The sequence below is a fragment of the Psychrobacter cibarius genome, from assembly GCF_904845955.1.
Lineage (GTDB): Bacteria > Pseudomonadota > Gammaproteobacteria > Pseudomonadales > Moraxellaceae > Psychrobacter > Psychrobacter cibarius_B.
The window spans coordinates 288,358-333,813 of the sequence record NZ_CAJGYX010000004.1 but is presented as its reverse complement, the minus strand read 5'-3'; the positions used below and the strand labels follow the sequence as shown (position 1 = coordinate 333,813).

The following is a 45,456-nucleotide window of genomic DNA, read 5'->3' as shown; positions in this document are numbered from 1 at the left end:
TCAAAGTAAAACCCCTTCCGCGAAAGCGGAGGGGGTTTTCTTTTGGCTGTGGGATTTGGGAAAATAGTATAAAATTATACTTAATCTAACTTACTTTTATAATTCACACTCTATAAGTGTATTTCCTATTTGAATTGACGATTTTTTTGTTTAATTGCTATGCAATTTTATGAATATATTTTCTAGTCCTGCCATCAAAATGATTTGACTTATATCATTATAGCTGCTAATTTTAAACTATATTTTTATTACAGGTATGTAAAAGATATATTTAAAACTTGTAAATTATTACATCTGGTATAGATTGGATTATTTACCAGTGATGTATTACTCCTATTTTCACAATTATCAAAAGGAATTGATAATGAAGCTAGCTCCTCTTTTTTCAATTGGTGCCTTAGCGGCTGTTAGTATTTTAGGCTGCTCTAACCAATCTGCTAACACGACTGATGGCTCATCAGCAAACTCTCAAGAAACGACCGTTTTACGCTTCTCCCACTTTTGGCCAGCAACCTCTTCTATTAGCACAGAGGTTTTTGAACCTTGGGCCAAGCAAATAGAGACAGATTCTAATGGTCGCTTAAAAGTAGAGTTGTATCCTTCCGCGGGTCTTGCCAAAGCAGATGTTACGTACGAATCTGCTGCTAAAGGTACGATAGATATCGGCTCACAAGCACATGGTTATACCAGTGGTCGTTTTCCTTTAACTCAAATCACTGAACTTCCTGGTTTATCAAACTCAGCGACTCAAATGGGTTGTATGCTTCAGACTCTTTATGAGGATGGCACGCTTGCTAGTGAGTATGAAGACTCACATCTACTATTTATGTATGGCGCTGGGCCTGGCTCACTGCATACTACGGATAAGTTGATTCGGACTCCTGAAGACATGAAAGGCATGCGCATCCGCCGCCCTTCTGCGGTCGCGGGTGACATTATCGAAAGTGCTGGAGCATCACCAGTAGGATTGCCTGCTAATGATATGTATACCTCGCTACAGCGCGGCGTCGTCGATGGCTTGAGTTTTCCTTGGGAGGCCGTCACAGCGTTCAAAATTGACGAAATCACCAAATATCATACCAACATTCCTTTTTATAGTTCGGCGCTGATGGTTACTATGAATAAGGATAAATATAACAACTTACCCGATGATTTAAAGCAAGTGTTGGATAAAAACTCAGGAATGGCATTGGCTAATAAAGTTGGTGAAGTGTTTGATAAGCATGATCAAATGGCCATTCAAGCTGCTAAAGCTAAAGGCGATGAGATCGTTGAAATTCCTGATCCATTGAATGATCCTGATTGGAAAGGACCACTTGAAAAGGGTACTAAAAAATATCTAAATGATGTCAATGCTTTGGGTTTAGATGCTGATAGTGTCTATGAGAAAGCAAAAGCTGCCAGTGCTGCTTGTAAAGTGGTATAACCCATTGGAGGTGTCACATGGCATTTTTAGTAAAAATCAGTATTCTAATCTCTAGATTATGCCAGTTTATTGGTGGTATCAGTCTTATTATTATTGTCCTCACAACGATGCTCGATGTGACTGCTCGTTATATTTTTAAGCTGACTGGTGGTGAGTTTGGCTTTACCGTTAAAGGCAGTGTAGAGATCGTTTCTTACTTCATGCTCTTTGCTTTACTTGCTGCCTTTGGCGCTTTCGTCGAACGCTCACAAATCATCGTTGATGTCTTTACCCAAAAAATGCCGCAAGCCATTAAAGGTTATATGATGGGCGTCTTTATGATGGGCTTTTTTATCATTGGTATCGTTTTTGCTTGGGGGCTTTATGAGAGTGCTGTTGATGCCATAGAATACGGCAAAGTCACTCAAGATCTTAGATTGTCAATGATGCCCATCTATGCATTTAGTGCATTTTTAAGTCTCTTACTCGCCATTCGCTCATTAATCGAATCCATCAATATCTTTAAAACGGGCGAGTTCTTTGACGCCGAGGAGACAGGCGCATGAGTCCAGAAATTATTGGAGCTATCGGCTTAATCGTCATGATACTGCTTGTTGTCCTACGAGTTCCAGTGGCGCTTGCCATGTTAGGTGTTGGATTGGTTGGTTTTGGCGCAGTGACGGCGCCCAGTGGCGCACTGCAAATGCTCAAAGATATTCCGGTAGATGTGCTAGCCAAATATGACTTTAGTGCGATTCCCTTATTTATTTTAATGGGCGTTTTTGCCACTCATTCAGGTATGGCAGGGAAGTTGTTTGAAGCTACCCGAACTATTTTTGGGGGAGTGAGGGGCAGTTTGGGTATTGCTGGTATAGGATCGTCTGGTATTTTTGCTTCTATTTCAGGCTCATCCTTAGCCACAGCATCCACTATGACCAAAGTTGCGCTGCCACAAATGGAGAAATATGGTTATCAACCAGGTTTTGCCTGTGGTATTTTAGCAGCGGGTGGCACGTTAGGTATTATGATTCCGCCTAGCATTGCGCTACTGGTCTATGCCATCTTAACCCAGCAGTCAGTCGGTGACATGTTCATCGCTGGTTTCTTGCCTGGGATTTTGGGCATGGTGATGTATTCAATCACTGTTATGATTATGGTACGCTGGAAGCCGCATTTAGCGCGTCGCGGTGAGCCTACTTCTTGGAAAGCCAAGCTGCTGTCATTGACGGGACTCATACCATTTAGCTTTATTTTTATTGTGATTATCGCTGGTATTTTCTTTGGGTTATTTACTCCGACAGAAGGAGCGGCAGTCGGTGCTTTTGTTTCTTGGGCTTATGCTTTTGCCAAAGGCATGCGTATAAAAGGTCTAAAGCAATCTTTGATTGAAACGCTTGCATTATCAGCGGTGGTGTTCTTTATGCTGCTGGGTGCAGAAGCCTTGGGTTACTTTATCTCCGTCTCACGCTTGTCTTATACGCTAGCGACTTGGATTGGTACATTAGCAGTCAGCCCGATGATTGTACTGATCTGTATCTTAATCATGTACTTCCTCTTAGGGTTGTTCATGGATGCTTTGGCGATGCTGGTCATTACCATTCCAGTGGTATATCCAATCATTGTGGCGTTAGGGTTTGATCCCGTATGGTTTGGTATCATCGCTGTATTGACAGTAGAGCTTGGACTGATTACGCCGCCGATGGGGATGAATATCTTTGTCATTAAAGCGATGGCACCGCATATTAAGCTGTCTGATATGTTTCGCGGGGTCGCACCGTTCATTGTCTCTGATCTGATTCGACTGGTTATTTTGGTCGCCTTTCCAGCGATATCTTTAGTGCTGCTAACGTAAGCCCTATTGATAAAAGTAAGCTTAGAAAGTCATAGCTTCGTTGCTCATCTACATTGTTCATTAATAGAGCCATATTGTTTCCATAACAATATGGCTTTTTTATGATAATAGAAAAAGTTAGCGTAATAATTCTATGGTTAAATTATTCCACATAAAGTCACATTATGAGACATTTTTTGAGCGGTCATTTTGATTACCTAAAAAGTAGTTTTTATACTAAATGACATTATACGTGGATAACTTTTCTTATCATTCTAAGGGCTTGTGAATGTAGTAAACTGGTTGGCATTTCCGAATAGATAACTTTATAAGTAGAGAAAATCATGGCAGTCGATTTTAGTAATACGCTCATCGTCGCGATTTCTGCAACGGCACTTTTTGATTTAACAGAATCAGAAAATTATTTACTAGAGCTGCTAGAGCAGAGACCTGTAAGCGCCATAAAAGAGTTTCGAGATTATATGACCAAGCGTGAGAACGATGCTCTCAGTATTGGTGCTGGTTATCCATTAATTAAAGCTCTATTAAATCTGAATAATTATTGCAATGATGGCATGCAAGATTTAGAGGTTGAGACACCTTTGGTGGAAGTGGTCATTGTTTCAAAGAGTAGTCCAGATACGGGCATTCAAGTCCTCAATGCCATTCTTGAACATGAGCTGACTATCTCGCGCTCGGCATTTATTTCAGGCAGTTCTGTTGCTCCTTATATTAAAGACTTCAACGTCGATCTATTTTTGACGACCAATCGCGAAGATGCCCAGCAAGTGGCTGATGCCAATATCTGCGCTTGTGCGATACTCGATGCAACCCCTGTCAATACTTATGAGTTAGATACCGATCAGCTACGTATTGCTTTTGATGGTGATGCGGTGCTGTTTGATGATTCAGGTGAACTGCTGTACAAGCAAAAAGGACTGCGTGCTTTTCACGATCGCGAAATACAGATGCGTGATTTACCCATTGAAAAAGGCCCCTATGCTGAACTGTTGATTAAACTATCAAATTTACAGGAACGTCTACCCGCTGGTCTCAAGTATTCTCCCATAAAGATTGCATTGGTGACAGCTCGCAACGCACCCGCTGATCTGCGTGCGATTAAGACATTGCGAGAGTGGGGCGTCAATGTTGATATGGCGTTTTTCTTAGGAGGTTTAGAAAAAACAGCGGTACTTAGAACGTTTGCACCTCATATCCTTTTTGATGATTCTATCAAACATATCGATGCCGCTCGTCGCTTCGTACCCACCGCTTTGGTGCCTTATCACTCAACATCGTTATTACATAGTGACAGTTATTTGATGACTGGCAAAGAGGCTGCATTGTTAGATTTTACACCTGTAACACGCTCCACTGCTACGCTGAGTCATTAAAATATCGCTAAAAACATGAATTAAAACATGAATTAAAACATGAATTAAAACATGAATTAAAACATGAATTAAAACATGAATTAAAACATGAATTAAAACATGAATTAAAACATGAATTAAAAGAGTAGGGCATTATATGAATTGGCAGCAACTGCTTAACTTGATTATGATACGAATAAAGCAGGTTATAGGCTTATATGCTTTTGTATTAATACCGATGTGGGGCATGTTTTTTTTAAATGAAGTGGCATTATTTGGCATGTGGAATATCTTCGGGATTGTGCCTCGTGCCTTAGATGTGGGCAGCATGATTGGAGTATTTGCATCATGGACGATGCATGGCAATTTTTCACATTTGCTTGGTAACACTTTGACGTTGTTACAGATTTTATTTTTGTTTGGATTGTTTGAGAAGAATGCTTATCGAACAGTGATTAAGCTCATTATCGCATCTGGATTGGTCACTTGGATCATTGGCTCGCCATTGTCAATTCATGTTGGCGCATCAGGGCTATGTTTCGCGATGCTCGGCTATATGATAGGCGGTGCTGTATTTGCGCGGCGTTGGGGTTATTTGATTGCCTGTATTGTCATGGGTACTGGCTATTGGTTGACCATCAAGCAAGGATTGATGCCGCAACAAGGTATCTCGTTTGCGGCGCACTTCGGTGGTCTATGCGCTGGATTGCTGTTAGGCGCTAATTCTAAGCATACTTATACCGCAGCTTCTCAGCGCAATTGAATACATGACTATAATATAAGCCGTCTTAAATCCCTTAATAATCAGCTATTTTAGCAGGGTTGTATTTACATATTTATGCGGAGGTTAGCTTTTACCAGTACAAATACTAATGAACAACGGGTCATCTGTTGCCAACTCTCGCCATGCTGTTGTTTGCTTGACATGTTCATCAATCGTTAGCTTACTGTCTTTTTCGGGTATGACATAATCGGCACGCGCAGGAATACGACAGTCTATAACTTGTGGTACTTTCTGCACGCTTCTGCGTCTTTCAAACAGATATAAATTAACCAAATATACATCTGGATTGTCTACCTGCACGCTAGCGTTGGCGGTATCGGCAGCGATAAAACGTAATATTTGCGGTTTGATATAAGACCATGGGCGAAACCACTCGGTGCTTTTTGCTACTTTGACGACTTGCACGCCTGCTGGTAACTTGCTCACTTGCTGACCATACCAGTTATACTCTTGGTGTATTTGAAAGGCAAACATACCAATCGCAGCAAACAAAGGAATAAGCCACTTTGGTGCGCGTTTGCCAGCCAGTTTACTGAGGTGAGTTATAATGAGTGCCAGACCAGCCATGCCAAATGCGGCAGCGATGGTAGCGATAAACTCAAAAAGCATAAAATCTTCCTTAATGCGTTAAGCACTTTTAATTGAGCGCTTTTAACTAGGGCGTGTTCTCATTTTAAAAATGGTCATAAAAATGAGATAAATTGCCGTCAAACAAGGAAAGTAGCGCAAATAATATCGAGATATTGATAAGCTATTAACGATGTTTGGCAAAATTTAGCCATTTTTAGCCCATTTAGAGGGTAATCGATTTAATTGAGAACACGTCCTAAGCATAGTTAATAAAGTATATTCAATAAAGCAAAAATCTAACATTTTTTATAATAAATAAGAGATAAAAAAATCACTCACAAGCAGCTACTGCCTGTGAGTGATATATAGTAACTGAAGATATATTCTCATTTATATACTTAGTGGTCGACTGCACCGCCTGCGCCACGTGGAGAGCGGACACTTTCAACCAACTCTTGAATGTGTAATGGTGGGGGCGCAGTAGCATAAGAGACAGCAAACGCTACGATAAAGTTAAGCAATGCCCCAATCGCACCAAATGATAGTGGTGAGATACCAAACAACCAATACTCTGCCGTATCAGGGAAGTTCGCTGTACCGCTAATGAAGAACCAACCTTTAAAGACAAAGATATAAACAAGGATACTAATCAGACCTGTTAGCATACCAGCGATGGCACCAACATTATTGATCCGTTTAGAGAAAATACCCATCATCAGTGCAGGGAAGAGCGATGCACCAGCGATACCGAATGCTAATGCGACTACCTGTGCGGCAAACCCTGGTGGATTTATTCCTAACCAAGTAGCAACTACAATCGCAACACCCATCGTAATACGCGCAACTCTCAATTCGCCTTTATCAGTAATATTTGGATTAAGGTTTCGTTTAATCAAGTCATGACTGATCGCTGACGAAATAGCCAGTAGTAGGCCTGCTGCTGTTGAGAGCGCTGCTGCCAAACCACCTGCGGCGATAAGACCAATAACCCATGGTGGAAGATTCGCAATTTCTGGGTTAGCTAATACTAAGATATCGGCATTGACATCCAGCTCATTACCCTTCCAGCCCGCTGCGGTAAAGCGTCCATCAAGTTCTAAATCCTGTGCGACACGTGCAGTCTCTACGGCTGCAGTGGCAGCGGCTACATCGCCACCATCCGCTTGTGCAGCAGTTAAGGCAAGCTCAGCGGCACCAAGTCCACTGTCGTTGTACATTTGGATACGACCATCATTATTAAGATCATTATATTTAATGAGACCGGTATCTTCCCATGTCTTCATCCAGTCTGGACGTTGATCATAGTTTATAGGTGCTTCTGCTACCCCTTGTGGATAAATCGTATCAATCAGGTTTAAACGTGCCATTGCACCTACGGCAGGAGCAGTGAAGTATAATAGCGAGATAAATACCAACGTCCAACCAGCTGTCCAACGCGCATCAGCGACTTTAGGTACGGTGAAGAAGCGGATGATAACGTGTGGTAGACCTGCTGTACCGATCATGAGTGATAAGGTAAATAGCACCATATTTAGTTTGTTAGGGACATCAGCAGTATAAGCCGTGAAACCCAAATCAGTAACCACCTGATCTAGCTTGGTTAAGATAGGAACGCCTGCTTCCACATGGTTTGAAAACAAGCCCAAACCTGGAATTGGATTGCCTGTTAACTCAAGTGAGATGAAAACAGCAGGAATGGTATATGCAATCATTAGAACTACATACTGCGCTACCTGCGTATAAGTAATCCCTTTCATACCACCAAGTACAGCATAGAAGAAGACAACAACCGCAGCAATCAGGAGACCAGTCGTGTTTTCAACTTCCAAGAAGCGTGAGAAAGCGACACCGGCACCTGTCATCTGACCGATAACGTATGTGGTTGAGGCGATAATCAAACAAATTACGGCAATCATTGCTGCCGTTTTTGAATAAAAACGGTCGCCGATGAAGTCAGGTACCGTAAACTTACCAAATTTACGTAAATAAGGCGCTAGGAGCATTGCCAGTAGTACATAACCACCTGTCCAACCCATCAAATAAGTTGATGCGCCATAACCGCCAGCGGCAAGAATACCTGCCATCGAAATAAATGACGCAGCACTCATCCAGTCAGCAGCCGTTGCCATACCGTTGACGACAGGATGAACACCGCCGCCTGCTACGTAGAATTCACTCGTTGTGCCAGCACGTGCCCAAATTGCAATACCGAAGTATAGAGCGAAAGATAGACCTACAAAAATAATATTAATCGTAAATTGACTCATGGGGCTATTCCTCGTCTACGCCGTATTGTTTATCTAACTTATTCATACGCCAAGCGTAGAAGAAAATTAAAACGATAAATACCCCAATGGATCCTTGCTGAGCAAACCAAAAGCCCAAGTCGGTACCACCGATTTTAATACCTGCTAAGAGAGGACGTAACAAAATCCCAAACCCGTATGAGCATAGCGCCCAAATAAATAGGCTACCTAAAATGAGACGGACATTGGCACGCCAATAACCGGATGGATCGTTGTGGTTTTCCATAGGACAACTCCTTTTGCCTAACATAAAAACAAGATTACTGATTTGAGCCTGACAAGTTATTTTGCTTTAGCATGTATCACATGATGGAAGACAGTTCGATACGTTGTCTATAAACGGATCATAAAATCAGTTTATAGGCTGATAAAGCAGAATGACCAACCAGTAGTAAGTAACCCAATATTATCGAAAAAAAGGCAGATTTCTATCAGTTAAAACACTGCGAAAAATACTTTTCTGTGGTTCGATTTTGCTAAAAATTACATTGTAAAATATGGCTGTGGGTCGACTATAACCTAAACATCTAACAAGATTTATGGGCTATAGAATGACTGGATTTATAGTATATAGAGATGAGGATTTATGGAGGAGGGTCGGTATTGGTTGACAGTCCTCTGTCTTATTATGCTCATCATCCCTGATGATATTTTCTTAATATTTCAACTTATTATTCATGCCAATAAGTATTGCAAGAAATATTTATGAACTTATTGGGAATATATACAATATTGACTTAATTAACAATAAATAAATTTTATTTACTTTATGTAACTAAATGTTTGCTTTATGGAAACCATGGTCAACTTATGTAAGAGAGACCAGCTAAAAAAACGGCCGTTGCTCAAGGGTTGTGCTAAAACCTTATTTATATTAAGGATTTAGTTTTATAGAGGTATTAGAGCATTATTAGCAATAAAAGTCATTCGTTCTATAAATATAGCCCATACTTTGCTCAATAAATATTATGGCGGTGACTATTTTTTTTGGAATGGTGTTTGTATGAGTACGTTTTAAAATCTATCTGTTGTACCTAGTCTCAAAAGTTTTCCTCAATATTTCATATAAAAAATATTTTTTTGTGTTTTATCGAAATACCTTGCAAAAGTTCGTAATTATTTAATTTTTATAATAGAGGTTTGAAATAGTTAAATAATCTCTAGTCAGTTAAAATGTAGCGACAGGATGTTAGTGATTTACTTTGCCAGTATATTGATCAGATATTTACTGTTTCATCAGTGGGCAGAGGAATTAGTAAGCATTTTAAATATCATTAATCACATCAATCCATAAAATATACTAGCAGTATAAAATGTAAGTGAGAGGATAGCAGTATGGGTGAAGGGATAGCAGGTTGGTTTAATAGCATCGTCAATTATGGTGTCAGTATTATTTGGGGCAACAATGATTGGTTGATTGCGAGTAACCCTTGGTATGGATTACTGATGTTCGTACTGATTGGTGCGGGTTTGTATTTTACCATTGCCACACGTTTTATTCAGTTTCGCCACTTTGGGCATATGTGGCAGCTATTGCGTGTGTCCAATCAAGGGCGTAAAGATGGCGGCATCAGCTCATTTGAGGCGCTGATGACCTCATTGGCAGCGCGGGTCGGTACAGGTAACTTGGCAGGGGTTGCAATCGCGATTTACCTTGGCGGTCCGGGTGCAGTGTTTTGGATGTGGATGACTGCGATCGTCGGTATGTCGACCAGCTTTATCGAATCAACATTAGCACAAGCCTATAAAGTGCCGCACAATGACAATGTTTACCGCGGTGGACCGGCTTATTATATCGAAAAAGGTCTCGGTCAGCGCTGGCTAGCGATATTTTTCTCATTATGCTTATTAGTAGCGTTCGGTTTAGCCTTTAATGGCGTGCAGTCAAATACCATCGCACAAGCGACCAACGAAGCATTTGGGGTTCCAACGTGGATGACAGGTTTGGTATTGGTCGTATTAGTTGCGCCAGTGGTATTCGGTGGTTTGCGCTCGGTTGCTCGTATTGCGGGTAAAATCGTACCCGTTATGGCGATTCTCTATATCTTATTGGCCTTGTTCATTATCGTGACGAATTTTAGTCAATTCCCAGCGGCGATTGTGTTAATTGTTAAATCAGCATTTGGTTTTGAGCAAGCAGCAGGCGGGGTGATTGGTTATGGTATTGCTCAGGCAATGATTAACGGTATCAAGCGTGGTCTGTTTTCAAATGAGGCGGGTATGGGGTCAGCGCCTAATGCGGCGGCAACGGCGAAGAGTCATCCCGATCATCCAGCGGTGCAGGGATTTATGCAAATGTTGGGTGTGTTTATGGATACGCTTGTCATTTGTACGGCAACGGCGTCGATTATTATTTTGGCCGGCGTGGTCGATCCTAGTGTTGAGCAAGAAGGTATTCAGCTGACTCAGTTGGCACTGTCGCAGTATGTGGGTGATATGGGTGTTATCTTCGTTGCGATCGCTATTTTCTTCTTCTCTTTCACCTCTATCATTGCCAATTATAGCTATGGTGAGTCAAATCTTGAATTCATCTCTGGTGCCAAAAATGCCAAAGTCATGATCATGATATTCCGCTTTATGGTACTTGGCATGGTATTTGTGGGTGCTATTGCCAGTCTTCCTGCCATATGGAACTTCGCTGACTTATCAATGGGTCTAATGGCACTCGTTAACTTAGTGGCTATTTTAATCTTGTCACCCGTAGCGCTGCGCATATTGCGTGACTACGAGCGTCAGATTAAAGAAGGTAAAACTGGCGATCAAATCAAGTTTAATCCTGATGACTTTGTGAAGCTTAAAGACGAAGCCAATCGTGATGCATGGACAGATTAATCTCACCTGATTAAAGATAAACTTGTCTCATGTGTCGAAGTTAAAAAAACCGCCCTTATGAATTCATAAGGGCGGTTCTTAATATCAGCGATTGATCCTAATATTGTTTATATTTACATATTAGGATAGTTAGGGCCACCGCCACCTTCTGGCGTTACCCAAGTGATATTCTGTGAAGGATCTTTGATGTCACAAGTTTTACAATGCACACAGTTTTGCGCATTGATGACAAACTTAGCTCCTTCCGCATCTTTTACTATTTCATATACACCAGCTGGGCAGTATAAACGGGCAGGCTCAGCATATAGTGGTAAGTTAATTGAAACAGGTACCGTTGGATCAGTCAGTTTCAAATGTACCGGCTGGTCTTCTGCATGGTTAGTATTAGAGATAAATACCGATGACAGCTTGTCAAATACCAGTTTGCCATCAGGCTTGAGGTAGGTTGGCTGAAAAGCATGATTGGCACGCTCTAACTGATCATAATCTGGCAGGCTGTCATGTAAGGTAAGCGGCATTTTACCTTTTAATAAGTTGTGCTCGATAAAGGTAAAAGCACCGCCCATAAACAGACCCATGCGATGTATTGCAGGCGAGAAGTTGCGTGACTCATAGTTGTCTTGATACAACCATGACTCTTTATACATGGTGGTATAAGCAACCACTTCATCATGCTGACGATCGGCTTGTAGCGCCTCAAAGATGGCTTCGGCGGCTAGCATGCCTGACTTCATCGATGTGTGTGTGCCTTTGATTTTAGCGGGGTTCAAGAATCCAGCATCATCACCGACCAATACACCACCTGGGAAAGTAAATTTCGGTAGAGAGTTTAAGCCACCTTTGGTCAAAGCACGTGCGCCATAAGAGATGCGCTTACCGCCTTCCAATACGTTTTTGATGACGGGATGGGTTTTTAGGCGCTGCATCTCATCGAATGGCGACATATATGGGTTGTGGTAAGACAAGTCAGCGACAAGACCAAAGCTTACTTGGTTGTTTTCATCGAAGTACAACCACCAGCCACCAGTAGAGCCTGTTTCGGTCAAGGGCCAGCCAAGACCGTGCATGACCACGCCTTGCTCGTGTTTCTCAGGGGCTACGTCCCACAGCTCTTTCAGACCGATACCATAATGCTGAGGATCTGAGTCTTTATCAAGATCAAAACGGCTGATTAAGCGCTTACCTAAATGACCACGGCTGCCTTCGGCAAAAATAGTGTATTTAGCAAGTAGCTCATAACCTGGCTCAAAGCTAGGCTTGGCTTCGCCATTGGCAGCCACACCCATATCGCCCGTTAAGACACCACGTACAGAACCGTCATCGTTATATAAAATATCATCTGCAGGGAAGCCTGGGAACATCATGACTTCAAGCTCTTCAGCTTGTACCGCTAACCAGCGCACCACATTGCCCAATGAGACAATATAGTTGCCATTGTTGTGCATCGGTCCTGGAATCAACGAGTCAGGTACTTTAGTAGAGCGTGTGGCTGAGTTTAGATAATAAAAGCGATCTTCGGTCGCTGGCACATTAAGCGGCGCGCCTTTTTCTTTCCAATCTGGTATCAGCTCGTTCAAAGCGCGTGGTTCGATGACAGCACCTGATAAAGTATGCGCACCAAACTCAGAACCTTTTTCGACCACACAAACCATAAACTCATCATTACCAGCAGCGATAGCGAGCTGACGCAGGCGGATAGCAGCAGATAGCCCAGCAGGTCCACCACCAACGATGATAACGTCAAATTCCATGGACTCACGTTCAATCTCAGGCTCTGCCGCGACAGCTTCTACTACTGGCTCTGGCGCTTTGTCGATAGCGACTGTTTCAGCTGGCACTTCTTGGGTCACAACGGCTGACTCTGCTTTATCTAGATTTGCCGTCTCTGTCGCTACTGATGGGTCAGTATTCACAGTGTCACTATCAATGACTGGCTTTTGATTGTCTTGCTCTTGCATACCTACTCCTAAACTTTTAGTGGCTTATCTCAGGGCATCATTAGCTTAACAATTGAATAATAGACTTGCGGCGCTAACATTACTCAGACATATGGCTGCCCGATAAAAACTGTTTTTGCGACATCAATTGACCATGTTACTGTTGAGATCCAGGTGTTTAAGGATATCAACACATCACGTAAAATGTGTCATTAACACAACACCCACTTGACCATTTCAATAAAAAATCGTTACTCATTATAAAAGAAAAGTCCTACAAACACGATACGCATTTATGAGTATCGATGTTAAGGTAAGATTGAACTAATGAGGGTGCTAAGATGATATGTTTTCATCATACCCGAAACTAAAATTTATAGTAATAATAGATTTGCCAAACTTTGAATGCTAAGTAAAGGATTATACGATGAATAACAATAATGAAGACATAATTCAAAACGATGAATCGGCAGCTAAACCGCCAAAAGACGTGCCATCTGAGCTAAGTAATATGGATTCGCTCAGTCAGTATCTAAAGTCTACTGTAGGCAAACGTGAAGGACGTGCCATCCCACCATTGGATACATGGCACCCAAAAGATGTGGCCGATATGGATCTGGTCATAAAGGCAAATGGCGAGTGGTGGCATGAAGGAGGGCAAATGACCAGAGAGTCATTGGTGAGCTTATTTGCGACTATTTTATGGAAAGAAGACAATAATGGTGTCATTGAATATTTTTTGAAGACGCCAGTACAGAAAATCCGTATCCAAGTTGAAGATGCCCCTTTATTAATCAATGACGTCGGTATCGTCAACGAAGGCAATAACCGTTGGTTAGAATTTACCACGACGACTGGCGATGTGGTGCGTTTAGATGATGAGCACACCATCACATTAAAGGCGTATAATCCTACAGACAATGATACGATTGATCAGCAGGCAGTAATGGATATGCAGGTACGTCCTTATATGCCCGTTAGAAATGGTTTGGACGCACTTATTGGGCGTAATACTTTTTATCATTTGACCGAAATTGGCGAATTGACAGAGCAAAATGGTGAGACGATACTGACATTACAAAGTGGCGGAAAATCCTATGAGCTGTCGATGCCAGCCAGTTAACGTAAGGGCTCAAAGCTATGTATCCGTCAAATGATTTACGGCTTAGATATAGTCAATCCTATATAAATCAGATACGAGTGTCAGACTCGCTTAGTCTGCTATTTGTAGTACTTTTGCTTGCCTTCCTTGTATTCAAATTATATTGAACCGACTATAGCGATAAATCACCAGATAATTACTGTAGTATGCTAAACAGCAAACAGCAAACAGCAAACAGCAAACAGCAAACAGCAAACAGCATAAAGATGACGATATGTATATAAAAATGGCAGTAGAGTAGTGATGGATATTACTACATGTAATAGCTTAAATAGGGTGAAAATGTGCTCGGATAGCTTTGATGGCAAACATGTTGAGCATGTCGAGAGTACAACTAATGCTAACGCTGACATCCATAAAACGAATATTGGCACAGTTATAAATAATAAAAAGCGCAATGCGCCAATCGGATTGTTTGACTCTGGTGTCGGTGGACTGTCTGTTTATCTACATTTGGCACAGCATCTGCCTGCCGAGCGTTATGTCTATTATGCAGACACCTTAAATGTGCCTTATGGTAATCGTGATAGCGCTGATATTGAAGCGTTGACTTTGACAGCCGTTGATTGGTTGTATGAGCAGGGCTGCAAGCTCATTGTTATTGCTTGTAATAGCGCCTCAGCTTATGCTTTGGAAACAGCTAGACGGCGTTATCCGCAGCTGCCTATCGTCGGATTAGTCCCGGCGCTAAAGCCCGCCATATCGGCGAGCAAAACTGGTCGCGTGGTCGTTTTAGCGACTAAAGCTACCTTGAATGGCACATTGCTTAATGAGGTCATCGATCACTTTGCTAAACCCAACAATACGGTAGTGACCAAATATTTTGATCCGCAATTGGTACCTTGGGTCGAGGCGGGAATGCCAGAGCAGGATGATACTGCTTTAAGATTACGCCAGCAGCTCACATTATTTGCTCATGATAGTGTTGATCAATTGGTACTAGGCTGTACGCACTACCCATTTTTCAAAACGTTTTTGTTAGATGAGATTGCTCAGCAGCAATTGGCGATGCAGGTCGTTGATTCTGGACAAGCGATTGCTGAGCGAGTTAAGCAGCTATTGGCTGCAAACCAGCTGTCTGCATTGGTTGACAATACCTCAGATGATCATTGCTTAGAAACAACTGACAAAACAAAAGTTGTCACTCAACCGCCATTGATTTTTCATGCGACTAAGTTCGATGATAAACTGGGTACTTTAATAGCGCGTTTGCTTGGCAAAGACGCCATCTTGCAATACTATTCTAAATAGGCGCAGCTAAAGGTGTTTATATCAAACCCGTAATCATAATGTTGATATAATCAAAATAAATTGAGCTTATTTTTATAAGATTATGCTAGGCTGTGCAACACAAGATATTTGTGCTCTATTTTATATCATATTATTCTATGTCATGACCTAAGCTTAGAGGTGATTGTGCCAGACCGTCGCTATCATATTCACATCATATGCGCTGACAATGATCAATTGTTGGTCTTGGACAGCTTGGCGATATTTTTTCAGTCGCGGGCTTTCTTGACCTATGATGTGTCGAGCCAATTGCCAAAAGCATCGCTATATGGTCGACAATGTATCGACTCCTGCGATTATGCACTGATGCTCATTGGAGACAGTTATGGCACCGTGCAAAGGAATGGCGTTAGCCAAATGCATTTGAGCTATTTGAATGCCAAAGCCAAGCTCAAACCGTTAATCATCTTAATCAAAAATCATCATCCAGATGCGAGTATCAGTCGTCAACTGCAAGAATTTATTAAGTCGGTAACTCGGCAGGACAATACGATATATTATTATGATACAGAAACGGATATTGAGCCATTACTTGTACAAGCTTACTATAACGCAGTGACCAATCATCAGGTCGTTGGTGGATGGCTGAGAGCCAATGAAGAAATGATTAAATTTAGCAAGCAAACCGTGGCGGAACGGTTTGCAGATCTATTGTCTACTGACAAAACGTTAAAGGAAAATAGCCCACCTGCTGATGAATTCGTCTCTGATGGTGTGAGTAAGCCCATTATATTGCTAGAAGCTTTTGATATTCATTATAGCGCTCAAGCTTATGCAGGTGGCAACCTAACCGATGTTACCAGACCCTTGACCTTAACATGGCAAGAGATATTGATCGCCTTGATGAAAATACCAGCGACCTTTTCGAGCTATGGCTTGCAAAATGCCATGAATCGCTTGATAGCGTCAAAAGCTGAGCAAGACATCAAAAAAGAGATGCCGAATGTCCATGCCGTCTCGCGCTGCCAAATTTCTCAAGATGATTTGAATCAGCTACAACGTCAGCTAGTGGGTGCAAACTGGATACAGCTCACAACCTATGGCACTCGCGTCTCGCAAGAACTTTGGAAGTTGACCTTTCATGCAAAAAATCTCTTGAACGAAGTCCATCATAACTCCCAATGATTCTTATTTTGCACTAATAATACTTCTGCCTTCCTCATTTCAAAATAGTCAGTAGTCTATCTGCTGCAAATAGCACACGTGTGGCTGTGACTACGTTTTGTAATACAAAGCATACGCGTCAACGGTTGTGAATCCATTTAACACTGGTAATATTGAGACTAATCAGAGATTGATAATAAATACATTATTTATATTAAAATTACTGACGTATATATTGTATACATATAAGTCGAATGTATATAAATCGCATAATAATACTGACTAAGGAGAGCACCTGATGAGTAACGCTAAAAACGATGCATTAAAAAAAGAGCTTGATGGCTTAGAAGAATCTATGCATGCTGCCGAGCAGTTTCATACATTAGAAGAGCAAGTAGCGGACATGAAACGTCGCGGTATCGACCCTAGCCAAGCTTACAAAGACTTGGACAGAAAAGAAGAAGATGCTGATTGGGGTGATGCTACTTGGAAAGAAAATGGAAAATGGGAGCCAAAAACGCCTGCTGATCTAGATGAAAAAGCACGTGAGAACTGGGATGGTGACAATGGTAAACCGAACCCACCACCGATCGTTTAAGTTGACAATTGACTAAAAACTAAAGAATGAACCCCATGAAAAAGCCACGTTATTATAGCGTGGCTTTTTTTATTTGCTTAACCTAAGATACATCCGCAGAATACTAAGAACCTTCGTCAACACGAACGAGCTTCACCACACCGTCGCTACCGATGACACGGCGATAGCGTGTGTTACCAGAGGTAGGTGATTGCGCAGAAGGCTGCGTTGAGTACGTATTAGGAGTACTCGTTTGCTGCTGAATCAGCTGGCCCATACGATCAGCAGAGGCAGGGTTTAAAGGCTGGCTATTCGGCGGCTGTCCGTATTGATTGCCGTATTGCGTACTTTTCGGGGTTATGTTTCCAGCATCTCCAATGATTGCACGGTAGAATTTCTGTCCTGCGCGGCCATCCGCTGGCAAGATACCACGACTAGATTGGTATTGCTGAATCGCGATACGGGTATTGTCGCCAATAATGCCGTCAACACCACCAATATCGTAACCCGCATTCAATAACGCCTGCTGGATATCTTTGGCTTGCTGGCGACTGATACCAGGGTCATCGGTAGGCCATGCCGTGACAAAGTCAGTTTTGCTGCTGTCCTCTTTGGTGATTAAGTCTGATAAATGGGCTATTGCCAACGCATAATTTTCTGACGCATTATAAGAATAAAACGTATCAAAGTTTTTACCGACCAAGAAAGCAGGACCATCTTTGCCAGCGGGTAATAATAGTCCTGCGCTGCTCAAATCGTTAGGCAATGGGCTGCCATTAGCAAGGGTTAAACCTTGATTGCGCCAGTGGCTGATAGACTTCTTGTTTTTACGGTCAGACGCTGCCCAAAATCCACTGGGCAGCTTGACTTCGTAACCCCAAGGCTCGCCCGTGCGATAGCCGCGCTTATCTAAGAAGTTGGCGGTAGAGGCTAGCGCGTCAGGCACACTATTGACCAAATCACGGCGACCATCGCCATCAAAATCGACTGCCAGCTCTAAAAAGGTACTTGGCATAAATTGCGTTTGACCAAAAGCGCCCGCCCATGAGCCGGTCATATCACTTGGCGCGATATCACCGTTTTGGACGATTTTTAGCGCATTAGCGTATTCACCTTGGAAATAGCTCTGACGGCGATCAAAACAAGACAGCGTCGCCAAAGACTCAAACAAAGGTTTTTTGCCTAATGTCTGCCCAAAGTTTGACTCAACGCCCCATACACCTAGTACATGCTCGGCTTTGACGCCATAGCGTGATTCAATTTGACGGAGCGTGTCCGCCCATTGGCGCTTGGCACGGATGCCATCTTCTACACGCTCTTTATCGACCAGTGAAGATAAATAATCCCAAACGTCTTTTTGAAACTCTGGCTGATAATTCAATGACTGAATCACGCTAGGATCAGGCTGGCTAGGGCGATAGTTATTAAAAGTAGAGCCATCAACCCCTCGAAATTTGCTAGAGTTTTTCAAACCGTCTAAGCATTGTTGAAACTCGGCATTAGATAAGTCTGGCGCTGGTGGTTTGGCTGCTTGAGCAGTGCTAGCAAAACTCAGCCCAACAGCAAGGCTAAGTAGCGATAAAGTAGAAACTGGAGTCAAACGCATGAAAATATCCTATAAACGTTGAAATAGTTATTAAAAGAGAAAGCAAAGCAGATTGGTGCAGTTTGGACTTAGAGTAACCAATCTCATTGGTAAAGAAAAGGTATCGAAGTAAGCTGTTACTATAAATTGACGGTGGCGTGAGGTTGAGAGAGGGTTTAAGTGAAATGACTGCTTCAACTAAAGTTGTTTACTCACATTAACAGGTCATATTATTTATCCTAGCGTTGTTATACTATTAATAGAGTTACAAAACCTACAACCATAAATAATGTTACTTTTCAAAATACTGAATTAATCACTTAATCCTTTTAGGAAAAACTATGACAATGAATTTCAATACGACAAATAGCACTTTTCGTCAGTTATTAGGTAATGGTTTACGTTATAGCGTACCTCCTTTTCAGCGTGATTACTCATGGTCAGACCTAGAGTGGGAAGAGCTATGGCAAGATATAGAAGCACTATTTATCGAAGATGCTGAATCTGCACATTATATGGGGTATTTGGTACTGCAAACTACAAATAATAAACAGTTTGATATTATCGATGGTCAGCAGCGATTAACAACACTTAGTATTCTAATACTAGCAGGTCTAAGTTTTTTAAAAGATATGGTAAGTAATAGTGTTGACGCTGACCGCAATGGCCAACGTTTACATCAGTTGAAAAATGACTATATTGGCTATACTGACCCAGTTACTCTGATTGAAACACCAATCCTAAAGCTGAACAGGCACAATGATAAGTATTATCGTAATCACTTAATCACACTGGATAAGCTGCCACAACGTGGATTACATGCTTCTGAACATAGAATTCGTAAAGCTTTTGATTGGTTTAAAAATAAAATTAAGCAGAAGTTTGGGATGGAAACTTCTAGTGGTCAGAATTTTGCACAGTTTCTAGATGATTTAGTAGATAAATTGTTTTTCACAGTTATTACTGTGAACGATGAGCTCAATGCTTTTAAAGTATTTGAGACGCTCAACGCGCGAGGTGTTCGTCTTTCTTCTACTGACCTATTAAAAAATTATTTATTCTCTTTAGCTAGTGCTGACGAATTGCATGATACTCAAATAAAACACTTAGAAGAGCGGTGGGAAAGCATTGTTACGTTATTAGGAAACGAGAGTTTTCCTGAATTCTTAAGAGTCTATTGGAATAGTAGACATAAACTCATACGCAAAACAGATTTATTCAAAACGATTCGTAAACATATTAAAAGTAAAGAGGACGCGTTTAAGCTGGTTAAAGAAATTGAGTTGTCGGCTGACGCTTATACTGCCTTAAAGGATATACAAGATGTTCGATGGTCGGAAGAATCAAAGTATTTGAAACAATTAAGTATGTACAGGGTTAAACAACCTTTCTCGGTACTACTTGCAAGCTATGAAAATTTTTTTGAAAGTGATAGAAAAGGATTTTTATCAATCGTACGTGCGATAAGCATATTGTCATTCCGTTATAATGTAATTTGCAATAATCCACCTAATGAACAAGAGCGATTTTACAACAAAATAGCAGTAAGAATTGAATGCAAAGAGTTAAGCTCTGCAAGCTTAGTAATTAAAGCGTTAGATGAAATCTATCCAAAAGATGAGGTTTTTAAAAGTGCATTTGCGGCCAAGCAACTAAAAACTACAGACAATCGCAATAAAAAAATTGTTCGTCACATTCTATGTGAAATTGAAAAAAATGTTAGTGGAGTTGGTAGAGATGAAAATGATGATAAATTTAATATCGAACATATCTTACCTGAGAATCCCGATGACTCTTGGGAGGATATTGACGATACTAAGATTGACTCGATGACTTATCGATTAGGTAATATGACTCTGCTGGAAACTAGTAATAATCGTGAGGCATCCAATAAGTCATATCAAGAAAAATTAATGATTTATTCTAGAAGTAGTCTAACTATGACTCAAAATTTACCGAAAAATTATACTAAATGGAATTTAAATAGCATTGACAGCCGTCAGAAAAAGCTAGCAAACCTTGCCACTAGTATTTGGAAGATATCAGAATTATCTTAAAACTGTAATAGATATTAAAAATAATCTTATTCAAATAAGATCGACTATTCCAAGTATTTCTAAAGCCTCAAACCAAGTTTGAGGTTAAGCTGCACCCAACTACTCCCCCAAAACCCCATCTAACTCTTCAATTAACGTATGAATACGCGCCGCATTTTTGCCCAAATCGCTCCCACCAACCCGTGACTTGCTACGAATATCTACTAGACGTTCACTACTGTTATCCGTGATATGCACGACCACATCATCTTTAAAACCGAACCAAGCAGTCGTATCTGTCGCTTCGATGATGCCTTTGTCCGCATCGATATTGACAAGCTCCCAACCTAAATTATCGATGGCTTGTTTGGTTGCCTCAACCAACTCAGATTTTGACTGGCTATAGCGTAATGTTTGTAATTCAGGGTAGGCGGCGCGCTGCTGCGTTGCAGTCTCTACACCTGCATACTCAACTGGGTTTGGTGCATCAGCGCGCAGTGGGGCAATGGCCACAAATTCAGGTGGATTCACTAGGTCGGTTGAAATATCGTGAATGGGCGGTACGTTTTTGGCGGTATTCATCATGCTTAGTGGAATAGCAATGGCAATGATAGCAAGCGCTGCTGATGTTAATACGCTACCAAGGCTAGCCGTGTCTCGTTTAAATAAAAGCTGTATGCCTAATAGTACCAATGCTGCGATACCAGCAAATACACCAAACTTAAACCCTGCAAACGCAGTCGCTAAATCGATTAAGCCAAACTTGTACAGCGGACCTGCGAGCGTGACTAGTAAAATAGAGATTAAACTTATCAGCCCAACGAATATTTTCATTCAATTTCTCCATCATAATTTAGTACTGATTAATCGCTACGCAAACGGCTTTATTAACCACTCATTTCATTTATTAACCACTCACTTTAATAGCCAAACATGCTCCGTGACCATTAGCTCAGGTGCCGATCCTATAGAAGTAAGTTCACTCGTCAGTTCGCTGATATAATAGTTATCGCCATAATATTGCTGTATTTGCTCGCTACTGATAGAGAACGGCGGTCCCGCTTTTTTGCTTTGGTCATAAGTGAGAGTGATGATAAATTGTGGTGCATGACCACTTATTTTACGTATATGCTCGCTATACTTCGTACGCATATTTTCTGGCAGCGCAATCAATGCGGCTTTATCATACATCGCCTTTACAGATCCGATATCCTCAGATGACAGTGCAAAAATATCAGCAACCCATAAGGTAATGGTTTGTCCTGACAACTGACCTTGATAGTATTTAATCGCTGAATTGTCTACATGCTGGTGCACAGTAGGGGAGATATTTTGCTCAGTAAAGAATGCTTGTACAGCTGTTTCCACCAATTCAACGCCTACGACGTCGTAGCTTTGCGCTGCCAGCCAAGCCATATCAATCGATTTACCGCAAAGAGGGACAAAGACACGGCTACCAGCTGGCAGGTTTAACTGCTTAAAGTAATTTATTAATAATAGATTCACCGCAGACTGATTAAAGCCAATGCGTTTCTCTTGCCAGCGGCTGTGCCAAAATTCAGCGTTCATACCTTCGCCTTTATTCGTTGAGGGTTATATTTGAGTTGTTTCTATCATAACGGTTTGAGTGAGAATGCTAAAGATGTTAAAAAGCCAAACGCTCATGCAATAAGCGTTTGGCTATAATGAAATACTAAGCTAGCCTTTTTTCAAATGAAATTTATCTTCATTTTGTCGTTTAGCTCACCATATATTGACTAAACTCTTTACGCAATTTGGCAAGCTTTGGCGGTATGGCAAAGTTGCAATACCCTTGTCCTGGATTCTTATTAAAGAAATCCTGATGGGTCTCTTCTGCTTGATAAAACTCAACAGCTGGATGTACTTCGGTGACCACATTGACGCCCATATCGCGCAGTTTGTTGATAGTGCGGTCAATCGTTGGTTTCTGATTTTCTTCAGTATAAAAAACCACGCTACGATACTGGCTACCGACGTCATTGCCTTGACGATCCATTGTGGTGGGATCATGGGTGGCAAAGAAAACATCAAGTATCACTTCTAGCGGGACGATAGAGTCATCGAACTCGATTTTGATGACTTCAACGTGCCCTGTATTGCCACTACAGACCGCTTCGTAGTTGGCAGAAACAGCGTCACCGCCCATGTAGCCTGAGACAACGGATTGCACACCTTTTACGGATAAAAATACCGATTCGGTGCACCAAAAACAGCCACCGCCCAAAATAATGGTTTGCATAATTTTTCCTATTTTTATAAATATAAAATATGAGCCAAGTGTTTTTTATTTAGCAATACGTATTTAGCTTAGCAGGGCATCTGACCGCGATAAGTAACAAACAGTAATGTTATAATGGGCTTTTGCTACGTCGTGCCCCTTTCAGATAATAATGACAAGCAAGACCATCAATTATCTTCTAATTTAAGTTCTATTATCACAAAATGAGTCGCACCATGAGTCAATCTAAGCCTGCTATTGTTAAACACGACACCCTATTTGACAAACCGTTTACCACGCCACTCGATAAAGCGGCACGCTTCTCTTTTGATGAGCAAGTGGTGGCTTGTTTCCCTGATATGATTCGTCGCAGTGTGCCGGGTTATGGTCAAGTGCTGGCGATGCTGCCCATATTTGCCCGACGCCATTGTAAGTATCGTCAACAGAGCGATAGTGGTCAGCGCGTCAGTCGCATCTATGATTTGGGCTGTTCACTTGGCGCAGCAAGCATGACGTTGGCGGGTGAGTTTGAGCCGCAAGACTTGCAGATTAAAGCGATTGATATCTCACCAGCGATGACGACCGAAGCGACCACGCTACTGAGTGAAAATTATCCTGAGCATGACATCGAAGTGATTACCGCTGATATTCGCGATGTGGAACTTGAACCTTGCGATATGGTGATTTTGAATTTAACGCTACAGTTTTTACCCGCCGCCGATAGAGTCGCAGTATTAGAGAAAATTTATGCAGCATTAAGTGAAGGTGGGATACTGGTATTAACTGAAAAAACCCATGCTTTTGATGAGCAATATGATGCATGGTTGGTTGAGCGTTATTACGACTTCAAGCGTGCCAATGGTTATAGCGAGATGGAAATCAGCGGCAAACGTAATGCACTAGAGAACGTGCTTATCACTGATACATTAGATGAACATCATGCACGGTTAGATCAAGTTGGCTTTAAACGTCATCTCACGTGGTTTCAGTTTTTAAACTTCGTCTCTATTGTGGCATTTAAATAATTCTTATTTTTAACACAGTTGTTTTTTGATCAATACGGTAACCTGCTTTTATGCTTAACGACACTATTACTCACGCTGAACGCGAATTATATTTAACCTTGCTAGAATTAGCCCAGCAACAGCCGAGTGCTTATGAATGGCTTACGCGCTTGCCAACATGGTTAAATGATATCAAGGACAAAGCCAACTACGCGCATGCACCTGCTTATCAAGCCTCGGTAGCACGCTTGCCAGAATTGACGGTCAATAATGTCGATCTGAACAGTGATGTCCTGACGATTGAGGCAAATCTTAGTGAGTCTCAGTGCAAACAAACAATGGCGTTATTAAAACAGCTCATGCCGTGGCGCAAAGGACCTTTTCAAATTGGTGGTCAGCTCGAAAATCAAATTGATAGTGGTCAGAATGAAGACCAACAAGCCTCGCCAATATTGATTGATACCGAATGGCACAGTGATTGGAAGTGGCAGCGAGTCGCACCGCATTTGGGTAATTTAAAAGGTCGTCGCGTATTAGATGTGGGCGGTGGCTCTGGCTATCACGGCTGGCGTATGGCTGGCGCTGGCGCGGATACAGTCATTATCATTGATCCGTCTTGCTTATTTTATCATCAGTTTATGGCGATTCGTCATTTTGTCGGGGCTGCTGATAGCTATAAAACGCATTATATCCCCGTACCACTTGAAGCCTTGCCCGAGCACAGTCAGCTGTTTGATACCGTATTTAGCATGGGGGTGCTCTATCATCGCCAATCGCCGTTTGAGCATTTACAACAGCTTAAAGGGCAGTTGGTCAAAGGCGGTGAGTTGGTGCTTGAAACCTTGGTTATCGAAGGTGATGCCAATACCGTACTGGTGCCACACGACCGCTATGCCCAGATGAATAACGTGTATTTTTTACCATCAGTCGCGGCATTGACAGGCTGGCTAGAAAAAGCTGGATTCTCAGAGGTACGTTGTGTCGATGTGGCAACGACTTCTACCGATGAGCAGCGCAAAACAGAATGGATGACTTATCATTCGCTAGCCGACTTCTTGGATCCTAATGACTCGACTAAAACCATGGAAGGGTATCCTGCGCCGATGCGTGCGACTTTGATTGCCAAAAAGATAGTTTTTTAGGGTAGCAGAGATGCCATCAGTCAATATAATCAGCAGTGGAAATGGACTGCAAATATAGCAAGGATGATAGATTATGAAAAAAATAATGGCTTTTATGACGATTGGTATATTCTCGCTACCTGCTGTGGCATCAGATGCGTATGGTGATCCCTTTGAAGGTTGGGGGTTTGTTAAAGACGATTGGCAAGTGGTTTGTGATAATACATTGACTTGTCGCGCAGCAGGTTATGCAGATGAGAGTATGTTCGATATGCCAGCTTCTATTTTATTAACTGTCATACCCAAAAAAGCCTTGCCGATTGCCCAAATCCAGTTTTTATCAGAAACCTCAGACAAAACCTACCATAGTGCTGAACTGTGGTTAAATGGCAAAAACCAAGGCATGCTACAACCAGATGCTGATGGTTCTGCGTACGATTTAACCGCCAAGCAAACGCAACACCTTATTAACCATGCGCGTCAAAATACTAAGATAGAGATAAGAGCAGGTGATAAAAATTGGTCTATTAGCGACAAAGGTATGAGTGCCGTGCTGCTAAAACTTGATGAGGTACAAGGCAGAGTGGGCACGCCAATAGCATTGGTAAGTCAAAACCACACAAGTAAGCAAATACCGAAATCCGCTAAGCCAAAGCCAATCATCAAAAAGGCATTCTCGTATTCAGAAAAAGAAAATAAGACACTATCTGCATCAAAACAGGCGTACTTTCAGGTCAATATAAACAAGTGGATCGATATTGATGCCAAGGAGCTTATAGGCTCTGAAGATGATATGGGAGACTGTGAGCTGATTAATCCAAAAACCGACGCGTACCAACGAATGCAAGAGTATAGTTCTGATAGACTGGATTGGGAATTTACAGCCGCGGATGCCAAGCATACGCTTGCCAGTCATCTTTGTTGGCAAGGTGCCTATAATGAAAGCTATGGATATTGGCTTATAGACAACGCAAACCCTCGTAGTTCGCAGCTAATCACCACCGCAGGCAATGACTATTCTGATGGCGAGATTTGGGCGATGCATAAAGACCGTGGGATTGGTGATTGCTGGAATCATGCGATATGGGTTTGGAATGGTCAAACATTTGCCAAATCAGAAGATTCCAGCTCAGGAATGTGTCGCGGTTTTGCTGGTGGTGCGTGGGATTTACCAACTTACGTGAGTGAAGTCATAAAAAATGATAGCAAAGCTCAGTGAGTGATACTTTGGTAGGAATGATTGACACACTATAAAGTGAAGCCGTCATGAGCCATGTATTTTTTAATTGATTATTTAACCGCTTATTTATCAGTGATAGGCGAGTTATTTATTACCTATCATTGACAGTCAGGATACTGCTTAATTATATAAAAATTATATCAACCACCTTTTAAAAGCGACTTCCAATAATAGCTTGAGTAAGAAGCCCACAAACCCTGCGCCTAGTGCTAAGAAAATCCAAAATGTACCCGCGCGCCCAGCTTGAGATTCTTTAGAGATATCCCACATAATAAAAAATAAGAAGGCGATAAATATGGGTAGTAAAACATACAATCCCCAACTGGTAACCGTACTGGCAGCAATAGCAAACATGGCATAATCCTATAAAGTAGTAACGCCGCCTTTATTTATATTGTTTTATGGATCTTTTGATAATAATTGCCTTCAAAATGAAGTATCACCATTCATGATATAAGCAGTAATCCATAAAATAAGTCAGAAAAAAGCAGGCAGCAATACAAACCGTTATTATAACGCGGAAGCGAGCAGGTATAAACTGCTGCTAAGTATGAGACAACAGTAACGCTACAATTTGCAGGGTTGACTGATCGGTAACAGCGCTAAATCCTGATCTATTTAAAGCATTTCAATCTGACTTATCGTGAATGAAAGCACAGACGACGCCTGTTAGGGCGTGTCTTCAATTCAATCAATCATCCTCTAAATGGGCTAAAAATGGCCAAATTTTGCCAAACATAGTCAAATAGCTTATCAATATCTCGATATTATTTGCGCTACTTTTCTTGCTTGACGGCAATTTATCTCATGTTTATCACCATTTTTACAATGAGGACAAGCCCTAGTCACCTAAATTATCAGTGTTAACTGTCATAACCGTAAGATTTTAGTGCTAATTTTGGTGCAAATGGTGCAATGCAGGGCAAAGATTGTTATATTTACAGGTTACTTATCTTTTTTGTATTATTTTATCCCCTGCAATGTCGGTCGCTATTATAATAGGCAGTTATTGGCTGCTCGCATTCGCCACATTTTTATACCGTTTTTGTTGTTTATTTAACTGAGTTCAAATCCTTATGTCACAAGCCCAAATTGATACACTTGCATCACTATTTAACGATGCGATTCAAACCCTACAAGCAGATGGCACGCTACCAAGCGATTGGCAAAATAATGGCCAAATCACCCGTACTAAAGACTTAAGCCATGGTGATTTCGCCAGTAATATCGCGCTGACAGCGGCCAAAGCTGCCAAGGTCAATCCGCGACAGCTTGCCGAAAAAATCGTCAATGCGCTGCCTGAAAACCAAGACATTCGCCAAGTAGAAATCGCAGGTCCAGGCTTTATTAACGTGTTCTTAAATGCGGAAGCCAAATTTGCGGTATTAGATGATATCTTTGCCCTGCAAGATCGCTTTGGTTTAAGCGATCAGTTTGACGGGCAAAAAATTCAGGTTGAGTTTGTCTCTGCCAATCCAACGTCAAGTTTGCACGTTGGGCATGGTCGCGGTGCAGCGTTCGGTATGAGCGTGGCAAACCTGCTGGAAGCGATTGGTTATGACGTCACGCGTGAATATTATGTCAATGACGCCGGTCGTCAAATGGATATCTTGGCGACCAGTACCTATTTGCGTTATCTGGAAACCAACGGTGAGCAAATAATCTTCCCAGTCAACGGTTATCAAGGTGATTATGTCAGTGACATCGCCCAAATGTTAAAAGCGCAACATGGTGATCATTACGTTCATAGCTTTGCAGTAATCGCTAAAGATGTGCCAGCAGATGCTGAGTTTGAGATCAATGCGGACGGCGAAAGAACACTGCTATCAGGTGACAAAGAAGCGCATATTGATGGCTTGATTGCCAACAGTAAAGCCTTGCTTGGTGAGGGCTATGAGCTGTTTTTTAATGCGGCATTGAGCAGTATTTTAGCCGATATCAAAGATGACTTAAATGACTTTGGTGTGCGTTACGAGTGCTGGTTTAGCGAAAGATCGATCGATAGCGAGATTGAGCCAGTCTTGCAAACCTTAGATGAAAAAGGCTATCTATACGAAAAAGACGGTAATATTTGGTTTAAATCAACCGATTTTGGTGATGAAAAAGACCGTGTTGTGCGCCGTGCCAATGGTCAATCTACTTATTTTGCTTCTGATATTGCGTATCACAAAAATAAATTTGATCGTGGTTTTGATAAAGTGGTCAATGTTTGGGGTGCCGATCACCATGGTTATGTGCCACGCGTAAAAGCCGCTTTATTGGCGCTTGGTATTGATGCCGAGCGTTTAGATGTGGTGCTTGTGCAATTTGTTGCACTATGGCGTGGCAGTGAAAAAGTGCAAATGTCCTCGCGTTCAGGTCAATTTGTCACCCTGCGTGATTTACGTACCGAAGTTGGTAACGACGCCGCGCGTTTTTATTATGTCGCCCGTAAGCCTGAAGTGCATATTGATTTTGATTTGGAGCTGGCTAAATCACAAAGCAAAGACAATCAAGTGTATTACATTCAATACGCGCATGCTCGTGTTTGCCGAGTATTAGAAAAGCTACAAAATAGTGGTCTTGTGGTAGACGATGCGATTGGTTTAGAACATCAAAACTTACTTAGCGCACCAAACGAAGACGAGCTGATTAAATTATTAGCAGGATATCCAGCGACATTATTACGCGCCGCGACGGGTTATGAGCCACATGTCTTGACCAACTATCTTAAAGAGTTGGCAGCGCTATTTCATGGTTGGTATGACAGCAATCGCATTCTGCCAGTGAGTTTGACGTCAGGTGAGACACCAAGTTCGGATGAGATGGATTTGATGCAAGCCCGTTTGCGTTTGTCTAAAGCCGTGCGCCAAGTATTGGCCAATGGTCTTAGTTTGTTAGGGTTGTCGGCACCATCTAGCATGTAGTTTTTTTCTAGTATATAGTAACTTTCTAACATGTAGTATGAGTATAGATGACTGCCAGCCATAATTTGATGATAGTTAGATTCAGTAGGGAGAACCAGATCCATGCTAGCCAAAAAACCTAAAGGTGCGACTGAAAAACGCAAAACAAGTAGCGTATCAGGCTTATTGTGGATGTTTGTAGGGGCTGTATTGACCCTTATGATAGGGGTGTTTATATACTTGTCACCATTATTTGATTTCAGTCCTGCTGACAGCACCGCTGGTAATGATCCTGATCGTCAGGTACAGCCACGTGTCGACACTGATACTGATAATGGTGATTATGAGTTCTATGATATTTTGCCCAATCAAGAGATGGCGACTATTCCTGATGAAGATATTGCTGAGACAGGCAATGATCGCATAGGGGATATCAGTGCCTTTGAGCCTGATGTGGTGGTGACTCAACCTGAAGATGGTTCAGCCAGTCGCAATGATGATACTGGTAACTTTGGTATCTCTGAAAATACAGTGATTGCGCCCAGTCGTGGCAATAGCGCTGCTACCAGTAATAGCGGCGATGACATTGTGATCGTTGAAGAAGATGCGACCTATGATGGATCGACGCCTGCTAGTAGCAATAATACGTCCACCAATAATGCAGGCGCAGGTACTGCTAGCGTCCAGGCTGCAAAACCTGCGGCAACATATATTTTGCAGATCAACAGCTTCGGTGATGCGGATGAAGCAGATCGCCGCCGTGCTCAAGTGTTGATGGCAGGTGTAGACGCTCGCGTGGTCAAGAATACGACGGGTAATGGTTTGCCAATCTATCAAGTTATTTCTCGCCCGATGAATAACCGCCAAGCAGTAACCACTGCTCAGCAGCGTTTACAAAATAACGGTATTGACTCCATTATTGTTGAACAGCGTCGTTAAGTTATGCTGTTTAATGACAGTTATAGCTCTTTATGAATAATAAAAAAAGCGTCGCAATGACGTTTTTTTTATCTCTGATTTTTAGCAAAGTTATTTTTCTGTTGGTTTATTACCTTTCATCAAAAATTTTATAAAGAGCATGACTATGACAGTCTCTCATTTAGCAACACCGCCTACTGGCTTCATTAAAGCATTTTTCCAAAAGTATTTTATTGAGGCGTTTACTGGCATGGCTTTAGGGCTATTTGTCACATTGATTGCTGGTCTAATCATCTCGCAAATCGGTGGCTGGTTAGATTTGCCCGCATTGGTTGCGGTGGGCAAGCTTGCCTCAGTACTAATGGGTGCGGGTATTGGAGTAGGTATCGCCTATTACCTTAAAGCACCGACGCTCGTCATGCTCAGCTGCTTGGTGGCGGGTATGCTTGGCGCACACTCTGAAGCATTAATGGCAGGGACGTTATTTACGCCCCAAGTAGGCGGACCTGCGACCTTTGCCGCCTTACCGGGCAATCCGATAGGGGCGTATTTGACCTCGGTATTTGCTTATCGTGCTGGTACTTGGGTCGCTGGCAAAACCAAGCTCGATATTCTATTGGTTCCTTTATTGGTATGCGCGGTAGCATTAGCAGTTTGCGCACTATTGAATCCACCTATCGTCGCTGCGGTCGCTGCCATTGGTCAAGGTATTCAATCGGCCACTGAGTTACAGCCTCTGTTAATGGGTATTGTGATTGCAGTGGTGGTGGGTATTTTATTGACATTGCCAACGTCCAGCGCTGCTATTTGTATCGCAATTGGGCTTGGTGGCGTAGCAGGCGGGGCAGCAGTGGTAGGCTGTGCGGCACACATGATTGGTTTTGCCGTTGCAAGCTTTAAAGACAACGGCGTCAGTGGCGTGATATCTCAAGGTCTGGGCACCAGTATGCTACAGATTCCTAATGTGTTAAAAAAACCGCTGGTGTTGTTGCCTGCTGTGATTGCCAGCGCCATCGTTGGTCCTATTGCGACAGTAGGTTTTGGACTGGCATGTACAGCAACGGGTGCGGGTATGGGTACCGCCGGATTGGTCGGCGTATTTGGAGTCATTGAGGCGTCACAAGACATCATGAGTACGGGTCAATTATGGACAGCGATTATTTTGTTGATGTTTGTATTACCTGCCCTAATTGCAGGGGTGGTCGCTCATGTGATGCGCCGTGTGGGCTGGCTGGTTGATGGTGATATGAAATTGCCTTAAATTAAAGATAAAGGACGCAAATTGTCCTAACTATCCATAATAAAAAAGCCCAGCTATTTAAGTAGCTGGGCTTTTTTATGGTAATTTTTAAAGGTGCTTAAAACTAGCGGCGTACATCTTTAGGGGCATCACCATTGGGCCAGTCTTTGTCTTTGTTGGCTTTGATAGGTCGCGGCAGATGGGTAAAGTAAGCAGCAATATCGACCGCTTCTTGGTCACTAAGCGAGTTACCTTGACCAAAGGGCATTTTGCCCTTGATAAAGGCCGCTGCTGTATAAGTTCGCGCCATACCTGCACCATCGTTGAAGGACTTGTCTCCAGCTACTGCTGGATAGATATAAGTGCCATCGTCATTATATTGCCCTTCGCCATTTTCACCATGGCAAACGCTACATTTTTCAGCAAACAGCTTTTTACCATTGTCCGTATTTGGCTCTAAAGTTTTGTCTACCTTAACAAAACCGCGACCTTCAGGCGAGACACTATAAGGCAAGCCCTGTGATAGCCAGCTCATATAAGACACCATCGCATTCATATCATCTGAACCCAGATCAAGCGCTTTGCCATTCATTGAGCGTTCAAAACAGCCATTGATGCGCTCTTGTATTGAATTCACGCGACCAGCACGTGAACGATAAATAGGATAAATACCCGGCATGCCATTCCAAGGCGCCGCGTAAGCCTCTGAGCCGTTACCCAAGTGACAGCTGGTACAATTCAACTGGTTGCCGACATTGTCAGGCACCTCTTTATAAGTATGATTGGCGATTTGTAAGCCGCGACGTACTGCTGCACCGAACTCATCATCTGGAATAGTGGACTCATCTGGCATGCTGACGCTCAGTTTGGCGCTTGGATTTGCAGCCATCTCGTCTTTAATTTCTGCAGCACGTGCCTCAAGTGACTTAACGCGGGCTAATGCTTCAGCTTCTTCGACACGGTCGACAGCCTTGGTATCTGATTCACTACAGCCTGACAGGCTAACCGCACCAATAGCAAAGATAGCAGCCAGTAAAACGGAGGAAGAGGGTTTGACCCTTAAAAGTATTTTCATTGGAATATCCTTATTATCAAAAATAATATGTAATAATATATTTTTATGATAATTTAGCTGTCAAAATGACAGAAGTAATCTTAATTTTTGTGCAAAAAATCTGAATGAGTCATCAATCTGTAAGTTGCTAGAAACATAATTGTATCAAATATTAAATAATTAAAGTATATAAATAGATAAAGTGTTTTGGCTTTAGAGAGATATGAATTAATTTCATACTGTATGAAGAACGATATTGAAAGACAGTATTGACATACTATCGATCAAAAAGCGCTTAAATATTATCAATATTTAAGCGCTTTTTTGTGGGCAAATACTCTTAGAATATATTATTTTGGCGTGCTTGGTTTTTTATGGCGGCGTGGTTTGAGCTTACGAGAGAGCGTATGGACATCGTTCAATATTTGACTGTATGTCGCTGGAAAGACACGCTGTACCGCGTCGATTATTTTGGCATCATTGCCAATCAGACAGCGCGGTTGATTGGTCGCGGCAGCCTGCAAAATAATCCAAGCGGCATTGCTTGCATCAAATTTCAGGAATTTATTAAAGCTCTGAATGGCTTTGGGGCCAGTACGCATGCCAATATCATTGATACTGTCATTGCCACGGGCACTATTGGCAATATTGGTTTTAATCCCGCCGGGATGGATGCAGGTCGCTGACACACCGCAGCGCTGAATATCTAGCTCTTGACGCAAGCTTTCGGTAAAGCCGCGTACAGCAAATTTACTGGCGTTATACGCAGATTGTGACGGCTGCGCGGTCAAGCCAAACAGGCTTGAGATATTAATGATGTGACCATGCTCGTTAAGTTGGCGCGATCTGCTTTTTTTGCTGCCATTCGTCGATTCGCTTTGTTTGACACTATTTTTAATCAATGGCAAAAATGCCTTGGTGCCATAGACCACACCCCAAAAATTGATGTCCATCACCCATTCAAGTTCGCTAATACTACTGCCTTCCACGGTCGAATATAGCGCCACGCCTGCATTATTAAAGATGAAGTTCACTTTGCCATGGTCTGCCATGACGCTATCTGCCCACGCTTCCACGGCTTTATAGTCTGAGACATCAAGCACCGTCATAGTCGCTTTGATATCATAACCGACGAGCAATTCTTTGGTCTGTGCCAGTTGCGCCGCGTTGATATCAGAGAGCGCCACGTGGCAGCCCATCTTTGCCAAATGAATGGCCAGCTCGCGACCCATACCAGAGCCTGCACCCGTAATAGCCGCGACATGATTATGATAATAAGGGGTAATAACTTGGTCTGTCGTGGTATGAAAAGGCAAGTGTTGACGTAATGAGGTTGCGATAGAAGTAACATTGTTAAGCATGATAAACAGTCCTTTGTTTCATCAGTGATAGGTGTTGGTAGCACATTTACCTTAGCATGCTTTGTGGTTTTAGCTATGAAGGATTGATAGACGCCGCTGTCACTTTACTCATACATTGGCTGTCATAAAAAAATCATAAGTGAGCAGCCATAAAAAAACGTCTAGCATAAGATATGCTAGACGCCTTTACTTCAATGACAGTTTTAATAAAGCTGATAACAACCGCTAAGCATCTATCGCTATTTGCTCTGAGTCGTCGGTAGAAAAGATGATTTCAGGTGTTTTACCTTCATTAATCACTTGCTCATCGACGATGACAGTCTTGGCATTTTTCATCGAAGGCAACTCGTACATAGTCTCAAGGAGCGCATTTTCAACGATAGAACGCAAACCACGAGCACCAGTCTTACGCGCCATGGCTTTTTTGGCAATTGCATCGAGCGCTTCTTTGGTAAAAGTAATGTCAGCGCCTTCCATATCGAATAGATACTTATATTGCTTAACCAAGGCGTTTTTTGGTTCCGTCAATATCTGCACCAATGCGTCCTCGTCCAGCTCTGTGAGTGCAGCGAGAACAGGAAGACGACCGATGAGCTCAGGAATAAGACCAAATTTGATCAAATCTTCAGGCTCTACTTGTTGCAGTAATTCTGAACTGCGTTTGCTATCATCTTTTGAGCTGACATCTGCATTAAAGCCGATACCGCCTTTTTCTGTACGCTGCTGAATAACCGCATCAAGACCGGCAAACGCCCCACCGACGATGATTAAGATGTTACTCGTATCAACTTGGATCAGCTCTTGCTGTGGATGCTTACGGCCACCGTGCGGCGGAATGGCAGCGACCGTACCTTCGATAAGCTTTAGCAACGCTTGCTGTACGCCTTCGCCTGACACATCACGCGTGATAGACGGGTTGTCGCCTTTTTTACTGATTTTATCAATCTCATCGATATAGATGATGCCTTGTTCCGCTTTACTCACATCATAATCTGATGCTTGCAAGAGCTTTTGCACGATGTTTTCGACATCTTCACCGACATAACCGGCTTCGGTCAAGGTCGTCGCATCGGCCATCGCAAAAGGCACATCCAGTAGACGCGCCAAGGTTTGCGCCAGCAAGGTCTTACCAGAACCCGTTGGGCCAATCAGCAAAATGTTACTTTTCGCCAATTCAACCATGGCATCGTCAGCGCCAATCTTCGCTTTTTTGCTGTCATTGGCTAAGGTTTGGCTAACTTTTAGGCGCTTATAATGGTTATAAACGGCAACAGCTAAGGCTTTTTTAGCAGCGTCTTGTCCAATGACGTATTCGTCAAGCTTAGCACGCAGCTCTTTTGGCGTTGGTAGCTTTTTATTGACCCAAGACGTATCAATGTCGCTGTCATCATCGCCATCTTCAGCGCTGTCAGCGATTAAATCGGTACATAGCTCAATACATTCATTACAGATATTGGCATCGTCAGCGGCAATCAGCTGCTGTACATCGCTTTTGGCTTTGCCGCAAAACGAGCAATGCGGGGTGTTATCTTCTGCCATAAAAGGCGCTCCTAAAATTTAAAACTTACAAATGTTTTGATTTTTTACATCAAAGCCAAAACGTATAACGCTCAGGCTTTTGATGCCCATCAAAGCTTTTACTCTTATGCGGTAATTATAAAGAAGTAGGGCGGCGCTCTAATACTTCATCAACCAGACCGTATTCTTTGGCTTCTTTCGCATCTAACCAAAAGTCACGCTCAACGTCTTTTTCAATTTTCTCTAATGGTTGACCAGTACGTTCTGCCAAAATCTCATTTAAACGGGCACGCGTTTTTAGAATTTCACGCGCATTAATTTCGATATCGGTTGCTTGACCTTGCGCGCCGCCTGAAGGCTGATGAATCATGACACGAGCATTGGCAAGAGAGTAACGTTTGCCTTTTTGACCAGCCGCGAGCAAGAACGAGCCCATGCTATAAGCGCCGCCCATACAGATGGTCGATACTTCAGGTTTGATGAAGTTCATGGTATCAAAGATTGCCAAGCCTGCACTCACTGAGCCGCCTGGTGAATTGATATACAAGTGGATGTCTTTATCAGGGTTTTCCGCTTCTAAAAATAGCAACTGTGCAACAATCAGATTGGCCATATGGTCTTCGACTTGACCGGTCAAAAAGATAACGCGCTCACGCAATAGACGCGAGAAAATATCAAACGAGCGTTCACCGCGAGAGGATTGTTCAACGACCATTGGCACTAATGCTGCATACGCAGCTTGAGGGGCGCTTTGGGTATATTGCATACCTTGTGCATCATTGTGCGCACTCATCAGCATATCAAAATGTGGGTTGGCAGTGATGCGATCATAATCTGTCATAAAGATGTCCTGTTTATAAGTACATAAAATAAAGGGATTGAAGCTAGCGAGCGGCTACGCTTGTATGGCTGCTCATCATGCTAGATGTTGCCGCTTTTTAATAATATTCGCTGGCTGAAATAATAAGCGCCAGATATCGCTAAAAATAATTGAGCTAATGGTAACTTTTTTATTGAGGCAATAGTAACTTTTTCATGTGAAAAATAATTTTCTATTTATAACATGAGTGCTATTAATAAAATGATTGACTCACTATTAATAAGGCGTCTGTAACCATTTATCAAGGGGCTTGGTGATAAACTGTCCATAAAGATAGCATATAAATCCCCAATAAAAATGCCCTAACACATATGTTAGAGCATTGCGTTAGAGCATTATGTTAGAGCGTGTTTAGATTGAGATTAGCAATTTGCCATTGAATGGCAAATTGCTAAGTTATCTCACTAAATTACATGCCTTGCTGCTGTTGTTGCTGTGCAGCTAATAGGTCTTGGTAGCTAACTTCTTTGTCAGTTACTTTACCTTGCTCGATTAAATAATCAACTACTTGGTCTTCTAGTACCACAGACTCAATGTTAGCGCGCTGCTGCTTGTCATTGGTGTAATACTCGATTACTTCGCTTGGATCTTCGTAGTTTTCAGCTGCTTCTTTGATGAAGGTTTCAACGCGTTCTTGATCGACTTCTAAGCCTTTGGTATCGATAACGCGAGCAACGATGATGCCAAGACGGGCAGCACGTAGCGCTTGCTCTTCAAATAGCTCATTTGGTAGCATGTCTTTATCGAAGCTATCAGCATTGGCACCGAACTGCTGAGAAAAACGTTGCATCATCATGTTGCGTTGACGCTCGATTTCTTGCTCTAGCATGGCGTTTGGTACGTCAAATTCGTTCTTTTCTAGCAATGCGTCAAAAGTCGCTTGCTTAACTTGGCTACGAGCCGCGTTTTTGATTTCGCGTTCCATGTTTTTGCGAACGTCTTCTTTCAACTTCTCAACGCCGCCTTCTTTCACGCCGAATAGCTCAAGGAACTCTTCGTTGATTTCTGGTAGCTTAGATTTTTCAACCAATTTTACATTGATTTTGAACTGAGCTTCTTTACCAGCTAAGTTTTCAGCTTGGTAATCTTCTGGGAAAGTCACGTCGATAACTTTCTCTTCGCCAGCTTTCATGCCTTTGATACCCGCTTCAAAACCAGGAATCATCTGGTTGCTACCGATGACCAGTTTGAAGTCTTCAGCAGAACCGCCTTCGAATTTTTCGCCATCGATAGAGCCTTCAAAGTCAAAAGTTACTTGATTGCCTTTGTCCGCTTTACCTTTTTTCTCAACGAATTCTTCACGTTGCTTTTGAAGGTTTTCGATCATAGTGTCGACGTCTTCTTCGCTTACTTTAGCCGTGTGACGCTCAACTTCGATCTCATCGATACCTTGCACGTCTACTTCTGGGAAGATTTCAACAGTGGCTTGATAAACCAAGAAATCATCTTCAAGTTTTACGTCGTCGATGTTAGGCATGCCAACCGCGCGGATGTCTTCAGATTTGATCGCTTCAAAAACGGTATCACGGATCACATCGTTGATGACTTCTTGTTGAATGCCAGCACCGTACTGTGAACGGATGTGTGACATAGGGACGTTACCTTTACGGAAACCGTCAATCTTGGCAGTTTTCGCAACTTGGCGAATACGACCTTCGACTTTGTTTTGAATTTTTTCGACAGGTACTTTAACTGTCAATTGGGTTTCTTTATTAGATAGCTTGTTGGTTGTGACTTGTAAATCTGTAGCCATGTTAATTACACCTTTAGGATTAAATAGTACGTTTGATTAAATAGTACTTAGGGTTAAATGGTAATAGACAAACCGTGCCTCAAATTACGGGCGTGTACCATGGGTTGCCGTTGGAATAAATAGGGGATAGCGATAGCGCACAATGTCAAAGTCAGTACCTTGAGCAATCGCCTTTGGTCACCACTGGCGCTGACTGATACTAAAATGTGAAACGGATATCTTAGTAATAGGCGCTATCAGATATCAATCATAAACCGTTAATGCACCGCATAATAACGCTTTTTGGTGAATTATACAGACAAATAACGGCTTTCAACAAAATTTTAAAAGTAGAACAGTATAATCTATCTGTTTATTAAAGTAAAAATTATCTCTTTATCGTCAATTCACTTTAAATTTGCCACATCGTCAATCTCGCTTAGAGTACGATTTGTACCTCTGCGCTAGACTTTCTTGTATCAGCATTAATAGCTAAAGGAATAAATTGAATCGACTATAGGTTTTAAGGTTATCTACAACGGCAACTGCGCCAATAATTGCTGAATCGCCTGACCACGATGACTGATGCTATTTTTATCAGTAGCACTTAAGCTCGCTGCGCTAGCTTGTAACTCTGGCAACCAAAACAGCGGATCATAACCAAAACCGCCGTCACCATGCGCTGTCTCTAAAATCTCACCTTGCCATAGACCTTGCGCGATAATCGGTAGAGGATCATCAGCATGGCGCACCATCGCCAGTACGCAAACAAATAATCCATTAATAGGCTCGTTAGCTTGCGCATCACGGATAGGCTGCAAGTCAGCGATGAGTTTGGCGTTGTTTTTGCCATCATTGCCATGCTCACCAGCATAGCGAGCAGAATAGATGCCCGGTGCATTACCTAATACTGGCACACATAGTCCTGAATCATCAGCAATCGCAGGCATTCCGCTGATACGGCTGGCATGACGCGCTTTAATAATAGCGTTTTCTACGAAGCTTAGCCCGTCTTCGATGGCGTCGTCGATATTGAGCTGACCCTGCGGGATGATTGTCACATCCAAATCTGCCTCGGCAAACAGCCTTTTAAACTCAGCCAGTTTGCCTTTATTATTACTGGCGAGCACCCATTGATTATCAGGAGTCGATTGGGTGGAGGATCGTGAGGTATTCGTGGTGCTCATAGGGTTATTCCGTTATGTCATTATTAAGAATATAGTTAGTGAAAGTATCATTATTGAAAGTATGATCAGTTTTTAAATTATAGCGGTATCTTAATGCCAATTTCATCAGTTTATCAGTCAGCTAAGTGCCTAGCACGATTGGCATGGCAAGGCATTCTGCGCTTAGTCTATAGACAACCAAAGGCTATACTAACGGTGTTATCCATAACATTTGGTAACTGATATTTGTCGCCACTGTTGCTATAATAGCCGCCAAGCTACCGTGAATGATATCTTATGGCTTGTGAATATTAAGTTAATAAATGCTTATGAAGTCAAGCACTTGGCTTTTGAGCAAACAGTAACAAAAGTAAGTTAATTTTGGATTCATAATAATACGTGATACTGTGTTAAACAATAAACGGTATTAAGCAATAACATTCATTTCAAACAATAAACTCAGCCAATTTAGTTCGCCATTTTATAGTGTTTTTTATGATGTAAAAATAGCGTAAAATTCAGTTTCTATAATGAGTTTTTATAAAATGACGGCTAAAAACAGCAAGGATAAAATAACTATGTCAAACATTACTTTACCAGAGCTACCATACGCAAAAGACGCACTAGAGCCACATATCAGTGCCGAGACGCTAGAGTATCATCACGACAAGCATCACAATGCTTACGTGACTAAGCTCAACGAATTGCTACCAGGTTCTGGTCTAGAGGACAAAACATTGCCAGAAATCATCGTAGCGACTGCTAAAGATGACAGCAAGCAAGGTATGTTCAACCAAGCAGCCCAAGTATGGAACCACACGTTCTACTGGAACTGCATGACGCCAACCAATGGCGGCGGCGAACCTACTGGTGATCTAAAAGCTAAAATCGAAGAAGACTTCGGTAGCTACGACAAGTTCCGTGAAGAGTTCAAAAACGCAGCATTGACTCAGTTCGGCTCAGGTTGGGCATGGCTAGTCGCTGATAAAGTCGGTGGCAAATTGTCTATCGCCAAAACGGCTAACGCTGACACGCCACTTGCACATGACCAAATCGCGGTATTGACTTGTGATGTATGGGAACATGCGTACTATATCGATTATCGTAACCGTCGTCCTGATTATGTCGACACGTTCCTAGACAAGCTAGTGAACTGGGACTACGCAAATGCTAAATACAAAGGTCAAGATGCTGGTGTTGAAGAGTAATCTTTAAGACTTAAGGTTTTGGTTAATAAAAAAAGGACGCTGAGAGGCGTCCTTTTTTTTGTATTTTCTAAAGATATAACTATTTATTCAGAGTTAAGAGTCTGTATAGACGTAGTCAATGTTTTAACGTTTTTTGGTCTAGTCAATTCCAAAACCAAACCCAGTCAAATGAAACCCAATACAGTACTACAGCTAAAGTGCCTATAACCAATATGTAAGAGAAGAAATCTAAGAATAGAGTCCAATATATATGAAGTTTAGAGTACCACCATTCCATACCTTTAATAGTATAGTTTTCGGGCATTACAAGCCGTGCTCTAATGTGGTCACTACTAGAATAGTTATTCGAATGAGTCTCAAATAGTTTTAATATGTTGTAGTATGAATCTCTAAAACCATCATAAGATACTTGACTATATGGTTGATTTAGAAATGGATGTATCTTTTGTTTAAGTTCACCAAGCTGTGTTGCGCATGAATACATTTTTTCAGATAAATTTGAGTAATCATTTTTATCAATTAAAAGTGAGTAAACTAATACTGCGATGGTCGAAAAAATCTGAATCAATGTTACTAAGTCATTGTTTATATTTTTTCCAAGGCTATAAGCTTGCATCAATGATATAAGAATTAATCCTAAAGAAATTATCACAACTGTATAAGTTGAATATTTGCTATGAAGTCTCAGACGGTCAGATGCATTGAATCTTGTTTTTGAAGTTGCATCTATTTTCTTATATAGATTATTAAAACTTTCCTCTTTCTTTAATGTTTTTTCCGTACTCAAGCTTGATTCCTCGCTAAAAAATATGAGATTTCCGTAATATACTTACTAATTTGTTATAGTAGATATTTTATAAAAGTGGTACAGTAGTTTTAAAACAAGCGAAAAGTAAAAAGATTATGACTTATTCAGCAGACTTCCGTGCTCAAGTGATTAAAAGTGTCGAACAACAAGATATGAGTATCAGACAAGCTTGTGCATTTTATGACATTAGTAAGGCCACGCTACAGAATTGGCTCAAAGATCCTAGTATTAAACTCACTCGCAATAAACCACCCAGTAAAATACCTAACGAAGCTTTATTAAAAGATGTTGAACAGCATCCAGACGATTACATGTACGAGAGAGCACAGCGTTTTGGCTGTAGTAAGTCGGGCATCGAGGCCGCTTTAAAACGTCTTGGTATCAGTCAAAAAAAAGACCTTAGAGCATCCAAAAGCTTGCCCATTAAACAGAGCTAAATATCTAAGTAAACTGGGCGACTACATCGCTCAAGGCTATTCAATTGTATACATGGATGAGAGTGGCTTCGAGGCTGAGACCATCCGCTCTCATGGCTATGCACCTATTGGTACCCCTTGCATCGATAGCTATAACTGGCAAGGTAAAAAACGCACCAATGTTATTGGTGCCTTATATGAAAAAGCGTTATTTGCACTTGATTACTTCGAAAAGAATATCAATGGCGACATATTCTACAACTGGTGCAAAAACACGCTAATACCAAGTCTTAAAATAAAATGCGTAATCGTCATGGATAACGCCAGCTTTCATAAACGCGTTCAGAGATTACTCAACAGGCATGGTCATCGCTTGTTATTTCTACCGCCTTACAGCCCTGATTTAAACCCTATTGAAAAAAAATGGGCACAGGCTAAGTTTCTACGACAAGGGTGGATGGAGAATAATTTACCTAAGCTGTTTCATGATATGGGTTGTACCAATTTTATTCTGGATTGACTATAGCTATTGTAGGGTGTGGTTTTAATTAGCCGTTGAATGGTGAGTTGCACTTCGCAAACTATACTCTACAGCACCTCAAATCCAAACTTACCCAACGCTTCCCTCAACATCGCAATATTATAATACGCATGCGCGTTGACGGTATTTTGAAAGAAAATATATAGCGTATCAAAATGCTGACGCTGATTGGCAATCGCTTGCGCCCAATCCTGCATCTCCGCTTCACTATAGCGATAATCATGACGTTCGGCAGCACTCATCGCATCCCACCAGCTTAGATTATTGCCATGCATCCGTAGATAGCCAGTGCGCTGAGTGAATATCAATCGTGACGGTGGCAATCCGCTGACCTTTGGATAATCAACGCTGCACCAAATGAGACCTTGCTGCCGAAAGCTATCGACCACTTGCGGGGTATGCCAGCCGTTATGACGAAACTCGACCGCTAAAGGATAATCTTGAAACCAGCTGACGAGATTTGCCAGATAGAGTCGATGCTCACGAGTACGGTCAAAGCCATGGGGAAATTGTAATAGTAGTGGCGCTAGAGCATTGGCTTCGATAAGCGGGGATAGGGCATTTAAAAACGCTTGCGAATGTTCGGCAGTACCTTTACGCGCATGAGTAAAGTCTTGATGCAGCTTGACCGCGAACTTCAACTCACTATCTGCTTGCACATAGGCTTTATTAACCATACCTGCAAAGGCTTTTTGTCCGATAGGCGCGTAAAAGGTGCTATTAATCTCAACTGCGCCGTATTGCTTGGCGTACTCGCGTAAGAAGTCCGTTTTCTTTGTGCCAGTTGGATACAGCGTACCAAGCAAGTCGGTATCGCTATAGCCACCAGTGCCAAGATAAATACGCGGAGTAGGGTTACTGTCCATGTTGACCACTCATTACCGTTCTTTGATGATTAAATTTGTGACTATTTTTTACGTGCCCATAGCCATTCTATTAATGCCAGTAAAGCATCATTGTTTGCGTCATTGCCAAGCTCGCTACTGCTTGATTCATGACGACTCAGTTCACGAATGATGGCTGCACGTCCATCATTAAATAGCGATTGCGCATAGCTGGTCGCGTTTTCGACACCCATCAACTTCACATAGGTGGATTTGTCTAATTTTTCATCGCTGCCAGCAGGTTTGCCAAGGGTATCGGTGCTAGTCGTCACATCTAAGATATCGTCTTGTACTTGAAAGGCGAGACCAATATGCTGGGCGCACTCTTGTAGCGCCATACGCTGCGGAGCGGTCGCACCAGCACAGATGCCGCCCATAAGCATAGCGGCTTCAATCAATGCACCTGTTTTATCACGGTGGATAGCTTCTAGATCGCCTTGTGAAATATTAGCACTAGCCTCAGCATTCAGGTCAAGCATTTGACCAGAAACCATACGCCGTGCACGTGGTGCAAATATTGCGATAAGCTGGCTTGCGATAGCTGAATCAAAGGGTGCAAAAGTGGGCAGCTCTGCGGTCAATACTTCAAAGGCGAGCGTCTGTAGCACGTCGCCAGCGAGTAGGGCGGTCGATTCTTCAAAGACGATATGAGCGGTCGGCTGACCACGGCGCAGCTCATCATCGTCCATACAGGGCAAGTCGTCATGTACCAATGAATAGGTATGCAGCAGCTCCACCGCCAATGCCGCACGGCGCGCCATATCATAATCGGAGTCGTTTTCTAATAGAGCTTCCAAATCGCTATTTTGCTTAGCTTCTTTATCAGGGTTTTTATCAGCATCGTTCGTATTATCATTAATATTATTGTGATTAACACTATCAAAGGCGCTGGCGACCAATAACGGACGTACCAATTTACCTTGACCAGTCATCACATAACGACAGGCATCAAGCAGCGGGCTTGGCAGCTCAGCATAAGCAAACAGCACGTCGATATCTTGTGCAAGTTGCGCGCGCACGGCGCTATGAAATTGCTCGGTGTTGTTATTAAAGCTAGTAAAAGATACAAGTCTTGAAGGCATAAGGCTTTCAGGTATAAAGCTTGGCGTAGAAGAAACAGTCATAACCCAACCATTTATCAGGTGAATAATAAAAATATCGCTAGTGTAGCATGATAGATTATATAGCTTATGGGCTGAGCATCATCAATGCCATATTTTTGCAGCTTACTGTTAAAAACTCGATTAAGTACACCGAAATAATGCAACAAGCCCTCGTTACGTATTGGTGATTTAACTTAGTCAGTGGATATGTTTTGATAAAGAATCAAGTTAAGCGTGTGACGGCGTGTGACGATAGGCATCTGTCATTATAATCTTTAAAAGACGAATTTTTAGTATACAATTTCAGTATACAAACCGTCACTTAAAGCACATTACTAGTCAGGTAAAGGGCTGCTGCTGATTTAAGAGTGACTTGTGAGTATGGTATTAGCTTGTGACAGTTAGGGGCATAATCCCCTACACTAATTGGCGTAAAAATGATCTGATGATTTAGGGCTAGAGGTTTGCGTGCTTATTTCAGCGAAAAATTTGCTCAAATCTCAGTCTATATTTTTAATGCTAGTATGTTCAATATCAGTACTGGTCACAATATATATAAATGAAGCGCCGTATTCATTTGTGCTAACGCGGTAACATTAAGCATAAAAAATGAATATATAACCATGAGCGCTGGATAATAAAGACATCTTCACTGCTTACTCTATACTGACTTTATAACACAGTATATTGGCAGTGTTATTACTCGTTTTACTAACAATAACTGGCTATGACCTTTAATTTTAAAACTTTTAATTTTAAAACTAGCTTTCGTTATATAGCAAGGAGTTCCAAATGGTATACCAAGGAAATCGCATCACGGTGACAATGCTAGAGGATGGCATCGCCAATATGCAGTACAACGCCGAAAATGAGAGCGTGAACAAGTTTGATGCTGAAACCAATAAGCAATTTGGTGAAGCGGTTACTGCTTTAGAAAAAGCCGACGACGTCAAAGGTTTAATCGTGACCTCAGGTAAAGGCGTCTTTATCGCTGGTGCTGATATCACAGAATTCGTTGGCTCTTTTAAAAAGCCAGAAAGCGAGATTAAAGATTGGGTCGTAGGTATCAATGACGCCTTTAACCGCTTTGAAGATCTGCCTTTCCCGAAAGTAGCGGCTATCAATGGCGCGGCGCTTGGCGGTGGTTGTGAGATGACCTTGGTTTGTGAATATCGCGTCATGAGCGACAAAGCCATCATCGGTCTACCAGAAACGCAATTGGGTATCTTCCCAGGCTTTGGTGGTACCGTTCGTACTACGCGTGTGATTGGTATCGATAATGCGCTTGAATTGATTGCCACTGGTACACCAAAAAAACCACTTGATGCCCTGAAACTAGGCTTGGT

General features: G+C 42.1%; 39 protein-coding genes (1 of these 39 only partly in view). 21 read left to right on the top strand and 18 right to left on the bottom strand.

Translation table 11 applies throughout. From position 1 onward, the window contains the following. Positions 1 to 364: 364 nt before the first annotated feature. The 5 genes from JMV76_RS10350 to JMV76_RS10330 all read left to right on the top strand — a co-directional run bounded on the left by JMV76_RS10350 (position 365) and on the right by JMV76_RS10330 (position 5,372). Positions 365 to 1,426 (top strand): TRAP transporter substrate-binding protein, encoded by a 1,062-nt coding sequence (locus tag JMV76_RS10350; protein WP_201502606.1) that lies wholly within the window; start codon positions 365 to 367, stop codon positions 1,424 to 1,426. A gap of 17 nt (positions 1,427 to 1,443) precedes the next feature. Then, entirely contained in the window at positions 1,444 to 1,971 is a 528-nt protein-coding gene (locus JMV76_RS10345; RefSeq protein WP_201502605.1) for a TRAP transporter small permease, read from the top strand. Beyond that, positions 1,968 to 3,257 carry a TRAP transporter large permease gene (locus JMV76_RS10340; protein ID WP_045448043.1) on the top strand — a complete coding sequence of 430 codons (1,290 nt, stop codon included), beginning with the start codon at positions 1,968 to 1,970 and terminating at the stop codon, positions 3,255 to 3,257. The genes JMV76_RS10345 and JMV76_RS10340 overlap by 4 nt, the downstream gene beginning before the upstream one ends. A gap of 323 nt (positions 3,258 to 3,580) precedes the next feature. Further along, positions 3,581 to 4,630: a 5'-nucleotidase gene (locus JMV76_RS10335; RefSeq protein ID WP_201502604.1), complete on the top strand. Its 1,050-nt coding sequence runs from the start codon at positions 3,581 to 3,583 to the stop codon at positions 4,628 to 4,630. Between the two features lie 136 nt (positions 4,631 to 4,766). Next, positions 4,767 to 5,372: a rhomboid family intramembrane serine protease gene (locus tag JMV76_RS10330; RefSeq protein WP_201502603.1), complete on the top strand. Its 606-nt coding sequence runs from the start codon at positions 4,767 to 4,769 to the stop codon at positions 5,370 to 5,372. An 84-nt stretch (positions 5,373 to 5,456) separates the two neighbouring features. Here JMV76_RS10330 and JMV76_RS10325 read toward each other — a convergent pair whose 3' ends face one another. From JMV76_RS10325 to JMV76_RS10315, 3 genes are all read right to left on the bottom strand, one after another. Continuing rightward, the gene (locus JMV76_RS10325; RefSeq protein WP_201502602.1) at positions 5,457 to 6,002 is read right to left on the bottom strand and encodes a hypothetical protein; all 546 of its coding nucleotides are present in this window, start codon (positions 6,000 to 6,002) and stop codon (positions 5,457 to 5,459) included. Positions 6,003 to 6,361: 359 nt separating this feature from the next. Beyond that, a complete protein-coding gene (locus tag JMV76_RS10320) occupies positions 6,362 to 8,230 on the bottom strand; it encodes a sodium:solute symporter family protein (protein WP_060491927.1) in 1,869 nt (622 codons plus the stop codon). Positions 8,231 to 8,234: 4 nt separating this feature from the next. Next, positions 8,235 to 8,495, bottom strand: a complete 261-nt coding sequence (locus JMV76_RS10315) for a DUF4212 domain-containing protein (RefSeq protein WP_045448034.1) — start codon at positions 8,493 to 8,495, stop codon at positions 8,235 to 8,237. A 1,109-nt stretch (positions 8,496 to 9,604) separates the two neighbouring features. Here JMV76_RS10315 and JMV76_RS10310 point away from each other — a divergent pair. Beyond that, positions 9,605 to 11,101 (top strand): alanine/glycine:cation symporter family protein, encoded by a 1,497-nt coding sequence (locus tag JMV76_RS10310; RefSeq protein ID WP_201502601.1) that lies wholly within the window; start codon positions 9,605 to 9,607, stop codon positions 11,099 to 11,101. A 113-nt stretch (positions 11,102 to 11,214) separates the two neighbouring features. On the opposite strand, the gene JMV76_RS10305 is transcribed toward JMV76_RS10310, so the two are convergent. Next, complete coding sequence (locus JMV76_RS10305; RefSeq protein WP_201502617.1) at positions 11,215 to 12,852, bottom strand: electron transfer flavoprotein-ubiquinone oxidoreductase; 1,638 nt, start codon at positions 12,850 to 12,852, stop codon at positions 11,215 to 11,217. 613 nt (positions 12,853 to 13,465) lie between these two features. On the opposite strand from JMV76_RS10305, the gene JMV76_RS10300 reads away from it, so the two are divergent. The 4 genes from JMV76_RS10300 to JMV76_RS10285 all read left to right on the top strand — a co-directional run bounded on the left by JMV76_RS10300 (position 13,466) and on the right by JMV76_RS10285 (position 17,192). Further along, positions 13,466 to 14,161, top strand: a complete 696-nt coding sequence (locus tag JMV76_RS10300) for a DUF1285 domain-containing protein (protein ID WP_201502600.1) — start codon at positions 13,466 to 13,468, stop codon at positions 14,159 to 14,161. A 321-nt stretch (positions 14,162 to 14,482) separates the two neighbouring features. Beyond that, positions 14,483 to 15,451: a glutamate racemase gene (murI, locus tag JMV76_RS10295; RefSeq protein ID WP_227690290.1), complete on the top strand. Its 969-nt coding sequence runs from the start codon at positions 14,483 to 14,485 to the stop codon at positions 15,449 to 15,451. Between the two features lie 165 nt (positions 15,452 to 15,616). Then, entirely contained in the window at positions 15,617 to 16,615 is a 999-nt protein-coding gene (locus JMV76_RS10290) for a DUF4062 domain-containing protein (RefSeq protein ID WP_227690288.1), read from the top strand. Positions 16,616 to 16,892: 277 nt separating this feature from the next. Next, a complete protein-coding gene (locus JMV76_RS10285; RefSeq protein ID WP_045455583.1) occupies positions 16,893 to 17,192 on the top strand; it encodes a hypothetical protein in 300 nt (99 codons plus the stop codon). A 103-nt stretch (positions 17,193 to 17,295) separates the two neighbouring features. Here the strand turns inward: JMV76_RS10285 and JMV76_RS10280 are convergent, their stop codons facing one another. Then, entirely contained in the window at positions 17,296 to 18,777 is a 1,482-nt protein-coding gene (locus JMV76_RS10280) for a lytic murein transglycosylase (protein ID WP_201502597.1), read from the bottom strand. Positions 18,778 to 19,097: 320 nt separating this feature from the next. On the opposite strand from JMV76_RS10280, the gene JMV76_RS10275 reads away from it, so the two are divergent. Continuing rightward, positions 19,098 to 20,813, top strand: coding sequence for a DUF262 domain-containing protein (locus JMV76_RS10275; protein ID WP_201502596.1), 1,716 nt, complete (start codon positions 19,098 to 19,100; stop codon positions 20,811 to 20,813). A gap of 99 nt (positions 20,814 to 20,912) precedes the next feature. On the opposite strand, the gene JMV76_RS10270 is transcribed toward JMV76_RS10275, so the two are convergent. The 3 genes from JMV76_RS10270 to msrA all read right to left on the bottom strand — a co-directional run bounded on the left by JMV76_RS10270 (position 20,913) and on the right by msrA (position 23,052). Next, the gene (locus tag JMV76_RS10270) at positions 20,913 to 21,626 is read right to left on the bottom strand and encodes a DUF1499 domain-containing protein (RefSeq protein WP_201502595.1); all 714 of its coding nucleotides are present in this window, start codon (positions 21,624 to 21,626) and stop codon (positions 20,913 to 20,915) included. Positions 21,627 to 21,707: 81 nt separating this feature from the next. Then, positions 21,708 to 22,361, bottom strand: a complete 654-nt coding sequence (gene tmpT / locus JMV76_RS10265; protein WP_201502594.1) for a thiopurine S-methyltransferase — start codon at positions 22,359 to 22,361, stop codon at positions 21,708 to 21,710. A gap of 169 nt (positions 22,362 to 22,530) precedes the next feature. Next, a complete protein-coding gene (gene msrA / locus JMV76_RS10260; RefSeq protein WP_045448022.1) occupies positions 22,531 to 23,052 on the bottom strand; it encodes a peptide-methionine (S)-S-oxide reductase MsrA in 522 nt (173 codons plus the stop codon). A gap of 203 nt (positions 23,053 to 23,255) precedes the next feature. On the opposite strand from msrA, the gene cmoA reads away from it, so the two are divergent. The 3 genes from cmoA (at position 23,256) to JMV76_RS10245 (ending at position 26,375) form a co-directional block, all read left to right on the top strand. After that, positions 23,256 to 24,056 (top strand): carboxy-S-adenosyl-L-methionine synthase CmoA, encoded by an 801-nt coding sequence (gene cmoA, locus JMV76_RS10255; RefSeq protein WP_201502593.1) that lies wholly within the window; start codon positions 23,256 to 23,258, stop codon positions 24,054 to 24,056. A 50-nt stretch (positions 24,057 to 24,106) separates the two neighbouring features. Next, positions 24,107 to 25,177 carry a tRNA 5-methoxyuridine(34)/uridine 5-oxyacetic acid(34) synthase CmoB gene (cmoB, locus tag JMV76_RS10250; RefSeq protein WP_201502592.1) on the top strand — a complete coding sequence of 357 codons (1,071 nt, stop codon included), beginning with the start codon at positions 24,107 to 24,109 and terminating at the stop codon, positions 25,175 to 25,177. Between the two features lie 73 nt (positions 25,178 to 25,250). After that, entirely contained in the window at positions 25,251 to 26,375 is a 1,125-nt protein-coding gene (locus tag JMV76_RS10245; RefSeq protein WP_201502591.1) for a DUF1176 domain-containing protein, read from the top strand. A gap of 156 nt (positions 26,376 to 26,531) precedes the next feature. On the opposite strand, the gene JMV76_RS10240 is transcribed toward JMV76_RS10245, so the two are convergent. Beyond that, positions 26,532 to 26,750 (bottom strand): DUF2788 domain-containing protein, encoded by a 219-nt coding sequence (locus JMV76_RS10240; protein ID WP_045448016.1) that lies wholly within the window; start codon positions 26,748 to 26,750, stop codon positions 26,532 to 26,534. A 722-nt stretch (positions 26,751 to 27,472) separates the two neighbouring features. Here JMV76_RS10240 and argS point away from each other — a divergent pair. The 3 genes from argS (at position 27,473) to JMV76_RS10225 (ending at position 31,460) form a co-directional block, all read left to right on the top strand. Next, positions 27,473 to 29,302, top strand: coding sequence for an arginine--tRNA ligase (gene argS / locus JMV76_RS10235; protein ID WP_201502590.1), 1,830 nt, complete (start codon positions 27,473 to 27,475; stop codon positions 29,300 to 29,302). Positions 29,303 to 29,404: 102 nt separating this feature from the next. Continuing rightward, on the top strand, positions 29,405 to 30,220 hold the full coding sequence (locus JMV76_RS10230; RefSeq protein WP_201502589.1) for an SPOR domain-containing protein: 816 nt from the start codon (positions 29,405 to 29,407) through the stop codon (positions 30,218 to 30,220). Positions 30,221 to 30,365: 145 nt separating this feature from the next. Continuing rightward, on the top strand, positions 30,366 to 31,460 hold the full coding sequence (locus tag JMV76_RS10225; RefSeq protein ID WP_265090291.1) for a PTS transporter subunit IIC: 1,095 nt from the start codon (positions 30,366 to 30,368) through the stop codon (positions 31,458 to 31,460). 103 nt (positions 31,461 to 31,563) lie between these two features. Here the strand turns inward: JMV76_RS10225 and JMV76_RS10220 are convergent, their stop codons facing one another. The 6 genes from JMV76_RS10220 to rdgB form a co-directional block, all read right to left on the bottom strand. Then, complete coding sequence (locus tag JMV76_RS10220; RefSeq protein ID WP_201502587.1) at positions 31,564 to 32,514, bottom strand: c-type cytochrome; 951 nt, start codon at positions 32,512 to 32,514, stop codon at positions 31,564 to 31,566. A gap of 329 nt (positions 32,515 to 32,843) precedes the next feature. Next, positions 32,844 to 33,854 carry an SDR family NAD(P)-dependent oxidoreductase gene (locus JMV76_RS10215; protein WP_201502586.1) on the bottom strand — a complete coding sequence of 337 codons (1,011 nt, stop codon included), beginning with the start codon at positions 33,852 to 33,854 and terminating at the stop codon, positions 32,844 to 32,846. A 225-nt stretch (positions 33,855 to 34,079) separates the two neighbouring features. Then, positions 34,080 to 35,393 carry an ATP-dependent protease ATP-binding subunit ClpX gene (gene clpX / locus JMV76_RS10210; protein ID WP_055125865.1) on the bottom strand — a complete coding sequence of 438 codons (1,314 nt, stop codon included), beginning with the start codon at positions 35,391 to 35,393 and terminating at the stop codon, positions 34,080 to 34,082. Positions 35,394 to 35,508: 115 nt separating this feature from the next. Then, positions 35,509 to 36,138: an ATP-dependent Clp endopeptidase proteolytic subunit ClpP gene (gene clpP / locus JMV76_RS10205; RefSeq protein ID WP_201502616.1), complete on the bottom strand. Its 630-nt coding sequence runs from the start codon at positions 36,136 to 36,138 to the stop codon at positions 35,509 to 35,511. Between the two features lie 523 nt (positions 36,139 to 36,661). After that, the gene (tig, locus tag JMV76_RS10200; protein WP_193008522.1) at positions 36,662 to 38,005 is read right to left on the bottom strand and encodes a trigger factor; all 1,344 of its coding nucleotides are present in this window, start codon (positions 38,003 to 38,005) and stop codon (positions 36,662 to 36,664) included. A 512-nt stretch (positions 38,006 to 38,517) separates the two neighbouring features. Continuing rightward, positions 38,518 to 39,171 (bottom strand): RdgB/HAM1 family non-canonical purine NTP pyrophosphatase, encoded by a 654-nt coding sequence (rdgB, locus tag JMV76_RS10195; protein ID WP_201502585.1) that lies wholly within the window; start codon positions 39,169 to 39,171, stop codon positions 38,518 to 38,520. Between the two features lie 557 nt (positions 39,172 to 39,728). Between rdgB and JMV76_RS10190 the strand changes: the two genes are divergently transcribed. Then, positions 39,729 to 40,358, top strand: coding sequence for a superoxide dismutase (locus JMV76_RS10190; RefSeq protein ID WP_045448006.1), 630 nt, complete (start codon positions 39,729 to 39,731; stop codon positions 40,356 to 40,358). 142 nt (positions 40,359 to 40,500) lie between these two features. On the opposite strand, the gene JMV76_RS10185 is transcribed toward JMV76_RS10190, so the two are convergent. Further along, positions 40,501 to 41,145 (bottom strand): SLATT domain-containing protein, encoded by a 645-nt coding sequence (locus tag JMV76_RS10185; RefSeq protein ID WP_201502584.1) that lies wholly within the window; start codon positions 41,143 to 41,145, stop codon positions 40,501 to 40,503. 116 nt (positions 41,146 to 41,261) lie between these two features. Here JMV76_RS10185 and JMV76_RS10180 point away from each other — a divergent pair, with 116 nt between their 5' ends. Next, positions 41,262 to 41,603: an IS630 transposase-related protein gene (locus tag JMV76_RS10180; protein WP_037026110.1), complete on the top strand. Its 342-nt coding sequence runs from the start codon at positions 41,262 to 41,264 to the stop codon at positions 41,601 to 41,603. Further along, complete coding sequence (locus JMV76_RS10175) at positions 41,542 to 42,102, top strand: IS630 family transposase (protein ID WP_201502335.1); 561 nt, start codon at positions 41,542 to 41,544, stop codon at positions 42,100 to 42,102. Before JMV76_RS10180 ends, JMV76_RS10175 begins: the two co-directional genes overlap by 62 nt. A 68-nt stretch (positions 42,103 to 42,170) precedes the next feature. Here the strand turns inward: JMV76_RS10175 and JMV76_RS10170 are convergent, their stop codons facing one another. Then, positions 42,171 to 42,989, bottom strand: coding sequence for a DUF72 domain-containing protein (locus tag JMV76_RS10170; RefSeq protein ID WP_201502583.1), 819 nt, complete (start codon positions 42,987 to 42,989; stop codon positions 42,171 to 42,173). 41 nt (positions 42,990 to 43,030) lie between these two features. Continuing rightward, on the bottom strand, positions 43,031 to 44,131 hold the full coding sequence (locus JMV76_RS10165; protein ID WP_201502582.1) for a polyprenyl synthetase family protein: 1,101 nt from the start codon (positions 44,129 to 44,131) through the stop codon (positions 43,031 to 43,033). 771 nt (positions 44,132 to 44,902) lie between these two features. Between JMV76_RS10165 and fadB the strand changes: the two genes are divergently transcribed. Further along, on the top strand, positions 44,903 to 45,456 hold the 5' end (the start) of the coding sequence (fadB, locus tag JMV76_RS10160) for a fatty acid oxidation complex subunit alpha FadB (RefSeq protein ID WP_201502581.1). It continues 1,606 nt past the right edge of the window; only the first 554 of its 2,160 coding nucleotides appear in the window; the start codon lies at positions 44,903 to 44,905; the stop codon falls past the right edge of the window.

Coding starts and splice junctions, on each gene's coding strand:
- JMV76_RS10350 (WP_201502606.1), top strand. CDS start 365: ATGAAGCTAGCTCCTCTTTTTTCAATTGGTGCCTTAGCGGCTGTTAGT.
- JMV76_RS10345 (WP_201502605.1), top strand. CDS start 1,444: ATGGCATTTTTAGTAAAAATCAGTATTCTAATCTCTAGATTATGCCAG.
- JMV76_RS10340 (WP_045448043.1), top strand. CDS start 1,968: ATGAGTCCAGAAATTATTGGAGCTATCGGCTTAATCGTCATGATACTG.
- JMV76_RS10335 (WP_201502604.1), top strand. CDS start 3,581: ATGGCAGTCGATTTTAGTAATACGCTCATCGTCGCGATTTCTGCAACG.
- JMV76_RS10330 (WP_201502603.1), top strand. CDS start 4,767: ATGAATTGGCAGCAACTGCTTAACTTGATTATGATACGAATAAAGCAG.
- JMV76_RS10325 (WP_201502602.1), bottom strand. CDS start 6,002: ATGCTTTTTGAGTTTATCGCTACCATCGCTGCCGCATTTGGCATGGCT.
- JMV76_RS10320 (WP_060491927.1), bottom strand. CDS start 8,230: ATGAGTCAATTTACGATTAATATTATTTTTGTAGGTCTATCTTTCGCT.
- JMV76_RS10315 (WP_045448034.1), bottom strand. CDS start 8,495: ATGGAAAACCACAACGATCCATCCGGTTATTGGCGTGCCAATGTCCGT.
- JMV76_RS10310 (WP_201502601.1), top strand. CDS start 9,605: ATGGGTGAAGGGATAGCAGGTTGGTTTAATAGCATCGTCAATTATGGT.
- JMV76_RS10305 (WP_201502617.1), bottom strand. CDS start 12,852: ATGGAATTTGACGTTATCATCGTTGGTGGTGGACCTGCTGGGCTATCT.
- JMV76_RS10300 (WP_201502600.1), top strand. CDS start 13,466: ATGAATAACAATAATGAAGACATAATTCAAAACGATGAATCGGCAGCT.
- murI (WP_227690290.1), top strand. CDS start 14,483: ATGTGCTCGGATAGCTTTGATGGCAAACATGTTGAGCATGTCGAGAGT.
- JMV76_RS10285 (WP_045455583.1), top strand. CDS start 16,893: ATGAGTAACGCTAAAAACGATGCATTAAAAAAAGAGCTTGATGGCTTA.
- JMV76_RS10280 (WP_201502597.1), bottom strand. CDS start 18,777: ATGCGTTTGACTCCAGTTTCTACTTTATCGCTACTTAGCCTTGCTGTT.
- JMV76_RS10275 (WP_201502596.1), top strand. CDS start 19,098: ATGACAATGAATTTCAATACGACAAATAGCACTTTTCGTCAGTTATTA.
- JMV76_RS10270 (WP_201502595.1), bottom strand. CDS start 21,626: ATGAAAATATTCGTTGGGCTGATAAGTTTAATCTCTATTTTACTAGTC.
- tmpT (WP_201502594.1), bottom strand. CDS start 22,361: ATGAACGCTGAATTTTGGCACAGCCGCTGGCAAGAGAAACGCATTGGC.
- msrA (WP_045448022.1), bottom strand. CDS start 23,052: ATGCAAACCATTATTTTGGGCGGTGGCTGTTTTTGGTGCACCGAATCG.
- cmoA (WP_201502593.1), top strand. CDS start 23,256: ATGAGTCGCACCATGAGTCAATCTAAGCCTGCTATTGTTAAACACGAC.
- cmoB (WP_201502592.1), top strand. CDS start 24,107: ATGCTTAACGACACTATTACTCACGCTGAACGCGAATTATATTTAACC.
- JMV76_RS10245 (WP_201502591.1), top strand. CDS start 25,251: ATGAAAAAAATAATGGCTTTTATGACGATTGGTATATTCTCGCTACCT.
- JMV76_RS10240 (WP_045448016.1), bottom strand. CDS start 26,750: ATGTTTGCTATTGCTGCCAGTACGGTTACCAGTTGGGGATTGTATGTT.
- argS (WP_201502590.1), top strand. CDS start 27,473: ATGTCACAAGCCCAAATTGATACACTTGCATCACTATTTAACGATGCG.
- JMV76_RS10230 (WP_201502589.1), top strand. CDS start 29,405: ATGCTAGCCAAAAAACCTAAAGGTGCGACTGAAAAACGCAAAACAAGT.
- JMV76_RS10225 (WP_265090291.1), top strand. CDS start 30,366: ATGACAGTCTCTCATTTAGCAACACCGCCTACTGGCTTCATTAAAGCA.
- JMV76_RS10220 (WP_201502587.1), bottom strand. CDS start 32,514: ATGAAAATACTTTTAAGGGTCAAACCCTCTTCCTCCGTTTTACTGGCT.
- JMV76_RS10215 (WP_201502586.1), bottom strand. CDS start 33,854: ATGCTTAACAATGTTACTTCTATCGCAACCTCATTACGTCAACACTTG.
- clpX (WP_055125865.1), bottom strand. CDS start 35,393: ATGGCAGAAGATAACACCCCGCATTGCTCGTTTTGCGGCAAAGCCAAA.
- clpP (WP_201502616.1), bottom strand. CDS start 36,138: ATGCAATATACCCAAAGCGCCCCTCAAGCTGCGTATGCAGCATTAGTG.
- tig (WP_193008522.1), bottom strand. CDS start 38,005: ATGGCTACAGATTTACAAGTCACAACCAACAAGCTATCTAATAAAGAA.
- rdgB (WP_201502585.1), bottom strand. CDS start 39,171: ATGAGCACCACGAATACCTCACGATCCTCCACCCAATCGACTCCTGAT.
- JMV76_RS10190 (WP_045448006.1), top strand. CDS start 39,729: ATGTCAAACATTACTTTACCAGAGCTACCATACGCAAAAGACGCACTA.
- JMV76_RS10180 (WP_037026110.1), top strand. CDS start 41,262: ATGACTTATTCAGCAGACTTCCGTGCTCAAGTGATTAAAAGTGTCGAA.
- JMV76_RS10170 (WP_201502583.1), bottom strand. CDS start 42,989: ATGGACAGTAACCCTACTCCGCGTATTTATCTTGGCACTGGTGGCTAT.
- JMV76_RS10165 (WP_201502582.1), bottom strand. CDS start 44,131: ATGACTGTTTCTTCTACGCCAAGCTTTATACCTGAAAGCCTTATGCCT.